Source organism: Thermosipho sp. 1074, from assembly GCF_001999655.1.
Lineage (GTDB): Bacteria > Thermotogota > Thermotogae > Thermotogales > Fervidobacteriaceae > Thermosipho > Thermosipho affectus.
Genome location: NZ_LBEX01000017.1, coordinates 57,475 through 111,340 on the forward strand (window position 1 = coordinate 57,475; position 53,866 = coordinate 111,340).

57 protein-coding genes (1 of these 57 cut by a window edge) are annotated in these 53,866 nt (G+C 31.6%); 21 read left to right on the forward strand and 36 right to left on the reverse strand.

The features are described 5' to 3' along the window. From XO08_RS06370 to XO08_RS06425, 12 genes are all read right to left on the reverse strand, one after another. A protein-coding gene (locus XO08_RS06370; RefSeq protein ID WP_075666177.1) for a CoA transferase subunit A crosses the window boundary here: on the reverse strand, window positions 1-225 show its start. It extends 426 nt beyond the left edge of the window; only the first 225 of its 651 coding nucleotides appear in the window; its start codon is at window positions 223-225; its stop codon lies beyond the left edge, outside the window. 143 nt (window positions 226-368) lie between these two features. Beyond that, entirely contained in the window at window positions 369-1,745 is a 1,377-nt protein-coding gene (gltA, locus tag XO08_RS06375; protein WP_075666178.1) for an NADPH-dependent glutamate synthase, read from the reverse strand. Continuing rightward, the gene (locus tag XO08_RS06380; protein WP_075666179.1) at window positions 1,736-2,572 is read right to left on the reverse strand and encodes a sulfide/dihydroorotate dehydrogenase-like FAD/NAD-binding protein; all 837 of its coding nucleotides are present in this window, start codon (window positions 2,570-2,572) and stop codon (window positions 1,736-1,738) included. The genes gltA and XO08_RS06380 overlap by 10 nt, the downstream gene beginning before the upstream one ends. A gap of 13 nt (window positions 2,573-2,585) precedes the next feature. Further along, on the reverse strand, window positions 2,586-3,413 hold the full coding sequence (locus XO08_RS06385) for a carbohydrate kinase family protein (RefSeq protein WP_075666180.1): 828 nt from the start codon (window positions 3,411-3,413) through the stop codon (window positions 2,586-2,588). Further along, on the reverse strand, window positions 3,391-4,320 hold the full coding sequence (locus XO08_RS06390) for an ROK family protein (protein WP_075666181.1): 930 nt from the start codon (window positions 4,318-4,320) through the stop codon (window positions 3,391-3,393). The genes XO08_RS06385 and XO08_RS06390 overlap by 23 nt, the downstream gene beginning before the upstream one ends. Further along, the gene (locus XO08_RS06395) at window positions 4,317-5,078 is read right to left on the reverse strand and encodes a radical SAM protein (protein ID WP_075666182.1); all 762 of its coding nucleotides are present in this window, start codon (window positions 5,076-5,078) and stop codon (window positions 4,317-4,319) included. Before XO08_RS06395 ends, XO08_RS06390 begins: the two co-directional genes overlap by 4 nt. Continuing rightward, window positions 5,072-5,929, reverse strand: coding sequence for a radical SAM protein (locus XO08_RS06400; RefSeq protein ID WP_077287701.1), 858 nt, complete (start codon window positions 5,927-5,929; stop codon window positions 5,072-5,074). The genes XO08_RS06395 and XO08_RS06400 overlap by 7 nt, the downstream gene beginning before the upstream one ends. A 1-nt stretch (window position 5,930) precedes the next feature. Next, the gene (locus XO08_RS06405; protein WP_077287703.1) at window positions 5,931-7,190 is read right to left on the reverse strand and encodes a chemotaxis protein; all 1,260 of its coding nucleotides are present in this window, start codon (window positions 7,188-7,190) and stop codon (window positions 5,931-5,933) included. Window positions 7,191-7,214: 24 nt separating this feature from the next. After that, window positions 7,215-7,766, reverse strand: a complete 552-nt coding sequence (locus XO08_RS06410) for a chemotaxis protein CheB (protein WP_158074254.1) — start codon at window positions 7,764-7,766, stop codon at window positions 7,215-7,217. Further along, entirely contained in the window at window positions 7,759-9,522 is a 1,764-nt protein-coding gene (locus XO08_RS06415; RefSeq protein WP_077287707.1) for a response regulator, read from the reverse strand. The genes XO08_RS06410 and XO08_RS06415 overlap by 8 nt, the downstream gene beginning before the upstream one ends. A 4-nt stretch (window positions 9,523-9,526) precedes the next feature. Further along, window positions 9,527-10,210, reverse strand: coding sequence for a hypothetical protein (locus XO08_RS06420; RefSeq protein WP_077287709.1), 684 nt, complete (start codon window positions 10,208-10,210; stop codon window positions 9,527-9,529). 5 nt (window positions 10,211-10,215) lie between these two features. Next, complete coding sequence (locus XO08_RS06425; protein ID WP_077287711.1) at window positions 10,216-11,196, reverse strand: CheR family methyltransferase; 981 nt, start codon at window positions 11,194-11,196, stop codon at window positions 10,216-10,218. A 62-nt stretch (window positions 11,197-11,258) separates the two neighbouring features. Between XO08_RS06425 and XO08_RS06430 the strand changes: the two genes are divergently transcribed. The 10 genes from XO08_RS06430 to rny are packed head-to-tail and all read left to right on the forward strand — an operon-like array spanning window position 11,259 to window position 20,662. After that, window positions 11,259-12,185, forward strand: a complete 927-nt coding sequence (locus XO08_RS06430; protein ID WP_077287713.1) for a DNA polymerase III subunit delta — start codon at window positions 11,259-11,261, stop codon at window positions 12,183-12,185. Next, complete coding sequence (locus XO08_RS06435; RefSeq protein ID WP_233120238.1) at window positions 12,186-14,267, forward strand: RND family transporter; 2,082 nt, start codon at window positions 12,186-12,188, stop codon at window positions 14,265-14,267. Window positions 14,268-14,274: 7 nt separating this feature from the next. Then, window positions 14,275-14,802 carry a hypothetical protein gene (locus tag XO08_RS06440; RefSeq protein ID WP_075666190.1) on the forward strand — a complete coding sequence of 176 codons (528 nt, stop codon included), beginning with the start codon at window positions 14,275-14,277 and terminating at the stop codon, window positions 14,800-14,802. Then, complete coding sequence (locus tag XO08_RS06445) at window positions 14,790-15,329, forward strand: DUF4416 family protein (RefSeq protein ID WP_075666191.1); 540 nt, start codon at window positions 14,790-14,792, stop codon at window positions 15,327-15,329. Before XO08_RS06440 ends, XO08_RS06445 begins: the two co-directional genes overlap by 13 nt. Before the next feature lie 4 nt (window positions 15,330-15,333). After that, on the forward strand, window positions 15,334-16,620 hold the full coding sequence (rimO, locus tag XO08_RS06450) for a 30S ribosomal protein S12 methylthiotransferase RimO (protein ID WP_075666192.1): 1,287 nt from the start codon (window positions 15,334-15,336) through the stop codon (window positions 16,618-16,620). Between the two features lies 1 nt (window position 16,621). Continuing rightward, a complete protein-coding gene (gene pgsA / locus XO08_RS06455) occupies window positions 16,622-17,143 on the forward strand; it encodes a CDP-diacylglycerol--glycerol-3-phosphate 3-phosphatidyltransferase (protein ID WP_075666193.1) in 522 nt (173 codons plus the stop codon). Window positions 17,144-17,149: 6 nt separating this feature from the next. Then, window positions 17,150-17,719: an RNA 2',3'-cyclic phosphodiesterase gene (gene thpR, locus XO08_RS06460; RefSeq protein WP_075666194.1), complete on the forward strand. Its 570-nt coding sequence runs from the start codon at window positions 17,150-17,152 to the stop codon at window positions 17,717-17,719. Beyond that, window positions 17,712-18,761: a recombinase RecA gene (gene recA, locus XO08_RS06465; RefSeq protein ID WP_075666195.1), complete on the forward strand. Its 1,050-nt coding sequence runs from the start codon at window positions 17,712-17,714 to the stop codon at window positions 18,759-18,761. The genes thpR and recA overlap by 8 nt, the downstream gene beginning before the upstream one ends. Beyond that, window positions 18,739-19,128, forward strand: a complete 390-nt coding sequence (locus XO08_RS06470) for a regulatory protein RecX (RefSeq protein ID WP_075666196.1) — start codon at window positions 18,739-18,741, stop codon at window positions 19,126-19,128. The genes recA and XO08_RS06470 overlap by 23 nt, the downstream gene beginning before the upstream one ends. Before the next feature lies 1 nt (window position 19,129). Then, entirely contained in the window at window positions 19,130-20,662 is a 1,533-nt protein-coding gene (gene rny / locus XO08_RS06475) for a ribonuclease Y (RefSeq protein ID WP_075666197.1), read from the forward strand. 23 nt (window positions 20,663-20,685) lie between these two features. Here the strand turns inward: rny and XO08_RS06480 are convergent, their stop codons facing one another. Next, the gene (locus tag XO08_RS06480; protein ID WP_077287715.1) at window positions 20,686-21,789 is read right to left on the reverse strand and encodes an ABC transporter ATP-binding protein; all 1,104 of its coding nucleotides are present in this window, start codon (window positions 21,787-21,789) and stop codon (window positions 20,686-20,688) included. An 11-nt stretch (window positions 21,790-21,800) separates the two neighbouring features. After that, window positions 21,801-22,055 (reverse strand): type II toxin-antitoxin system Phd/YefM family antitoxin, encoded by a 255-nt coding sequence (locus tag XO08_RS06485; protein ID WP_232218172.1) that lies wholly within the window; start codon window positions 22,053-22,055, stop codon window positions 21,801-21,803. Window positions 22,056-22,196: 141 nt separating this feature from the next. Here XO08_RS06485 and XO08_RS06490 point away from each other — a divergent pair, with 141 nt between their 5' ends. From XO08_RS06490 to XO08_RS06505, 4 genes are all read left to right on the forward strand, one after another. After that, window positions 22,197-23,645 carry a radical SAM protein gene (locus XO08_RS06490; protein ID WP_075666200.1) on the forward strand — a complete coding sequence of 483 codons (1,449 nt, stop codon included), beginning with the start codon at window positions 22,197-22,199 and terminating at the stop codon, window positions 23,643-23,645. Between the two features lie 41 nt (window positions 23,646-23,686). Continuing rightward, window positions 23,687-24,241: a TetR/AcrR family transcriptional regulator gene (locus tag XO08_RS06495; RefSeq protein ID WP_075666201.1), complete on the forward strand. Its 555-nt coding sequence runs from the start codon at window positions 23,687-23,689 to the stop codon at window positions 24,239-24,241. A gap of 73 nt (window positions 24,242-24,314) precedes the next feature. After that, window positions 24,315-24,524: a 50S ribosomal protein L31 gene (gene rpmE, locus XO08_RS06500; RefSeq protein ID WP_075666202.1), complete on the forward strand. Its 210-nt coding sequence runs from the start codon at window positions 24,315-24,317 to the stop codon at window positions 24,522-24,524. A 63-nt stretch (window positions 24,525-24,587) separates the two neighbouring features. After that, window positions 24,588-24,959 carry a S1 RNA-binding domain-containing protein gene (locus XO08_RS06505; RefSeq protein ID WP_075666203.1) on the forward strand — a complete coding sequence of 124 codons (372 nt, stop codon included), beginning with the start codon at window positions 24,588-24,590 and terminating at the stop codon, window positions 24,957-24,959. Window positions 24,960-25,060: 101 nt separating this feature from the next. Here XO08_RS06505 and nuoF (XO08_RS06510) read toward each other — a convergent pair whose 3' ends face one another. The 20 genes from nuoF (XO08_RS06510) to metG all read right to left on the reverse strand — a co-directional run bounded on the left by nuoF (XO08_RS06510) (window position 25,061) and on the right by metG (window position 44,254). After that, a complete protein-coding gene (gene nuoF, locus XO08_RS06510) occupies window positions 25,061-26,671 on the reverse strand; it encodes an NADH-quinone oxidoreductase subunit NuoF (RefSeq protein ID WP_075666204.1) in 1,611 nt (536 codons plus the stop codon). Further along, entirely contained in the window at window positions 26,668-27,150 is a 483-nt protein-coding gene (locus XO08_RS06515) for an NAD(P)H-dependent oxidoreductase subunit E (RefSeq protein ID WP_075666205.1), read from the reverse strand. The genes nuoF (XO08_RS06510) and XO08_RS06515 overlap by 4 nt, the downstream gene beginning before the upstream one ends. A gap of 20 nt (window positions 27,151-27,170) precedes the next feature. Then, entirely contained in the window at window positions 27,171-28,979 is a 1,809-nt protein-coding gene (nuoF, locus tag XO08_RS06520) for an NADH-quinone oxidoreductase subunit NuoF (protein WP_075666206.1), read from the reverse strand. A gap of 15 nt (window positions 28,980-28,994) precedes the next feature. Beyond that, window positions 28,995-29,372 carry a ferredoxin gene (locus XO08_RS06525; RefSeq protein ID WP_075666207.1) on the reverse strand — a complete coding sequence of 126 codons (378 nt, stop codon included), beginning with the start codon at window positions 29,370-29,372 and terminating at the stop codon, window positions 28,995-28,997. Further along, on the reverse strand, window positions 29,372-29,866 hold the full coding sequence (locus XO08_RS06530; protein ID WP_075666208.1) for an NAD(P)H-dependent oxidoreductase subunit E: 495 nt from the start codon (window positions 29,864-29,866) through the stop codon (window positions 29,372-29,374). The genes XO08_RS06525 and XO08_RS06530 overlap by 1 nt, the downstream gene beginning before the upstream one ends. Before the next feature lie 171 nt (window positions 29,867-30,037). Next, entirely contained in the window at window positions 30,038-30,943 is a 906-nt protein-coding gene (gene ftcD, locus XO08_RS06535; RefSeq protein WP_075666209.1) for a glutamate formimidoyltransferase, read from the reverse strand. Beyond that, window positions 30,940-31,707, reverse strand: coding sequence for an inositol monophosphatase (locus XO08_RS06540; protein WP_075666210.1), 768 nt, complete (start codon window positions 31,705-31,707; stop codon window positions 30,940-30,942). The genes ftcD and XO08_RS06540 overlap by 4 nt, the downstream gene beginning before the upstream one ends. Next, window positions 31,700-33,304: a penicillin-binding transpeptidase domain-containing protein gene (locus tag XO08_RS06545; protein ID WP_075666211.1), complete on the reverse strand. Its 1,605-nt coding sequence runs from the start codon at window positions 33,302-33,304 to the stop codon at window positions 31,700-31,702. Before XO08_RS06545 ends, XO08_RS06540 begins: the two co-directional genes overlap by 8 nt. Then, window positions 33,294-34,676 carry a glutamate--tRNA ligase gene (gene gltX / locus XO08_RS06550; RefSeq protein ID WP_075666212.1) on the reverse strand — a complete coding sequence of 461 codons (1,383 nt, stop codon included), beginning with the start codon at window positions 34,674-34,676 and terminating at the stop codon, window positions 33,294-33,296. The genes XO08_RS06545 and gltX overlap by 11 nt, the downstream gene beginning before the upstream one ends. Window positions 34,677-34,681: 5 nt before the next feature. After that, a complete protein-coding gene (locus tag XO08_RS06555; RefSeq protein ID WP_077287717.1) occupies window positions 34,682-35,191 on the reverse strand; it encodes a hypothetical protein in 510 nt (169 codons plus the stop codon). Further along, the gene (locus XO08_RS06560; protein ID WP_075666214.1) at window positions 35,188-35,829 is read right to left on the reverse strand and encodes an initiation factor 2B; all 642 of its coding nucleotides are present in this window, start codon (window positions 35,827-35,829) and stop codon (window positions 35,188-35,190) included. The genes XO08_RS06555 and XO08_RS06560 overlap by 4 nt, the downstream gene beginning before the upstream one ends. Next, window positions 35,822-36,772 carry an elongator complex protein 3 gene (locus XO08_RS06565; RefSeq protein WP_075666215.1) on the reverse strand — a complete coding sequence of 317 codons (951 nt, stop codon included), beginning with the start codon at window positions 36,770-36,772 and terminating at the stop codon, window positions 35,822-35,824. Before XO08_RS06565 ends, XO08_RS06560 begins: the two co-directional genes overlap by 8 nt. Further along, window positions 36,769-37,200, reverse strand: a complete 432-nt coding sequence (locus XO08_RS06570; RefSeq protein ID WP_075666216.1) for a GatB/YqeY domain-containing protein — start codon at window positions 37,198-37,200, stop codon at window positions 36,769-36,771. Before XO08_RS06570 ends, XO08_RS06565 begins: the two co-directional genes overlap by 4 nt. After that, window positions 37,193-38,149, reverse strand: coding sequence for a histone deacetylase family protein (locus tag XO08_RS06575; RefSeq protein ID WP_075666217.1), 957 nt, complete (start codon window positions 38,147-38,149; stop codon window positions 37,193-37,195). The genes XO08_RS06570 and XO08_RS06575 overlap by 8 nt, the downstream gene beginning before the upstream one ends. 1 nt (window position 38,150) lies before the next feature. Further along, window positions 38,151-38,588 (reverse strand): ribose 5-phosphate isomerase B, encoded by a 438-nt coding sequence (rpiB, locus tag XO08_RS06580; RefSeq protein ID WP_075666218.1) that lies wholly within the window; start codon window positions 38,586-38,588, stop codon window positions 38,151-38,153. Window positions 38,589-38,600: 12 nt separating this feature from the next. Next, window positions 38,601-38,939: an STAS domain-containing protein gene (locus XO08_RS06585; RefSeq protein ID WP_075666219.1), complete on the reverse strand. Its 339-nt coding sequence runs from the start codon at window positions 38,937-38,939 to the stop codon at window positions 38,601-38,603. 12 nt (window positions 38,940-38,951) lie between these two features. Continuing rightward, complete coding sequence (lexA, locus tag XO08_RS06590) at window positions 38,952-39,551, reverse strand: transcriptional repressor LexA (RefSeq protein ID WP_075666220.1); 600 nt, start codon at window positions 39,549-39,551, stop codon at window positions 38,952-38,954. Continuing rightward, a complete protein-coding gene (locus tag XO08_RS06595; RefSeq protein WP_075666221.1) occupies window positions 39,548-39,916 on the reverse strand; it encodes an archease in 369 nt (122 codons plus the stop codon). The genes lexA and XO08_RS06595 overlap by 4 nt, the downstream gene beginning before the upstream one ends. Continuing rightward, window positions 39,909-42,332 carry a DNA gyrase subunit A gene (gyrA, locus tag XO08_RS06600; RefSeq protein ID WP_075666222.1) on the reverse strand — a complete coding sequence of 808 codons (2,424 nt, stop codon included), beginning with the start codon at window positions 42,330-42,332 and terminating at the stop codon, window positions 39,909-39,911. The genes XO08_RS06595 and gyrA overlap by 8 nt, the downstream gene beginning before the upstream one ends. A 14-nt stretch (window positions 42,333-42,346) precedes the next feature. Then, on the reverse strand, window positions 42,347-44,254 hold the full coding sequence (gene metG / locus XO08_RS06605) for a methionine--tRNA ligase (protein ID WP_077287719.1): 1,908 nt from the start codon (window positions 44,252-44,254) through the stop codon (window positions 42,347-42,349). A gap of 217 nt (window positions 44,255-44,471) precedes the next feature. On the opposite strand from metG, the gene XO08_RS06610 reads away from it, so the two are divergent. From XO08_RS06610 to XO08_RS06630, 5 genes are read left to right on the forward strand one after another with little or no spacing between them, the layout of a single operon-like run. Then, window positions 44,472-45,971, forward strand: coding sequence for an ABC transporter substrate-binding protein (locus XO08_RS06610; protein WP_075666224.1), 1,500 nt, complete (start codon window positions 44,472-44,474; stop codon window positions 45,969-45,971). Between the two features lie 47 nt (window positions 45,972-46,018). Beyond that, window positions 46,019-47,026 carry an ABC transporter permease gene (locus XO08_RS06615; protein WP_075666225.1) on the forward strand — a complete coding sequence of 336 codons (1,008 nt, stop codon included), beginning with the start codon at window positions 46,019-46,021 and terminating at the stop codon, window positions 47,024-47,026. An 11-nt stretch (window positions 47,027-47,037) separates the two neighbouring features. Continuing rightward, window positions 47,038-47,910 (forward strand): ABC transporter permease, encoded by an 873-nt coding sequence (locus XO08_RS06620; RefSeq protein WP_075666226.1) that lies wholly within the window; start codon window positions 47,038-47,040, stop codon window positions 47,908-47,910. Between the two features lie 4 nt (window positions 47,911-47,914). Beyond that, on the forward strand, window positions 47,915-48,877 hold the full coding sequence (locus XO08_RS06625; protein ID WP_077287720.1) for an ABC transporter ATP-binding protein: 963 nt from the start codon (window positions 47,915-47,917) through the stop codon (window positions 48,875-48,877). Beyond that, entirely contained in the window at window positions 48,874-49,848 is a 975-nt protein-coding gene (locus XO08_RS06630; RefSeq protein ID WP_075666228.1) for an ABC transporter ATP-binding protein, read from the forward strand. The genes XO08_RS06625 and XO08_RS06630 overlap by 4 nt, the downstream gene beginning before the upstream one ends. A 17-nt stretch (window positions 49,849-49,865) precedes the next feature. On the opposite strand, the gene XO08_RS06635 is transcribed toward XO08_RS06630, so the two are convergent. Together XO08_RS06635 and XO08_RS06640 are read right to left on the reverse strand one after the other, a co-directional pair. Further along, window positions 49,866-51,431, reverse strand: a complete 1,566-nt coding sequence (locus tag XO08_RS06635; protein ID WP_077287722.1) for a bifunctional aspartate carbamoyltransferase catalytic subunit/aspartate carbamoyltransferase regulatory subunit — start codon at window positions 51,429-51,431, stop codon at window positions 49,866-49,868. Window positions 51,432-51,487: 56 nt separating this feature from the next. Then, window positions 51,488-52,513: an HD-GYP domain-containing protein gene (locus tag XO08_RS06640; protein WP_075666230.1), complete on the reverse strand. Its 1,026-nt coding sequence runs from the start codon at window positions 52,511-52,513 to the stop codon at window positions 51,488-51,490. A 253-nt stretch (window positions 52,514-52,766) separates the two neighbouring features. On the opposite strand from XO08_RS06640, the gene XO08_RS06645 reads away from it, so the two are divergent. Both XO08_RS06645 and XO08_RS06650 read left to right on the forward strand, forming a co-directional pair. After that, window positions 52,767-53,177 carry a Fur family transcriptional regulator gene (locus tag XO08_RS06645; protein WP_075666231.1) on the forward strand — a complete coding sequence of 137 codons (411 nt, stop codon included), beginning with the start codon at window positions 52,767-52,769 and terminating at the stop codon, window positions 53,175-53,177. Between the two features lies 1 nt (window position 53,178). Next, window positions 53,179-53,817 (forward strand): peroxiredoxin, encoded by a 639-nt coding sequence (locus XO08_RS06650; RefSeq protein WP_075666232.1) that lies wholly within the window; start codon window positions 53,179-53,181, stop codon window positions 53,815-53,817. Window positions 53,818-53,866: the final 49 nt, after the last annotated feature.

Below are 53,866 nucleotides of genomic sequence, written 5' to 3' on the forward strand. Positions count from 1 at the left end.
GTGTGAAACTATTACTTTTTTACATAACTTATTTTTTATTAATTTACCTATTCCTTTGTCTTCAAATGCCGTATCGTTTGCTATAACAGTGAGACTTGAGATCTTATTTTTTACTATTTCGTCAATAATTTTTTCTGGAGTACCTACTCCAAGGAACCCACCAATCATTAAAGTAGCTCCTTCGTATATTAGTGTCTTGATTTCTGATATATCTATTACTTTCAAAAAATCTCCCCCCTTTTTTGTAAAAATGTTTCAAAGAAATTATAACGTTTTTCTAAAAATTATTCAAAAAGGAAAAGAGCAGAAAATTTAAGGTTTTTTGGTTATAAAACCTAATAAAAAAAAACTCCAGGATTTCCTGGAGTTTAATCATTTAAGAATTCTTTAATTTTTTTTGCTGCTTTTTTTCCTGCGCCCATTGCAAGTATTACAGTTGCCGAACCTGTTACAATATCTCCGCCAGCGAAGACTTTTGGAATACTTGTTTGTCCATACTCGTTTGTTTGTATGTATCCCCATTTGTTTAACTTTAAACCTTCAAATTTTGAAAGCAAAAGTTTGTTTGGGTTTGTTCCTATAGCTTCAATTGCAATTTCTGTAGGAATAATGAATTCACTATTTTCTATTGGAATAGGTTTTCTTCTACCACTTTTATCTGGTTGACCTAACTTCATTTTTACACACTTTATGCCAATTAAGTTTCCTTCTTTGTCACCAATATAGCTAATAGGTTGTGTGAGTAGTTGGAATTTCACACCTTCTTCCTTAGCGTGGTGGATCTCTGCTTTTCTTGCAGGCATTTCTCCTTCGCTTCTTCTGTAGATTATAGTAACATTTGCTCCGAGTCTTAAAGCACTTCTTGCTGCATCCATTGCAGTATTTCCTCCCCCAATTACCACAACATTTTTACCAATTTTTACTGGAGTGTCATATTCTGGGAATTTATACGCCTTCATTAAGTTTATTCTTGTTAAAAATTCATTTGCAGAATAAACACCGTTTAATTCTGTGCCTTCTATATTCATAAATTTTGGTGTACCGGCACCAACACCAATAAAAATTGCATCATATTTTTCTAATAATTCTTGCGGTTCAATCGCATTTCCCACGGGAATATTTAAGAGTATGTTTACTCCTAGTTCTTTCAAAAAATCAACTTCTTTTTTTACTATTGATTTTGGTAAACGAAATTCTGGAATTCCGTATATTAGAACACCACCAGGCTCTGAGAATGTTTCATATACATCAACCAAAAATCCTGATTTTGCAAGTTCAGATGCAGCAGTAAGTCCAGAAGGTCCAGCTCCTATTATTGCTATTTTCTTAGTTAATTTTTTTTCAATTTTTATCTCATCTTTTATATTGTTTTTAGATGCCCAATCGGCAACAAATCTTTCTAACGATCCAATAGCTATGGGTTTTCCCATTTTATTTAATACACAGGCACCTTCGCATTGTACTTCTTGTGGACACACCCTTCCGCAAATTGCAGGAAGAGCGTTGTATTTTTTCAATATTTTGTATGATTCTTGGAATTTTTCATTTGCAATTTGTTTTATAAATCCAGGAATGTCAATGCCGACGGGACACCCTTTTACACATGTAGGGATTTTGCATTGTAAACATCGTTTTGCTTCTATTATTGCTAAATTTTCAGTATACCCCAATGAAACTTCAGAGAAGTCTTTTGCACGTTCTTTTGGATTTCTTTCGATAGGGTTTACTCTATCTTTTAAAGCCATGTTGGTTCCCCCACAATCTTTAAGTAATTTTCTAAAGCCTTCTTTTCTTCTGCTTTATATTGTGAAAGTCTTGTTAAGAAACTGTTCCAGTCAACATCTCTGCCATCAAATTCGGGACCGTCAACGCAAGTGTATTTTAATGTATCTTTTATTCTAACACGACATCCACCACACATTCCAGTTCCGTCAACCATTATGGCGTTTAATGAAACAAAAATTTTTAAATTGTGTTGTTTGGCAACCTCAGAACAAGCTTTCATCATTAAAGCGGGACCTATAGCCCATACAACATCGTATTTTTCTTCCTTTATCAACTTTTCCATTAATTGGTTAGGAAATAACTTTTCGCCTTTACTTCCATCATTAGTTGCAAAATATAAGTTTTCTGAATCTTTGAATTCATCTTCCAAAATTATAGATTCTTTGTTTCTTGCAGCTAAAATTGTATCTACCTTATTACCGACATTTATTAATGCATCAACGATTGGTGCAATTGCTGCAATTCCTACGCCACCACCAATTACCAATACTCTTCCATAACGTTTTATTTCACTTGGAGTTCCTAGAGGTCCTACAACATCCTTTATATAATCATTTTCTTTTAGTTTGCAAAGTTCATACGTGCTCTTACCAACTGCCTTTACTATTACTCTGAACATATTGCCTTTAGTTTTAGAGATAGTTAAAGGAATTCTTTCGCCACCTTCGTGAATTCTAAAGATAACAAATTGTCCAGGTTTGGCTTTTTTTGAAATTATTGGGTTTTCTATCCAGAAAAGATGTACACCATATGCCAATTTTTCCTTTTTTACTATGTTATTTAACAATAAAAGCCCTCCTTTAAATAGTAGATTTATGACTTTGGATTTTTTTTGCTGCAAATGATATGGAAAAGTTCAATATTTTTTCGATGTCCCATTTTTTTATATATCCATACAAATAAGCTGCAGAAACAGCGTCTCCAGCGCCTGTGGTGTTTACTACTTTTACTTTTTTTGCCTTTTTTTGTATCATTTGCTTTTTGTTAGCGTATAAAACACCATCTTTTCCCATCTTTAAGATAACGTTATTTGTGTATTTTAAAAGATGTTGTATATTGTCTTTTAGAGTTTGTTTTTTTGATATTTGTTGTATTTCTTGAAGATTCAAAGATACCATTTCAGGTTTGAATTTTTTAATAATTTCAAATTGGCTAGTTTCTGAAAGTTCTACAAATGAAATTTTTGAATTTTTAAGTGCTCTAATAAGGGTGTTTTCTGGAATACCTGTTTGGATAAATGAAAGTTCCATTTTTTCCGGAATTTGGTCTTCTGATAAAAATTTATTTGCTCCAAGGTTGTGAAATATTGTGTTATTTCCATTTTTATCTATTATTATACTGGTAACAGCAGTAGATGTGTTTGCAATTTTTGGAGTAAATAGTAATATATTTTCAAGTGAATTTTTAATGAATTTTCCAAAGATATCATTTCCAATACATGAGATAAGCCTTACCTTTAGACCGAGTTTTGATAAATTTACTGCAACATTTGTAGCTTTTCCGCCTGTGGAAAGAACGGTAAAATTTGAAATGTTGTTGTTTTCTAATTTAATAGAGTCTACGTAGTAAAGTATATCTAGATTTGTTTTTCCTATACATACAATATCAACTTTCTCTTTGTAAAACAATGGAAGCAGCCCCCAATATACCAGCATTTTCGACTAAAGGACTTTGAATAATTTCATATGTGTTTTTAAAAGAAGGCATTACAAGTTCATCTACCCTTTTCTTAAGTGGATTAAAGAGAATATCTCCTGCTCTTGATACACCGCCTCCGATAATTATAACTTCCGGGTTGAATATGTGGATGAAACTTGTAATACCTATTGCAAGTGCTTCTACAACTTCATCTTTAATCATATTAGCCAATCTGTCATTTTGTTTTGCTAAATCAAATATGGATTTAGCGGTAATTTCGTTATCTTTAAATATCAGTGAATCTGGGTATTTCTTTTTCCGTTCCTGTGCCATTCTTACTATCGCAGTAGCTGATGCATAGGCTTCAAGACAACCATAGTTGCCACAACCACATAAAGGACCGTTTGGATTTATTATTACATGTCCTAATTCTGTGCCGATACCGTTATTTCCAGTAATTAATTTGTTGTGAGATATAACTCCTCCTCCTACACCCGTTCCAAGTGTTAATGCCACAATGTGTTTTTTTCCTTTTCCAGCTCCAAACCATTTTTCACCTAAGACAAAAGAATTTGCATCATTTTCTATGTAGACTTTTTTATTTAATAATTTTGAAAGTTCTGGTCCAAGCTCAAAGTTATGCCAATCTGGGAAGTTTGGTGAAAACCTCACAATTCCATTATCTTTATCAATTGAACCAGGAGAACCAATTCCAACAGCGTGAAAATCACCATTTGATAATTCCAAAATTGCATCTGCAATCCTTTTGACTACGGTTTCTCCGCCAAGATGTACTTTGGTTTCTATTGATGATTTTTTTAAAATTTTTCCTGATTTTGTATCTACTAATCCGATTTTCACATATGTTCCACCAAGATCAACACCTATGATTTTCATTTTGTGGCCTCCTTTGCAAGGTAAAGTGAGCAACATCCTTTATAGTCATAGATTTTGCTTGCAGAATTTACAAAAATATCAGGAGAGATGTTGTTTAAAAGTACTTCTCTATATTTTCCATGTGGATGCATGCATCCAAGCACGACGGTTTTAAAATGTTTTTGTGCCATATCAAAAACCATTTTTACATCATTTATAGCAGGTGGCTTACAGTTTTCAAATTCGGTTTTTTTCGTTGGAATGAATATGTTTAATACTATAGAATCGAAATATTCTTTTAACATTTCCAAACTTTTTATTTCATGAGTTATTTTCCCACAGAAAATCCCGATTGTTATATGTGGTATCTTTTGTGCCTTTAATGGTAAAACAGAGTTTAGTATTTCTTCTGGGGATCTAGAGAGCTTGTATATATCTTTCATTACATCTTTATCTGAGAAAAAATCGAAACTTATGACATCCGCGATTTCGTCTATTTCAAATGGAGGATTTTTGGGAAAGCCTATGTGAAAATTGTAAATTAAATTATACTTTTCTTTTAGATCTTTTAATTTTTTGATATAACCTTTAAAGGGTATGGTACCATCAAACATCATTCCACCACTTATTAGAAATGATTTATATCGTTTTGTGTATCTTTCCATATCATCTATGTGTGTCATACTTTTAATATAAACTCCTCCACAATGTTTACAGTTTATAGGACAGGATTTTGTAACAGATATGGGTAAAGTTCCAGAAGGATTTACTATTACCACTTAAAATTCACCGCCTTAGTAGTTAATTTTTCTTTTTCATCAGTTTGTATCCATCCTTTTAATCCTAGAAGTTCCATGTATTCCACTGCTTCTGTGTATTCTGATTTTGTAATTTTTCTGCCAATAAGTGGATCGTTTTTTGCTCCAAAATGTGGAATGTACTGTGACATTAGAGAAACAGGTATTCTTGGATCAAGTTCCAATACAAATCTTAAGGCTTTGAAGTGTCCAGATACATTGTTTGGTAGTACAAGTATTCTAATTATAAGTCCTTTATCTTTAATAAAAGGACCTACTTGCCTGTACATTTCTTTTATTGCAACTTGCGCAATTTCCCAATAATTGTCAACTTTTGAGTAAATTTTACCATACATAGAGTTTGTATATCGAATGTCGGCAAGGTATATATCTACATAACCTTCAAGCATCTTTAAAGTTTCTACATTTTCATAACTTGATGTATTATACACAACTGGTAATTTGAATCCTTTTGATTTTGCGATATTCAATGCTTCTATTATTTGTGGTACATATTGAGTTGCTGTAACTAGATCCAATGTATGTGCACCACTTTCTTGTAGCTTTAAGAATGCATCTGAAAGTTTTTCAATTGATATTTCTTTACCAATACCTTTTTGTGAAAAACCCATATTCTGACAGTATACACATTTCATTGGACAGCCTGAAAAAAATACAATTCCCGCCCCGTTTTTTCCGGAAATAGGTGGTTCTTCACCTTTGTGAAGCAATATATTTGCGATCTTAATTTTGAAGTCTGTTCCACAAATTCCCCGTTTTTCATATCTATTTATCATGCATTTTCTTGGGCATAATGTACATCTTTTTAGCATTTTACCCTCCTCTTTTGAGTTCTATAAAATGTTTTTCAAATTCTTGGATTTTATTTCTAACCTTATCTATAGCATCTTCAACTTGCTCAAGACCTGCATATAATTCTTCAGTTGCTTCGCGGGTAGTTTTAGAAACTTTGATAATTTTATCGATATTATTTATTGTGGAATTATTTATTTCGCTTATAGCGTTAAGTGATTCATTTACTTCCAGTATTTCTTTTGAGGCTTTTTCTGAAATTAAAATGTTTGATGTTATAATTTTTTCGATATTTGAGAGTGATTCTTTGGAATTTTTGGCAAGTTCTCTCGTGCTATTTGAAAGTTCCATTATCATCTCTGCAATCCTGGAAAGTCCTTCTCTATCGATATTTTCTCTGCTTGTTTCAATTGATGCATTTATTGCAAGAACAGTAATGGTATCTGAAATATCCGTTATTTTTTCCGTTAGATTTCCTAGAACATCTGTTAAATTTGCAAGTTTAGCACTGGATTCAATTATTTCTTTCATTTGTGCTGTGAAATCTTTGACTTTTTCTGTAGATGTTTCGATTTCGGCAGTTGTTTCTTCAATAAATGCGGCAAAATCTTCTACAGATTTGTCAAGTTCATTCATGGCATTTTCTGTATTTTCGGCCATTGATTTTATTTCAGCTGTCGAAGATGAAGTTAAGACAATATTTTCAAGTATATCTTTGAAGAGATTGTTAACTTTTTCGAAGTTTTCTTGGCTTTTTTTGTTTATAAATATACCAAATATATATCCCAAAGTTATGCTAATTATGGATATCAACGGAAGTATAACAGTATAAAATAGCTTTTTGAATTTTTTTATCATTGGAAATAGATCATCTTCGTTAACAGCTGCTACTATAAAATTTTCTCCATCGAATGAAAAAGCTGCGATCTTTTTTTTGTTTTCAAATGTATATTCGTATGTGCCTTCCTTTTTTTCTTGCATATACTTGAAGAAGTTTGGGAGAAATTTTGAAAAATCTTTTCCAATTTTTGATTTATCATTATGATTTAAAGATATACCATCTTTAGATATTAGGTAATAATACTCCAGTGTATCTTGTTTGAATATTACATCATATGCTTTTGTCTTAGCAATTATATTTATTTTATCTTCAAATTGAGAAACGGCGGTTTCCTTAAGCGCTCTAGAGAAAAAAGGAATAACAAAGGTAGTTGCCAATAGCCAAACAATTACCAAAAAACATATGCTAAGCGCTAATGAAAGTTTGGAAAAATTTTTCATATATATCCCTCCTGAAATAAATAATTACTTTTTATCATTGTTGAGTGAAACTATTATACTTTTCATTTTTTCAAGTGTTAGTAATGTGAAGTTCTTATTCTTTCTTATATAACTATTTGGTAAATAATTAAAATTGGCATCTTTTTGTATAAAAAATTTGACGTTTTTATTTTGGAGTTGTTCTATGTATTGTTGTCCGTCATTTCCCAAACCACTTAAAACAAAAATAAGAAAGTTTGAACTTGCATATTTTATTAAAGATCTAAATAATGTATTTATCGAAGGATGTGTAATGGTAGATTTATCTTCAACGCTTTTAACTTTGTCTTTGGATATAAATATCAAACTTTTTCCTCCATCTGGTAAAAAAATTCCCTGTGATAATTCTGTAATATTATTCACAATCATTACGTTTTGATGCGTATTATTTTTTATATGTTCTGCAAAGCTTTCCATGAATTTTCCGGTAAAATGAATATTTATTATAACTGGTACACTTAATTTTTTATTTATATTAACTAGCTCAACTGCATTATTAGGACTACCTGCAGAACCGACTATTATAATCTTATTCATTTGCATCACCCAATAATTTATTGATTGTATTTACAATTTTTTGTGGAGATTCGTCTTTTGAAATAAATGCATCTGCCCCAGATTCAAGTGCTTTTGATAAGTTATTCTTTGTAAGAGTACTTAAGAGTATTACAGGAATATTTTTTTTTGTTTTTTTAATTTTTTTTGTAAGTTCAAAACCATCTAAATTAGGCATTTCAACATCTGATATGACAAGATCAAAATCTTTGTTTTCAAGTTTTTTTAACCCTTCAATTCCATCTTTTGCGGTTTCAGTCTTGAATTTGGATTTTTCAAGAAAGTTAGAGATAATTTTTCTTGTAATAACAGAATCGTCTATAATCAGTATCTTTTTGTGATTTTGAAATGTTTTTACGTGTTTATTGAATTTTTTTATATCTATTACAGGGATGGGGTATGGAAAAATATTTTTTACAAATCCTTTTATGTATGAAAGATCTTCTGGAACAAACTTTCCATCAAAGATACCAATTATATTTTCTACAACTAATGCTTTGTCATTTTGGGTTATAACCACAAATTTTGGCTTTTTTGAATTATATATTACATCATATACTTTATTGCTTAATAGTATTTTACCATCTATTACTTCTTCATACTTTGAAAGCTGGATAATATCTGAAGTTTCTATTGAAAATACCATATCCTCGTCTTTTAGTATGAGTACTTTTGTAATGAAATTCTTTATTTCAAAGAAAATAGTAAATTTAGTGCCTTTATTTTTTTCACTTTCAACTTTAACGTCTCCACCTCTTAGAGTAGAAAAATTTTTAACCATATCTAAACCTATACCTCTACCGGAAAGTTCATCCGCTTCATCTTTTGAACTAAAGCCTGGTAGAAATATGGCTTCTTGAGGTGAAACATCTAAATTTAATTTTTTTATTTTTTCTTCTATTTTATTATAGTCAATTCCCCTGCCATCGTCTGAAATCTCAATAAATATTTTATTTTGTTTTATATATGCTTTTATTTCTATATTTCCTACTTCATTTTTGCCGATTTTTTTCCTTTCTTCAGGTGTTTCAATTCCATGTGCAACGGCGTTTCTTGCAAGGTGTACTAGTATGTTTATTATATCTTTTACATCTTTTTTTTCAATTTTTACGCCTTTTACGTTTAGTTTTACATTTATTTTTTTTCCATATCTTTTTGCTTCTTTTTGTACAAGTTCTTTGAAGTCATTCAAAACGCTTTCTAAGTCTACAAATAGAATACTCTCAAGTATTTCTATCATGTGCTTCTTCAAACTTTTAATTTGGTTTAGAGCGTTTTTTAAATCACTTCTTATAATAGTATTTTCTATTTCCAAGATTTGTGATATAAACTCACTGATTTCGGAAATTTCAAATATGTCTTTTTCTGAAATTATTAAATCTTCTTCTACAGAAATTTTTCCATCAAGTATATCCGAAAATTTTGAAAGTTCGCTTTCCGTTAAATCTTCTTTTTTATTTGAAATGTTGGAGATTATAGTTATGACGTTGCCCAAAAATGTATTATCGGGTATCTCTTCATTTTCCGATTTTTCTTTAAAATAACTTTCTATCTTATGGAAAAGCTTTGAAAAATTTTTCATTTCAACAAGACTTGCTGATCCCTTTAAAGTGTGAAAGATTCTATACAGATCTTTTATATAGCTTTTTTCGTTTTCTTCTTTTATTTTTGAAATAAGTTCTTTTGCTTCTTTAGATTTTTCTGAAAGTTCCGACAGAAATATTTCTGTAAAATCCATAATATCACTCCAATATTTGCAGATTACCAAAGTCACATTTTAAGATTTTCATATCGTTACTTTCGAAAACTTTTCCATTTATAAGTCTTATTTTGTTGCATTGATATGCATTATGGTTTGTGACGACTACGTGTTTGCCGTCTGTTATCTTTTTTACTGGGATTATTTTTTTGTGTTCTATAAATCCAATATACTTATCTACGGGAAATTTTATAACTTCTTTACTTTGAAGTATTGTAACTACATTTTTTTTATAAATAGCAAATTTTTCATCTAATATTAGATATTCTTTTTTATCTTTGCTGAGCTTTTTTTTATTGTTTTGAGTGGAGTCCCTTATTTGGTGTGGAACAGATATTTTTTCAATATTGTATATAAAATATTCATCTTTATCAAATATCACACCTGTGTAGATATCGTTATTTTCTATTTTTTTAGGGGAGTAATTTGTTTCTTTTATTATTCTTGTTATACCAAAGGCGAATTTTTCAAAAACGAGAAAAAATTTAAGTCTAGGTTTTTTGAGATTTTTATGAGAGTATACGGGATAAAGCTTGTTAGCAAACAAACAAAAACTTACATTATCGGGTGTTTTTATTAGCTTTGAACTTATTCCTGTAATTTTTTCCTTTGGAAGAGCTATTTTGTATATTTTGTTTGTATCTTCTATTTCACATAAAAAAAACATAAGCTTCACTCCTTAAGGAGATATTTTAACTGCCATATTTCATCATCGTTATTCTGATTTAAAAGTACTGCCACTTTATAGGATTTTTTAGCATCATTTATCTTATTAAGTTTTATTTCTAAGAAAGTTTTATATTTGAATACTATGTAGGATAGAGGAATTTTTTTAGATAGACCCTTTATTATTCTGTAAGCTTTTTCATATTCCTCGTTTTCAATGTAATTTTCAACTAGGTGAATTTCATCTTCAAAATCAAGTTCTTTTTCGGAAATTTTTGGAACATATTTTTCTTTTATTTTTTTTGTTTTTTTCAATATGTATGGAACATCTATAGGGGTGAAAAAATCGTATAACGCAGGATGATATTCACCTTGACCTAAAACTACATATCCATTTTCCTTTGTTAGTTCAAAAAGTTTCTTAGCCATTCTTTTTTGCTCAGGTATATATATTAGGACTCTTCTTATAAATATTATATCAAATTTATCATTCAAAATTTCCATTATATTTTTATTGTAAAATTCGACATATTTTTTATACTTTTCTTTTACATAAAATGTATTGCCTACTACGTTAAAATATTTTCTTATTTCTGTGTTAGTAAGAAATCGTACACTCCAAAATTTGTATTTTCCATTTTTTGCTTCTTTAATTCTATCGGAATTTATATCTATACCTATTATTTTTGCATTCAAGTTTAAATCATCAATCAAAAACGACAAGGAGTATACTTCTTCTCCTTTTGAGCAACCAACACTTAGGATTTTCCAAAAATTCTTTTTTTTCATGACATTTTTTAAAAACTCAAAAGTTTTTCTATCTCTGAAAAAGTAAGTTTCTCCTATTGTTAAGTTGTCTATTACTAGTTTTTTAAGCATGTTTTCACTTAAATTTTCTACGTTTATTTGTTTTTCTAATCTTTCTACAAGTTTTTTAGAAGTTTTCAAATTTAACTCTTTTAAGATTTTTGATAGTTTTTTTCTCATTTTTCCCCCTAGGCAAATTATACTATAATTTTGTGTGATATAATACGTAAGAGGTGATTCACATGCCAATAATTAATCTTTTTGGAAACTCAGATCTTATGAAAGAAAAGTACGTCGAAAGTTTAAAAGAGCGTGTTAAATCGGAATATATAAGAATATATCCAGGATATGATATATCTGTAGTAATTGAGAAATTGTCAAATTTGGGATTATTTTCAGAGAACGTTATAGTAGATATAATTGATTTTGATAAATTTAAAACAAGTGAAAGAAAAAAAATATTGGAGTTGAATGTTTCAGATAAAGATTTTTTGATTTTAAGGACACAGAATAAGATTAAGGGATTAAAAGTTGAAGAATTTAAGTTACCAAATGTTTGGGAAGAAGAAAAATGGAAGAAATTGATATCAAAATTTTTAGTTGATGAAGGTTTGAAAAATGATGAGGATCTAATTAATTTGTTGTTTGAAAATGTAGGGCCTAATGAATATGCAATTTATAATGAGATAAAAAAGTTAAAAGTTTTTGGGAAAGATTTATCTATTGAATTGGCAAAAGATTTGATACACAAATATACTACTTCAAAGTTGGATGATTTTTGTTTCATGATTTCTGAGAAAAGGATGGAAGTATTCAAATGTGTAAAAGAAATAACAAAAGATTATGAATTTCCTATAATAGTTTATAGTTTGTCTAATCATTTTATCTCATTATACAAATTAGCTATTTATGCAAATGGTAAGGTACGCTTTAGTTGGCCCGAGATTTCAAAGATTTCAAGAGAGTTGAAAGTTTCAAGCTCAAAGATAGCAAGATTTGTAGGATTTAAGTTTAAAAATCAAAGATTTGAACCAGTAAACCACTTAATTACTTATGGTTTAGACAAAATAGAGGCTATAATAAAAAAATTGTATTTTTTAGATAGAGCTGTTAAAACTGGAGGTGTTGTGGATGTTGAATTGTTGAATTTTATTAAGGAGGTGTGGTAGTTGTTTTACGAAAAATATGCAAAAAAGATAATGGTATTTCTAATGATAATTAATGTTACTTTCTTTATTGGATTGTTTAGGATAAAGTTGAAAGCAGATTTTTCACTTTTTAAATTGGAAAATTCAAAGTATGAAAAAATTTTAAATGAGATGGAAAAAGATTTTTCATCTGAAAACCAACTAAATTTATTAGTAGAATTTGACTTTAATCCATTAAGTCTAGAAGGATTAAAGGAAATTAGAGAGTTAAATGAAAAATTGGAGGGAATTGATGGAATAGGGAAGGTTGTTTCCCCACTTCCAAAAGAGATACCTGTGGGATTTAGAAAGGTAAATATCTCAAATATAACAGAAGAAAATTTTAAGTTGGCTAGATCTTTTCTTGAAAAACTTAATACGGTTTTGAAAAAGGATGGAAAGTACTATGTTATGTTTTATATTTTTCCAGAGAAAAAGGTAGTGTCAGAGATAGATAAAGTAATTAATATACCGCATTATTTTGCAGGTAGTGCATATTTGCAAGAAAAAATTTACGATTATTTATTGTTAATTATCTTTACTATTCCGCCTATCGCAATTTTAACCATATTTATTGTGTTTAAATGGAGATTAGGTGGAATAAAACCTACTTTATTTTCAGTTTTTCCAGCAGGAATGGGTGCATTGTGGACTCTTGGATTTATAGGTTGGACTGTGAGAGAAATTTCGATTTTGACAATACTTGCACCTATTTTCACGATAATTATGGGAAGTGCTGATGGATTACATTTTGTTTCTCATTTTATGGATAACAAAGAGAAAAGTGATAAATTTGTTGCTTTAAGGGAGACATTTAGAAGTACTGGTGTTGCAATGGTTTTAACTACAATAACAACAGTTGCTGGTTTTTTGTCACTTGCAATAATAGATTCTCGATCTTTGGCTCAAATGGGTAAATTTAGTGCACTTGGTGTTACTTTTGCAGGCATTGCCACTTGGTTTTTTTTGCCTGTTGTACTATTGAAGAGTGATATAACACCTAAAAAGGAAAAAAGCAGAATATCAGTAATGTTTAAGAATTTTATAGGTAAAAAGTCTGTGATTTTTACAATATTTATATTATTAGTGTTTTTACCAGGTATGTATTTTGTAGATAATAATTTTTATATGTTGGATCTTTATAAAGAATATACTTCCGTTAAAAAAAATGTAGATGTTGTAAGTAAAGTTGCAGGTGTTTCCGTACCAGTATATGGATATTTTAAAACCAATGATTTGCTATTACCGGATTTTGCAGATAAAATATTGAATTTTGAGAAGAGTTTATCTAATGTTAAGGCGGTTTCGTTTTACGATATAATGAAAAACATAAATGAGAAGGTCCTAGGACAAAAAGGTTATCCAAAGAATATTTTTCAGGTAAAAGTACTTTTAAATTTAATTCCACCTATTTACGATAATTTTATAAATTTGGAAAGCTTGTCGGGGAGAATTTTGATTTTTCCAAAAGAAATTAACAATGAAATTTTAACTGATATAGAGAAAAAAGCTCCATCAAGTGTAAAGATAACAGGTACTCCGTACATTATGAAAGAGATGAATGAGGTATTAGTCCCTCAACAGATAAAGTCTTTATTACTTGCAGTACTTTTGGTGTTTTTGATTGTCTTGATTAGATTAAAAAACTTAAAGGAATCTTTTATTTCAATTTTGCCTATTTCCTTGTCTTTGCTAGTTATGTTTGGGTTCATGGGCTACTTCAATATAAAATTGAGTATAATTACTGCAACAATGGGAAGTATTGTGGTTGGAGTTGGTATAGACTATGCTATTCACTTTATTGAGAGTTATAACTACTATTTAAAAATTTTAAAGAATAAAAAACTTGCCATTGAAAAATCTTTTGATGTAACTTCAAAACCTATTTTGGCAAACGCATTAGGACTTGCAATAGGTCTTTCGGTTTTACTCTTGTCTCCTTTGAAAATACATGAATATTTAGTTGGAATAATGTGGGTTTCTATGATTACAAGCTCAATTTTTAGTTTGACACTTTTACCTACTTTACTGTTTATTGCAAATTCGGATAGAAATGGAGTATAATATTAATATGGATGGCTGGAAGGAAATATCATATATTTTAAAAAAAGAGGTAGCATCCTCTAAGGTTTCGTTATTAAAACTTTCAGAAAAGCTGGAAATAGATATTGAAAATCTCCGAAGATATTTTGAAGGAGACTTTTCTGGCGAGCCTGAATTTATCAAAGATGATTTAAAAAAACTGAGGTTTTTTTTTAATATTTCTGAAGACCTCACTACTTTATTTGAACTTGGGAAAAGTCAAAGAGAATTTCCATTAAAAAGGTTAAAAAATATATATGTAATTTATTTTTTGCTTTTTATCAGTGGTTTGTTATTTTTTATTTCTGTAAAATTGTTAATTGAAATTTATAAAGCTCCTTTAGTGACTTTAAGGTCGCAAAAAGAGATTGTTGTTGATGGAAAAGTTGGAAGGATATTTTCACTTGGGATAGGAGAGCATGTAGTAAATGGAAAAGCTTTGCTTTTGAAAATCAACAATGAGAAAAAGCTAATCAATATGGATAATTTTAAGGTGGTGATAAAATGGGAAAAATAAGAAAGGTAGATATGGTTAACTTAGTCATGTTTTTTTTCTCTTCTCAAGTTGAATATTGGTTTGAGGAAGTTAAGAATAGATTGATAGAATATTTTGGCCCTATTGATTACAAATCCGAGATTTTAGATTTTGAAAAATATACATTGTATTATAACAAAGAGATGGGTGAAGGTGTACGTGGAATATTAATAAGTTTTGAAAGACTTATCCATCCTGCACAACTTGCAGATATAAAAAATATTACTAATAATATTGAAAATGGATTTGCGGTGAATGGAAATAGAAGATTTAATATTGATCCAGGTTATATTCACCATATGCAATTTGTACTGGCAACTACAAAAATGTGGCCACATAGAATATACATTGGAAAAGGAATATATGCAGAACCTACATTGATGTACATTAATGGAAGGTGGAAGGATTACGATTTTACATATCCGAATTATAAAGAAGAAGAATACAAAAAAGAATTGGAAATAATAAGGTTAATGTATCTTGAAAAGAGAAAAAAGTTTTTGAGGTGAAATGATGAATTTTTATGTGGATGTTTTAGGATGTCCAAAAAATGAAGCAGATTGTGCAATATTAAAGGCTCATTTGAAAAAAATGGGAAATAACGTGGTGGATAATTTAAGTGAAGCAGATGCGGTGATTGTTGATACTTGTGGTTTTATTTTGAATGCTAAAAAGGAATCTATTGAGGAGATATTAACATATGTGGAATTAAAGAAAGAAAGGAATTTAAAGGTTTTTGTAACAGGTTGTTTAGTACAAAGATTTGGAAAGGAATTGAGAAAAGAAATACCGGAAGTTGACGGATGGTTTGGTGTTGTAGAACCGGAAAAGATTGCGGAAAATATAGGTAAAAAAAGTGTTATCCCCGATATGCCAAATGCGGTTTATAATTTTTATGGACGAGTTGATAACAAACAATATGCGTATGTGAAAATTTCAGATGGTTGTGATAGAGCGTGTAGTTTTTGTACTATTCCGTTATTCAAAGGTAGTTTTAAGAGTAGAAAAATTGAGGACTTGTTGAATGAAGTAAAGTTTTTAGTTGATTCTGGGATAAAAGAAGTAATATTGGTGGCACAGGATACAACGGGATATGGTATAGATCTTTACGGAGAGCAAAAATTACCTGAGCTTTTAAAAAGGATAAACGATATACCTGGAGATTTTTGGGTTAGGGTTATGTATATGCATCCCGATCATATCACAGATAAGATTATTGAAGCTTTTTCTTATGAAAAAGTTTTAAAATATTTCGATATGCCTATTCAATATGCAAGTAATAATATACTACGATTAATGAATAGAACTAGAAAAGTAGAAGAACTCCTATTGTTGATTAATAAAATTAGGAATTTTTACAGCAATGCCGTTTTGAGGACAGGTATAATTGTGGGATTTCCAGGTGAAACAGATGAGGAGTTTCAAAAAATGCTTGAGTTTATAAAGGAGGTAAAATTTGATAGATTAGGTGCATTTTTGTATTCAGATGAAGAAGAGGCAGCTTCCTTTAAACTAGATGGAAAAGTTCCAAGGAAATTGGCTGAAGAAAGATTGGAAGAATTAATGGATATTCAAGCTCAAATTTCTTTGGAAAAAAACGAAAAACTTGTGGGAAAGGTATTAAAAGTATTATTTGACGAAGAAGAAGCAGGAGTTTTAGTTGGAAGAAGCTATATGGATGCTCCAGAGATTGACGGTAGTGTATTTGTTAAGGGGAATTTTAAAAAGGGGTTTTTTAATGTAAAGATTACTTCTGCAGACATCTATGACTTAGAAGGAGAATTTATTGAGGAGTGGTAGTTTGAATATTCCAAATACTATTACTTGGGCTAGGGTACTTTTAACTGCTGTTATAGTTTTTTTGATTTTGAAGGGATTTTTTTTATTTGCATTTGCGTTATTTCTAATTGCAGCTATTAGCGACTATTTTGATGGATATTTTGCAAGAAAATTAAATCAGGTAACTAACTTTGGTAAAATTTTCGATCAAATGAGTGATAAGATATTTATTACGAGCATTTTGATAGCTTTTGTAGAGCTTAACTTAGTTCCAAGTTGGATAGTCATAGTTATAGTTTTTAGGGATACGTTGGTTACTACAGTAAGAATGGCAGCTCTTGTGTCTAATCAAGTAATTGCTGCAAATTACTTTGGAAAGTTAAAAACTGTTTCTCAAATGATTTGGATAGTTGTTCTATTTTTGAAAAGTATAGGATATAACGTTTATATGGTAGATGATATCTTGGCGTATGTAGTAGTATTTTTTACCATTGCTTCTGGAATTTTGTATCTTGGACAAAATATTAGAGTTTTGAAGGGGTGATTTTAATTGCGAACGTTTGTTGCACTTGATATAACTGATGAAGTCAAAAAGGTATCTGAGGAAGTTATATCAAAGTTAAAGCGTATGGGGTTTAAGGCTTCGTGGGTTTCTTCTGAGAATTTACATCTTACATTATTTTTTCTAGGAGATATCGATAAAGAAAAGGTAGAGTTATTATCAGAGAAACTTCACAAAAGGCTAGCTGGATTTCCCAGTTTTTCTTTTAATGTTACTGAATTTGGCTTTTTTAGATTCAAACATTTGCCTAGAGTGTTTTTCTTAAAGGTGGAACAAAATAAAATATTACAAACACTTTATCTTGAAATGCGCTCAGAGATGAAGAAAATGCGCATTTCATTTGATGATAAGGGAAATTTTGTACCGCATGTTACTTTGGGAAGGTTAAAGTATAGTCCAGAAAACTGGGAGGAACTTGTCAAGGATATTGACATTCCAAAGATGATTGTTCCTGTTGATAAAGTAACTATTTATTCTTCTACTTTGACACCTACTGGACCAATATACAAATGGTTGTATAGGGTGAAATTTGAAGGAGGTTTAGACAGAAATGAATGATAATAAGCAAAAAAAAGAAGTATTAAAAAAAGCCATTGGAAAAATTGAAAAGACGTATGGAAAAGGTTCAATAATGTTTTTAGGAGAAGAAAGTAGTGTTCAAAATATTGAAACTATATCAAGTGGTTCTGTGGCAATTGATATTGCTTCAGGTGTTGGAGGGTATCCAAGGGGAAGAATAATAGAAATTTATGGACCAGAGTCTAGTGGTAAAACCACAATAGCATTGCATGCAATAGCTTCGGCACAAAAAACTGGAGGTATTGCTGCTTTTATCGATGCAGAGCATGCACTTGATCCGGTTTATGCAAAAAATTTAGGGGTGAATGTTGAAAATTTGCTTATTGCTCAACCAGATTATGGAGAACAGGCACTTGAAATAGTTGATGAACTTGTAAGAAGCAATGCTGTGGATCTTATTGTAATTGATTCTGTTGCAGCTTTGGTTCCTAGAGCTGAAATTGAAGGGGCAATGGGGGATGTACAGGTGGGGCTTCAGGCAAGGTTAATGTCTCAAGCTTTAAGAAAGCTTGCTGGAAATATAAACAAGTCTAAAACTGTGGTTATATTTATAAATCAAACTCGTATGAAAATTGGTGTTATGTATGGGAACCCTGAAACGACTACAGGTGGTGTTGCGTTGAAATTTTACGCTACTATGAGACTTGAAGTTAGAAGTATAGGAAAGATAACAGAAGGGAAAGAGAATATAGGAAATCAAGTTAGGATTAAATTTGTAAAAAATAAGGTTGCGCCACCATTTAAAGAAGCAATTGTCGATGTTATATATGGAAGGGGAATTGTGAGAGAAAACGAATTGTTTAATTTAGCGGTTGATGAAGGATTAATTTCTAGAAGAGGAAGTTGGTTCTCATATGTGGATTCTTTGGATACAGAACACTCCTTAGGTCAGGGAAAGAACAATTCGTTGGAATATCTTTTAAACCATCCTGAATTGTTGAATGAAATAGAGGAAAAAATAAGGGAAAAGCATGGTTTACTAAAGAAAGGTGAAACAAGTGAAGAAGAATCCTCTAAGTGATGCTCTGAGACTTTTAAAATATAGAGCGCGTTCTGAAATGGAAATTAAAACTCGATTAAAGTCAAAAGGATATTCAACGTGTGAAATAGAAGAAGTTGTTTTACAATTAAAAGAGAAAGGTTTTTTAGACGATGAAAAGTTTGCGTATCTTTATGCATATGATTCATTGACGTTAAAAAAGAAAGGTCCATTTTTAATAAGATTGGAATTACAAAAATTGGGTGTTGATGAGTTTATAATTGAAGATGCATTGAGTAGAGTATTAGAGGAAGTGGATGTGGAGAAAATAAAAACGGAAATAACAAAGAATTTAGACGAAAGAAAAGCAAAAGAATACCTATACAGAAGAGGATTTGGAGGTGAATAAGATGTTGACATATATACTAACGGGAATAGGATTATTAATTGGTGCATTTTCGGGATATGTTATCGCAAAGAAAAAAATAGAAAAGCAACTTTTGATTACAAAGCAAGATGCAGAGCATATAATAAAAAATGCGGAAAAAGAAGCAAGTGAAATCAAAAAGAAAGCCGTTATTGAGTCAAGAGAAGAACTCCACAGGATGAGGGAAGAGTGGGAAAAAGAAAAGAAAGAAAGAGAAGAGGAAATTAGATATTTAGAAGATAGATTGATGAAACGAGAAGAAATGTTGTCAAAAAGGGAAGAACTCCTTGATAAAAAGGAAAGTTATATTGAAGAGATGAGAAAGGAATTAGATGCAAAACAAAAAGATCTAATTGAAAAAGAAAAAGAATTAACTGAAAGATTTGAAAGACTTGCTGGTATAACCCCTGAGCAAGCTAAAGAAATGGTTTTGGAAGAGGCGCGTGAAAAATATGAATATGAAATAGCAAAAGTTTATTCTCAAATAAAATCAAGGTACGAAGAAGATTCTGAAAAGTATGCTAAAAAGGTAATAGCAGATGCTATTCAAAGGTATGCGCCAGAATATGCAGGTGAAGTGACGGTAAGTACCATAATGTTGCCAAACGATGATATGAAGGGAAGGTTAATTGGTAGAGAAGGTAGGAATATAAGGGCATTTGAAAAAGTAACTGGAGTTGACTTGATAATAGATGATACCCCTGAGATGGTTACCGTAAGTTGTTTTAATCCTTTAAGGAGGGAAATTGCAAGGAGAACTATAGAAAAATTAGTAGCTGATGGTAGAATACATCCAACGAGAATAGAAGAAATGTATGAAAAATCAAAATCTGAGGTTGAGAAGGTAATAAGAGAGGCAGGACAAGAGGCAACATTCGTTACAGGTGTTGGAGGTTTACATCCAGAAGTTATTAAGTTACTTGGAAGATTGAAATTTAGAACAAGTTACGGTCAAAATGTTTTGAATCATTCTATAGAAGTGGCATTAATTGCGGGATTAATAGCATCTGAATTAGGTGTAAATGTTGAAAAAGCAAAACGTGGAGGACTATTACACGATATTGGAAAAGCTCTTGATCACGAAGTTGAGGGTTCACATACAGTAATTGGTGCAGAAATTCTAAAAAGATATGGTGAAAGCCGAGAAATAATAAACATGGTAATGGCACATCATGGAGAAGAAGAACCAATGACACCAGAAGCGGTTATAGTTGCTGCTGCAGATGCCCTATCAGCAGCACGTCCGGGTGCAAGAAGAGAAGATGTGGAAAATTACATTAAAAGACTCATCAAACTTGAAGAAATAGCAAAGAGTTTTAAATATGTGGAGAATGCGTATGCAATTCAAGCAGGAAGAGAAGTCAGAGTTATTGTTCAACCGGATAAAATTGATGATGCATTAGCAGATAAACTATCCCATGATATTGCAATAAAAATTGAAGAGGAATTACAATATCCCGGTGTTTTAAAAGTGGTAGTTATTAGAGAGAAAAGAAGTGTAGCTTATGCAAAATAAAAGGCTCCTTGTGGAGCCTTTTATTATATAATAGCTTTGCCTGTTTCTTTATCGAATATGTGCATGGTATTCATATCAAATACTACGTCGATCTCTTGTTCTTCTTTTGCCTCAGTTTTGGGATCAACAATTGCTATAAACTTGTCATTTCCAGATACAAGATGTAGTATTGTTTCACTTCCAAGTGGTTCAACAACATCTACTTTCGTTCTTGCCGTGTTTTCTCCTTCTTTTGGAGCCATGGCGAACATTTTGTCATAAATATTTTCAGGCCTTATACCAAAGATAACATCGCTGTCAATATATTTTTCCAATTTTTCCGCAATTTGTTCTGGAATTTTTAATTTTAAACCACTTGATTTAATCCAAAGACCATTTTCCTTTATAATTTTTGCGTCAATAAAATTCATTGCAGGACTTCCAATAAAGCCTGCAACAAATGTGTTTGCCGGTTTATTGTATATTTCATGTGGTGTTCCAATTTGTTGAATTACTCCATCTTTCATAACAATAATTTTGTCCGCCATTGTCATAGCTTCTATTTGATCGTGGGTTACGTAAACTATTGTAGCTTCTAATCTGTGATGTAATTTCTTTAATTCAGATCTCATTTGGACTCTTAATTTTGCATCTAAGTTTGATAAAGGTTCATCAAAGAGGAATACTTTTGGATTTCTAACAATTGCCCTGCCAACTGCTACTCTTTGCCTTTGACCACCTGAAAGTTGTCTTGGCTTTCTATCAAGGTACTCTTCAATACTTAAAATTTTGGCAGCTTCTCTAACTCTTCTTTCAATTTCATCTTTTGGGACCTTTCGAAGTTTTAGACCAAACGCCATGTTATCATAGACTGTCATGTGTGGATACAAAGCGTAATTTTGGAAAACCATTGCAATGTCTCTATCTTTTGGTTCAACATCGTTCATAACTTTTCCAGCGATTTTTAATGTACCTTTTGTGATTTCCTCAAGACCTGCTATCATTCTCAATGTAGTTGTTTTTCCACATCCAGATGGACCAAGAAGTACAACAAATTCTTTATCTTCGATTGTAAAGGTTGCATCTTTAACTGCTTCGACCTTACCATCGTAAATCTTCCATACGTGTTCTAATTCAACTTTAGCCATACGGGCACCTCCTATTTATCATCAAATATATCTTCAGGTTTTAATTTGGTATGTAATGAAGGATCACCAACTTCTAATAAATAAAGTTCCCAAATGTTTTCTAAAAAAGTCAATAATTTTTCAAATTTTTCATAGTTTATGATTACTGAGACTGGTTTTCCGTTTTTTGTTATTATTACATTATTATTCGTGGATTCTTCTACAACCTTTGAAAATTTTGCCTTTGCTTCTGCAAGATTATAATACAAATTTTTGTCTTTTAACAAAATAACACCCCTGACTATAATTATAGTCATTTTTTTGCAAAATTTTGATGTAGAACTCAAACGTAACATTTTCGAAACTTTTAAGAAATATTATAGGTGTAAAATTTGACTGAACGGTCAATAAAAAATGGAGGTGGAAATATGGCTGTAGGTGGAATTAAGGGTATGATTTATAGGCAAGCTGGTAAGATGATTAATTCGTTTGTAAGAAAAGCAGATACAAAAGCCTTTTCGAAATTGTTATTCACCGTTGGTGCATTAAGTAAAGAACCGGCAAAAAGTGGGCTTAAAAAATTGGGATTAATGGCTCAAGAAGATCATCCTATGATAAAAAAGTGGATTGAAATTTTCCAAAAGTCAAGTCCAAAGTGTACCGAAAAGATTATTAACAATCTTATTATAAATGAATTTGCAATAGGAGAGCCCTTGAGACAAAAAATAATGGAGAAAGAAAAAGTTGTTTTACCAAAATTAGGGGTCATAAGCCCTACTTATGCATGTAATCTACAATGTATTGGTTGTTATGCAGGACTTTACGGAAGAAAATACGAACTTTCAAAAGATGAAGTAAGGAGCGTGTTAAGACAAGGAGAAGAACTTGGGATTTACTTTTGGATAATTACAGGTGGAGAGCCTTTCTATTGGCCACATTTATTTGATATTTTGGAAGAATTTGATCAACATTATTTCATGATTTACTCAAATGGTATATTAATTACTGAAGAAAAAGCAAAGAGATTAGCAGAACTTGGTAATGCAACTATTGCAATTTCTGTTGAAGGATTTGAAGAACAAACTGATTGGAGAAGAGGAAAAGGGGTATTCAAATCAATTCAAAATACTTGGGAAAGATTGAGAAGATATGGCGTTCCATTTGGAGCAAGTGTGACTGCTACAAAAGTTAATCATGATACAATTATGAAAGATGAATTTTGGGATTTCTTGGAAGAAAATGAGGTTAAATATGTTTGGGTATTCCAATTTATGCCAGTTGGGATGAATCCAACTATGGATCTTGTGCCAACTCCAAAGCAAAGATACGAAAGATTCTTCAAAACAGATGAAATGAGACTTAGTGGAAGATTTGCATTTGTTGCGGATTTCTGGAATCACGGATTTTTAACACATGGTTGTCTCTCTTCTGGTTCAAAATATTTCCATGTAAATGCAAAAGGATATGTTGAACCATGTGTTTTCCAACAATTTGCAAAGGATAGTATCAGAGAAAAATCATTGCTTGAAATATTTAAATCTCCGTTCTTTGAGGCGTACAAGAGAATGATTCCATTTTCAAATAATTTGTTTAGACCATGCCCAATTATTGATAATCCAAAAGTATTTAGAGCAATGGTTAAACATTTTGATGCTATACCACAACATGAGGGTTCCGAAAGAGTTGTAACAGAACTTGCTCCAGAAATTGATAAATTAGCTGAAGAATGGAAAGAGTATGCAGATAAACTTTGGTATGAACAAGGTTATGTTGAGAGATATCCTGTTAATAGAGGAATTTACAATTATGAAACGAGAATGAAAAGGTATGCAAATAGAGAAGAAGCTTTGAAAGTAGATAAAAAATTAGAGATTTAATTTTGTAAGGGGGTACTCCCCTTACATTATGAGGTGAGTATGTGTCTAAAAGAAATACAAAACAATTGATATTAAAAGCTGCAAAGGAAGCGTTTTCCAAAAAAGGATATGATGCGGTAAGTATAGATGAAATAGCACAAATTGCTGGGGTGCGAAAATCTCTTATTTATTATTACTTTCCCAGCAAGGAGGCGCTTTTTGAAGAAGTTTGGGTTAATTCCATTGAAGAATTGGAAAATGAGATTTTTGGTGTTAGCAAAGATGAACCGACTTATATTTCAAAAATAAAAAATTTTTTAAGAAGGTACATTGATTTTTTGACTAGTAAAAAAGAAATATCAGAATTGTTGAGAAAGGAAAAAGCAAAGGTACTTGATCAAGATAATTGGGTGAATGCAAAGGATAGGTACGAGGGATTTTTGAAGAAGATAGAGATGTTAATTATTGAAGGTAAAAATAAGAATGTAATAAAAGAAGATGTTGATCCCAAGGCAGCTACTGAGATGATTGCAAGTGTTGACTCTGTTCCAAGAAAGAGTTTATTAAGAGCAGTTGAAAATATGTTAATAAAAATTTTACTTAAAGATAACACTTAGACTTTACTTTAAATATTTATATGGTATAATATTGATGATATTAAATTAGGAAAATCTAGGAGAGGTGAGAAAATTGAAAAAAGGAATTCACCCGGAAATGAAATTGATTACGGTAAAATGTGCGTGTGGTGCTGAACATAAGTTTTATAGCGCAAAGGAAAATATAAGGATCGATGTGTGCTCTAGTTGCCATCCATTTTACAAGGGTGCTGGTGCTGCTGGTATGATAGTTGACACGGAAGGAAGAATTGAAAAGTTTAAGAAAAAATATAATCTAAAATAATTGCAATTGCCGGGAGCATTGCTCCCAAATTATTTTTTTAAACCATAGGGAGGTTTTGTGTATATGGAAGTTGGGCAAGTAGTAAAAGGTAAAGTAGTAGAGATACTAAAATTTGGAGCAAATGTCGAACTAGAAGATGGTGAGAAGGCATTTATTCATATCTCAAAGATTGCGCCAACGTATGTGAGGTCTGTGAACGATTATTTGAAAGTTGGTCAAGAAGTAGAAGGAAAGATTTTGGGAAAAACAAGAGATGGTAAATGGGAGTTAACACTTAAAGAATCTTCTTCAAATTCAAATGATGAGGAAAAAGGGAAAAAGTCAAATAGCGATTTTGAAAGGAAGTTAGCTAAATTTATGAAAGATAGTGACAGAAAGCATTCAGAATATAGGAAGAGATTAGACAAAAAAAGAGGAAAAAAGAATAGAAGATAAGTAGAAGGGCGGGGAAGCGCCCTTTTGTTTGTTTTCATGGGTTTGTGTTAAATAGTTAATAGTAGAAATATGGCTCCAATTATCTGGAGCCATATTTTTTATTATTTTACTTTTGATTTTTTCTTTTTAGGGACTCTTTTACATATATTTGCTATACAGTGTTTGTTTTCAATATGGTCTAAAAATTCATCTTTAAAATTATTAATCAATGAGAGTAAAGGTACTGGGAAACTTTGACCAAGACCACAAAGTGCTGTTTCTCTTGCCGTATTTGCAATTTCAATCAAGTTATCAAGATCTGTTTTAGTTGCTTGAAATTGTCCCATTTTTTCCAAAATTTTTACTGCCATTTTTGTTCCTTCTCTACAAGGTGTACATTTTCCACAAGATTCATGTCTAAAGAATTCCATTACATTTTTTGCAATATCAATAACGCAGTGGGTATCATTTACACCTAAGATTACACCAGAACCTAAACTTACTCCATATTTTGCAAATGAATCATAGTCTAATGGTGTATCAAATTTGCTTTCATCAATAAATGTACCTGCAATACCACCAGTTTGAACCATTTTAAGATTTTCACCTGATACACCGCCTGCGTATACCAACAGTTCTTTGACTGTTATGCCCATGGGGAGTTCAACGATACCTCTGTTGTTTAAGTTCCCAGCAAAACAGAAAACTTTTGTTCCTGGTGAATTTTCAGTACCAAATTGTCTGAACCAATCTGCACCGTTTAATATTATTTGTGGTATATTTGCCAGTGTTTCAACATTATTTATTACTGTTGGTTTACCAAACAAACCACTTTGCGGTGGATATGGAGGTTTCAATCTAGGTCTTCCAGCATGTCCTTCAATAGATTCTAATAAAGCAGTTTCTTCTCCACAAATATACGCACCTGCACCTAGTCTTATTGATAGATCAAAGTTAAAGCCACTATTTAGTATATTTTTGCCCAAAAAACCATATTCATATGCATCATGGATAGCCTTTTTAATATTTTCAACTGAACCGTAATATTCGCCTCTTATGTAAATGTAGCCTTTGGTTGCCCCAACGGTATATCCTGCTATTACCATTGCTTCAATTATACTATGTGGATCACCTTCCATTATTAACCTATCTTTGTACGTTCCAGGCTCACCCTCATCGGCGTTACAAACTATATATTTTTGATCAGAATTTGTTTTAAATGTAAATTCCCATTTCAAACCCGTTGGAAAACCTGCACCGCCTCGACCACGAAGACCACTTTTTTTTATTTCCTCTATTATATTTTCTGGCTTCATTTCTAAAGCTTTTGCAAGTGCAAAGTATCCGTTGTTTGCTATATATTCTTCTATATTTTTAGGGTCTATTTTTCCAATGTTTCTTGTTACGATTCTTATTTCTTTTGTTAATGATTCCTTTTTTGTAATTAAATTTTTGTGATTAATTTCAAGATCCAGGACTTTTCTCCCTTTTAAAATGTGCTCCTCAAAAATTTTTACAACATCTTCTTTTGTTTTTGCAGAATAAAATACATTATCTGGCATAACTGCAATAGTTACACCATTGTAATTGCCAAGTGTACCAGTTTCAAGAATATCTACAATATTGTCAAAGTTATAATCTTTTACTAATGATTTTAAAAGTTTTAAGAACTCTTTTGCACCCAATAATACACTGTTACTATCAACAGAAATTAATATAGTGATAGGTTTCATATATTCTCACCCCTTTTTAATTTATTTATTATTTCTCTTACTTTTTTTGGGGTGAGATCACCATAGTATTCGTTGTTTATCATTATGACAGGAGAAACACCACAAAGGCCTAAACAGCTTGTTTCTTCAAGTGTAAATAACCCATCATCTGTTGTTTGATTAAAATCTATTTTTAATTCTTCTTTTAGTGTTTTGATTATTTCCCTTCCATTTGCAACATGACATGGTAAACTAGTACATACTCTGATTAAATACTTACCTCTTTTTTTGATGGAAAACATCGAATAGAAGGTGAGAACTTCATATACTTTGGATAAGGGAATATTTAATTCTTCACTTACTAGTTTTACTGCTTCCTCTGGTATGTAGTTACCTTCTATTGTTTCTTGAATCTTGTGAAGTGTATAAATTAAAATATCTCTTTCTTCCAATCTTTCTGATTTTGCATGTGAAATAATTTTTTTGATTTCAGTGAGCATAGCGCGACCCCCTTTTTTCTTTATTCAATTGCAGGTGTTACTTTGCTTATTGCGCCAAATCTACAGACTTCTATACAACTTCCACATTTTACACAAGCTGATTGGTCTATTTCATGGACTTTCCTTACTTCGCCAGAAATACAACTTGAAGGACATACCCTAGCACAAGCTGTACAACCTACACATTTTTCTGGATCTATAACGTAACTAATAAGTGCTTTACATTTGCTAGCAGGACATTTTTTCTCTCTCACATGTGCAAGATACTCATCTTTGTAGTATCTTAAAGTAGATAGTACGGGATTTGGCGCAGTTTGTCCAAGACCACAAAGCGAAGAGTCTTTAATAACGTTACCTAGATTTTCCAAGATTTCTATATCTTCTTCTGTTCCTTCGCCTTTTGTTATTTTATCCAAAATTTCATACATCTTTTTTGTTCCTTCTCTACAAGGTGTACATTTTCCACATGATTCATCTACAGTAAATTCTAAGAAAAACTTTGCAACATCGACCATACAATCGTCCTCATCTAAAACTATTAAACCACCAGAACCAACTATTGCTCCCAGTTTTTGTAGTGATTCGTAATCAACTGGTGTATCGAAATACTCTTCTGGTATGACACCACCGCTTGGTCCCCCAGTTTGAACTGCTTTAATCTTTTTACCAGTTGGAGATCCTCCGCCAATTTCGTATATAAGTTCTCTTAATGTAATTCCCATAGGTACTTCAACCAAACCTGTATTTTTAACTTTACCAGCCAGCGCAAAAACTTTTGTTCCAGGTGATTTTTCTGTCCCCCACTGTCTAAACCAATTTGCGCCGTGGTATATAATCGGTGGAACACATGCTAATGTTTCAACGTTATTTATATTACTTGGTTTTCCCCACAATCCTTTTTGTGCTGGGAATGGAGGTTTTACCCTTGGTTGTCCTCTTTTTCCTTCAATTGAGTGCATTAAAGCGGTTTCCTCACCACACACAAATGCCCCTGCCCCAATCCTTATTTCTATGTCGAACGAAAAATCTGTTCCTAGAATATTTTCTCCCAAGAAACCATATTCCCTTGCTTGATTTAAGGCCACCGTTAATCTTTCAATTGCAATTGGATATTCAGCTCTTAAATAGACAAAACCTTTTGTTGCTCCGATTGCATATCCTGCTATGGTCATAGCTTCAATTATGGTGTGTGGATCTCCTTCGAGAATTGATCTATCCATAAAGGCGCCTGGGTCTCCTTCGTCAGCGTTACATATCATATACTTTTCGTCACCAGGAGATTTCCTTGCGAACTCCCATTTTAAGCCAGTTGGAAAACCTGCACCACCTCTTCCACGAAGCCCACTATCTTTAACAACTTGTATAACTTCCTCCGGTTTCATTTCTTTTAGTGCTTTGTGTAATGCAAAATAACCATCTCTTGCTATATATTCATCAATATTTAACGGATCAATAATTCCCACATTTCTAGTTGCTATTTTTACTTGCCTTGAGAAGAAAGGAATTTCTTTTTGTGGTTGTGGGACTATTTTTCCTTTATCACCTTGATAAAGGTATTCCTCTACAATTCTACCTTTTAGAAGATGTTCTTCAACAATTTTTTCTGCAGCTTCTGGCGTTAATTTTTGATAGTAAACCCCTTCTGGATGTATTACCATTATTGGCCCTAAACTACAAGCACCCATACAACCAGTTTCAACGATTTTTATATTATCTTGTAAATTGTATTCTTTAATTTTTCTTTCTAATACATCTTTTACACTTTCTTCACCTGCGGAAATACAGGCTCCACCAGCACAAATAAGAATTGTATTTGTTTCTAAAGGCATTATTTTTCTACCTCCTTATTCTTCTCCTTTTTTTACTATCAAATCACCTACAAGCTCACCGGCAACTATATGGGACTTTATAATTCTTCTTGCATTTTCGGGATTTACGTGTCCATAAGTAATGGGGACTTCCCCATTTATTTCCACTTTTATAGTTGGTTCAACTTCGCATAATCCCATGCAACCAGATTGGACAACTGATATATCGTCAATGTTTAATTCATTTAACGTTTCCACTATTGCATTTAAAGTATCTTTCGCGCCTGCAGCTATTCCACATGTCCCCATTGCAACTGTTATTTTTCCCCTTTTTCCTTCTTCCCTCATTTTAACTTTTTTTAATGTATCTTCTTTTATTTTCATAAGTTCTTCTAAGCTTTTTATTTTACCCATTATTTTCCCTCCCCTTGGAACTTTTTAATAATACTTGGAACCATATCGGGTGTGACTTTACCAAAAAATTCTTTTTCACCTATAAGGACAACAGGTGCCATACTACATGCTCCTAAGCACCTTACACCGTGGACTGAAAAGTTACCATCTTTAGTTACTTCGCCTTCATTTACTCCAAGTTCACTAAGAAACCTTTCCATAACTTTATCTGCACCTTTAACATAACATGCAGTACCCAAACATATCTTAATTTGATTCTTTCCTTTGGGCTTCGTAGAAAAGAAATTGTAGAATGTTACCACACCATAGACAACCGATGTAGGAATCTTAAGCTTTTCAGCAACGTGGTTTTGAACTTCTTCTGGAAGCCAACCAAATAGTTCCTGGGCTTTGTGAAGGACATTAATTAAAATACCTTTTTTTCCTTTTAATTCTTCAATATACGCATCGAGCTCCTTGTAAAGCTCGACATGTTTTTCACAAACTGCCAACATGGCCACCTCCTATTTAGTATTACCATCCAGGTAATATTATAACATTAAAAGTAAAAAAATTCACTTGTGAAATGTTATTTTTAAGATAACATTTTTTTAATTATTCACGATTAATTACTTCAGATAAACAATCCCCTGAGATATCAGGGGATTGTCCAAAATAATATAAATTTATTCAAAAAATGTATTCAATATTTTATTTTCTATTACTCTACTTTCATCAAAATCATCAATCTGTAAATACCAGTTCATAGTTTCAATTGCAGCTCTTAGTGGAATCATTCCAATGATTTCTGAATTTAATACAGGAACACCATATCTTTGGGCTTCTCGTTTTATTGCCTCAAACACTCTAAAAATTGGAGATTTTTTGTAATTTGTCAAATTCATAGAAACTTGAACAATTCTTTTTTCTTTTAATTCCACGCCCATTGCCTTTACATATCTAAAACCACCACTTATATGTCTAACTGCTTTTGCTATTTTATTTGCTATTTCTATATCATTTGTTCCCAGATTGACGTTGAATGCAATTAGGTATTCTCTTGCACCTACTGCAACTACACCTGCGGTGGGATGTACTTTGTCGGGACCAAAATCTGGCTTCCAATTTTGATCTTTGATTTTTTCAAAAAATCCTTCAAATTCTCCCTTTCTAATTTTTGATAAGTTTTCCCTTTCAGGTGAAGTAGCTGATTTTTCGTAAAGATACACAGGAATGTTTAATTCTTTTCCGATTCTTTCTCCTAATTTTTTGGAAATTTCGATACATTCTTCCATTTTTGTATTCATAACTGGAATAAAAGGGATAACGTCCGTTGCACCCATTCGTGGGTGTTCACCTTTGTGAATTCTAAGATCAATAAGCTCAGTAGCTTTTTTTACCATGTCGAATAATGCGTTTTCTATTTCATCTGGTTCACCTACAAGCGTAACAACGGACCTATTGTGATCATGATCCATGGACCAATCGAGGACTTTGACTTTTTTGTATTTTTCCGCTTCTTCGATTATCATTCTGATTTTTTCTATATCCCTTCCCTCACTAAAGTTTGGTACACTTTCGATTAATTTCATACTCCCCCTCCTATTTCATTAGTGATGTTTTTTATATCCTCTAAAATTGATGGCTTTGAAAATATATAACTTTCTCTTTCAAAAATTTTGGGTGTATTACCTTGAAAATTTATAATTTCTCCCCCAGCTTCCTTTACAATCAAATATGCAGCGGCTATATCCCATGGATTTGCACGTTTTGCAATGAAAAAATCAAATTTGTTTGCCGCAACGTAGCATGCAGAAAGAGCGGCACTTCCGAGAATTCTAATTCTTTGAACTTTATTTTCAACTTTTTCAATAAATTTTCCTGTAAATTTTCTGGAGAATCCAACACTTCCAATGGAAAATTTAAGGTCATTTATATCTTTTATTTCAAGTTTTGAGTGGTTTAAATACGCCCCCAGATTTTTCATTGCTAAGAACATTTCTTCGGTAAATGGATTGTATACTACACCAATTAGTGGTGACTTATTTTCATAATATGCAATTGATATGCAAAAATTTGGAAGACCATGGATGTAATTTATAGTTCCATCAATTGGATCAACTACCCACTGATTTTTTCCCATATCTTTTGTGTTATTTTCTTCTGCTAAAATACCATCATCTGGAAAATACTTTTTTATTTCCTGTATTATCATTTCTTGTGCTTTTTTATCGTGTTCTGTTACAAGATCCTGGAAATTTTCCTTTTCTTCAATATTTTTTGCTTTTCCAAAAAATTGCATTAGATAAAATCCAACTGTTTTTGAAATTTCAACTGCTAAATTTAGTCTATTCATTATACTCATCTCCCAATAGATAATCAAATATCTTCCTTGCAAAGGGGGCAGCCATTTCAGCGCCGCTTCCACCATTTTCAAAAAGCACTACAATAGAATACTTTGGAGACTTAAAAGGACCAAACCCTACAAACCACGAATGAGATTTTTTATTTTTACCCACTTCTGCTGTTCCCGTTTTTCCGGCAACTTTGTATTTTGCATCTTTAAAACTATTATATGCCGTACCCCTATCTCGGATTGAACCACTATGTGATGTAACTTCCAAAAGCCCTTCTTTGATTATTGTCCATATTTCTTTTGGAAGATTTATATTCGAATAAGTTGTTTGTGACTTTGCTATATGTGGAATAGGTGTTTTTCCATTATTGGCTATTGTTGTGTAAAAATTTAATAGTTGTAATGGAGTAAGTAATATATAGCCTTGGCCTATTCCTGCTAATATGGTATCACCTGGATACCATATTTCTTTCAACTTTTTTTGTTTCCATTCTCTAGAGGGAAAAATTCCTTCTTTTTCTTCAATATCAATACCTGTTTTCTTATCTATTTTAAAAATATCAGCTACATTTTTAATTTTATCAATTCCCAATTTTAATGCAATGTTATAAAAGTATACATTGCAAGAAACACGAAGAGCTTTAATAAGATCTGTTTCACCATGGCCACTTAAAAGCCAATCATTAAATATTGCAATGGTTTTTCCAGAACTTGATTTGTACTCGAATCTTCCTTTACAATTTACAGTAGCCGGTGTGCTTTCACTTAAAAGATACGCAATGGCAATGAGAGGTTTTATAGAAGAACCTGGGGAATATAATCCCATTGTAGAGCGATTTAAAAGTGGATTTTTTGGATCATTTATTATTTTTCGCCAGGTATATGTATCAATACTGTAGAATTCTTCTTCAATTCCAGGATATGAAACCATGGATAAAATTTCGCCTGTTTTTGTATCTTCTACAATGACAGAAGCAGGTATGTCGATTTCCTTCAATTTAGAATAAATGAACTTTTGAAGATTAAAATCAATAGTAGTATGTAAGTCCTGCCCATTTTCTGGGATTCTTTGTATGATTCGTTGTTTTATTTTTCCGCTTGGAGTTGAAAAAACTAATTCACTTCCTAATTTTCCATCAAGTATGTTATTGTACGTTTTTTCAAGTCCAAAATTTCCCTTTCCATTGGAATTTAAATATCCTATTATATGTAATACTTCTGGTAAGTACCTTCTGATTTCTTTGTATTGGATATAATACCCGAGTTTTTCAATACCGTAGATTTGATGATTTTCAAGTTTTACTTTCCCGCTACTAATTAACTCTGATAATTGTTTTTCTGTCAAAATATTTTTTAATTTATCCATCTCCATATCTTTAGAATAAATTAAAAAAGGGATTTTTTCGCTCCAAGCAAGTTTTATACCGTTTCTATCATAAATAGTTCCTCTTAATCCCTTTGTTAAAATAGTTTGTGTTAACAAAGAATTTAAAAATGCTCTGTGATTTTTTGATTCAAGTATTTGAATTTTTGTAAGGTAAAACACCAAAATGCTAAACATTATTAAAAAAATTACTAGAGTAGATTTATACCTCATGTTTCCCCCTTAATAACTGGGTTTTTTTAAGCCTAATAAGTGTTTTTTCTTTTCCTAAAACTTCAATTGATTCAAATAAACCCGGTGTGACAAGTTTTCCCAATAAAGCACCTCTAATTGTTTGAAAGACCTTTTTTGTGGATAAATTTGTATTTTTTGATATGTCTCTTAAAGTGTTTTCAATAGATGATATATCAAAATTGTCTAATTTTTCAAAGGATTCAATGGCCTGTACAAGTATTATTTCTGCTTCTGGTTTTTTTAAGAACTTATCTATATATTTTTCATCATAAGGGTAATTATCGTCAAAGAAAGGGTATGATATGTCAAATAATTGTTCTAGTGTATTAACCTTTTCCCTACAAATGGAGATAACTTTTTTTGCATACATACTATCTAAATCTATTTTCACATTTATTAGGCTTAGATATCCCCTAAATTTTTCAATCACCTTTTCTATTGGTAACCTTCTTAGGTGTTGACCGTTGATCCACTCTAATTTTTTATAGTTGAAAACTACTGATTTATTGGATATATTAAACGGATCAAAAGCTTTTATTTTATCTGTTATATCAAATATTTCTTCTTCTGTTTTCCAACCCAATATTGCAAGGTAGTTTAATAAAGCATTATTTAAAATACCTATTTCTTTAAAGTAATCAACTGATGTGCCACCGTGTCTTTTACTTAATGGAGTTTTATCATTTCCAAGTATAAGTGGGATATGCATAAATACTGGAGGAGTCCATTCAAATGCGTTGTAGATCATAATTTGTCTGGGTGTATTTGAAAGGTGATCTTCTCCTCTAAATACATGGGAAATTTCCATTAAATGATCATCCACAACAACTGCAAAGTTATAAGTTGGATATCCATTTGATTTTATTATTATAAAATCTTCAAATAAGTTATTTTCAAAACTCATTTCGCCTTTTAAGAGATCCTGAAATTTTGTTTTTCCTTCTTTTGGTGCTTTAAATTTTACAACTATAGAATAATCTTTAAATTTTTTTGGAAATTCGTACGATGTGAATATTTCTTTATTGTCAGAATATACAGCGTAGTATGCCAACTTTTTATCTATTAACTTTTGAGCAAAGTTATTATATATATCTAGTCGTTCACTTTGTCTATATGGTCCAAAATTTCCTCCAATATCTGGTCCTTCGTCCCAATCTATCTCCAACCATTTTAAAGCATTTAAGATTTTTTCTTCATATTTTTTTGTGGAACGTTCTGTATCTGTGTCTTCAATACGGAGTATAAATTTTCCTTTGTTTTTTCTTGCAAAAAGCCAGTTAAAAAGTGCAGTTCTAGCACCACCTACGTGTAGATAGCCTGTTGGACTTGGTGCAAATCTTAGCCTGAACAATATGATCATCCTCCCAGAATATCTTTTAGAATTTTAAAATCAAGTTTGACGTTGAAAATAAAATCTTTTTCTAATTCTTTTTTTAATAGAAAACCTGAAGCATCTTTTGTTAACGGAATTGGTGTACAAAAATATAAAAAATTGTTTTCTACAGCTATTGTATAGAAAGGAAACATCTGTGCAATTTCCCATGCAAGCATATAGTTATTGGAAAAGAGAATATTCCTTTTGTTTTCCAAATTTCTTAATTTTTTTACGTTTAATTCCTTTATTTGATATATATTTTTTGACAATTTAACGTAGTTGTTGTATATAATGGAGTAATTTTTAAACTTCATCATCTTTTTTATTTTCTTAAAAATGTTTTCAGAAATATCTTTTGAAATAATAAAAAAGACTTCATCTGAATATTTCAAAGATTTTGGTATTTTTTTAAAACTTTCTAAGTTCTTTATATAGCATATGGAAAAATTTATGTTCTTCTTCTTCTTCTTCTTTTTATTAAAAAAAATCATATTTCACCACTTATTATAGCTGTTATTAGTTTAAAAGGAATTAATTCAAAAATTTTATTTTCTATTTTTGAATCGAAAAATTTTGTTTTATCAGCTATAACAAAAAATGGTTTATCATAATATTTTGATAGTATAGCCAATGTTTTTGAACCTATTTTATTTATTACTCCGTTTTCACATACCGAGTCAGCACCTGTTACTATATAGTCTGCATCTTTAATGTATTTTTCTACTTCAAAATCATTGATTAATTTTACATTGCAGGTTGATTTTAGTTTATCATATAGTATTTTACCCTCGCCACCGGGATTAGATACGGGAACTACTATTTCCAAATTTTTTGGGTGGGTTTTAAAGTAAACTTCCAATGTTTTACTGTTGCTTATCGTAACTACCCTAGCATCAAAGTTTAAAAATTTTTGGGCATAAGATATGGTACTATTAAAGGAACTTTTTAAAATCTTTTTAATTTCTTTTATTGTGTAACCATCTTGTACCATCTTTTTAATCCATTTTATAACTCCCATTTCTTTTTTTAAATGTGAAATTTTGTCTAAAATATATTTATCTTCTTCCATCTTTTCTAAAAGCCAGAATCCAATTTCAACTGATCCGGCATTTTTTAGTAGTTCACCCATTAAATTGCCCCTTTCTAAAAGCGTAAAAAGAAGCTCTTGCAAGGTCCATATCATCAAATAACAATATGTTATCTCTAATTTTTTCCACGTTTAATTGTTTATTTCCATATGAAAAAAACCAGCTTTCATATTTTTTGGGAAAATGTACTTTTTTAATATTTAACCTTGTAATTATTTTGTAAATTGCCTTTGCTTTTACCATATCTCCAAATGACGGGTGATAGGGTCCTGCTACAATTTGGTTTCTTGAATGTTCAGGAACAAAATATCCCATTCTAATTACATTTGCATTGTTTGAATAAATTAAAAGTAACATTTCAGAAGATATATCCAGTGCCTCTTTTAAAGTTAATGGAGTATACAATTTTCTTTCGTACATTTTCTCTAATTCGGTATTTTTAAAAATTAAAGTGGGATGTATTCTAAAAATGTTTACTCCCAGTTTAAGTAATTTCATCAAAGACAATATAGATTTTTCTTTTGAATCTTTTGGGAGTCCGATCATTAAATGTGCAGAGACCTTAAAATTTCTCTCCATTAAAAGGCGTATAGATCTTTCGTTGTCTTTGACAGTATGTCCCCTGTTTGAAGCATCTAAAACATCATTGAACATGCTTTGAATTCCAATTTCTATGGTTTTAACATTGTAGTGTTTTAAAATTCCAAGATTTTCCTCTGTTATTTCATCAGGTCGTGTAGATATTCTAATTGGAACATTTAAATATTTGACAAGTTCCAAAAACTCTAATTGTTTTTCTAAAGAAAGGCCAGTGAAAGTTCCACCGTAAAATGCTACTTCGTCAATTGAAAAATTTGAATACTTTTGAATTGTATTAAGTATTTCTTTTTTTGATGGCATTTTTTCTCCGGTCATAGAATATTGGTTGCAAAAAACACAACGTTTTTTGCAACCAGCATTTGGTAAAAAAATAGGAAGAATCATCTTAGTAATTCCTTAACCACCTTACTAACTAGTGCACCATCTGCTTTTCCTTTTAGCTTTGCCATTGTTTCTTTCATAATTTTTCCAAAGTTTTTTTCTTCAATGCTACTTATGATTTCTTGAACTATATTTTTTATTTCCTCTTCGCTTAGCATTTTTGGCGCGTAAATTTTTAGAATTTCAAGTTCTTTTTCTTCTTCTTTTGCAAGGTCTTCCCTTCCCGCATTTTTGTATGCTTCAATTGATTCTTGCCTTTTTTTAATTTCCTTGAGAACTATCTTTCCAATTTCCTCATCGGTTGCCTCTTTTCTTTTTTCTACTTCAAAATTTTTTATTGCAGAATTTAAGAGTCTTATTACTCTTAATTTTATTTGATCTTTTTCTTTCATTGCAGTTTTTAAATCGTTTAGTAATTTTTCTTTAAGCATTTTCTCCCTCCTTAAATGTTGAAAATAAGTTTATTGCTGCGTTTGTGTTCGCATATTTATCATAACCCCCTTCTTGAATAAAAATAATGGGGATATCTAGTTTTTTTAAAAGCTTTCCCATTTTTTTGTAATCTTCATCTACTAAATTAAAGTATCCCATAGGATCTTTTAAGTGTGTATCAAAACCAAGTGAAACTATGAGTTTTAGTGGAGATATTTTTTCTATTATTTCAAGTGCTATTTCAAGCACAACTTTATATTCCTCCCAGGTTATCCCCTCATCTAGTGGAAAGTTAAAGTTTGTACCTTTTCCATTGCCTTTTCCTACTTCATCCCTATAACCTGAAATCCATGGGAAGAATTTTTCAGGGGTTCCATGAAGTGAAATGTAGGTTATTTGTGGATCTTCGTAAAAAATTTCTTGTGTTCCATTTCCATGGTGGAAATCCACATCTAAAATACAAATTCTTTCTTGAAAGGTACTCTGTAAGTATTTTGCAGCTATTGCGGCGTTGTTAAAAAAACAGTATCCCCCTGCAAAATTACTTGTGGCATGGTGACCTGGTGGTCTTGTTAAAATGTAAACGTACTTTGAATCAAGGTTTACTCCAGTCATAACTGTATAGTATGCGTTAATTGCGGCATTATAGGTTTTTTTGGTTATAGGTGTGCCCGAATCTAGTATACGATCCTTTAAAAAAACTTCTGGCAAATATTCGTTTTTTGCATTTTTTGATAAATTTTCCACATGTTTTACATACCATTTTGGATGTATGTTGTATAAATAATTCAAAGGATATTCTTTTGGATTTACGCATTCAAAATTGTTTTTGACAAAAATTTCCACCCCTTCCAATCGAGAAGGGGCTTCTGGATTTTTTACTAATTTTCCATTGTCAATTTCAAGAGTTGGTATATAGTCTTTGTTTAATTGCGCAACGGCCTTCATTTTATTCCTCCAGCTGGGAAATCTTATTTATCCTTCTTTCGTGCCTCCCACCTTCAAAGTCTGAATTTAAAAACGCATTAACTATCCAAGAAGCCAATTCAAAACCTATAAGTCTACCGGGAAGTACAAGGATATTTGCGTTGTTATGTTGTCTTGCTAATTTTCCCATTTCGGGAATGGTACACAATGCTGCCCTAATACCTTTTATTTTATTTGCTGCAATTGACATTCCTATTCCTGTTCCGCAAATTAATATACCAAAATCAGCTTCCTTTTTTACAACGCATTTTCCAACTTCTTTTGCAAAATCTGGATAATCAACACTTTGTATACTATTTGTTCCCAAATCTATTACTTCAATGTCTTTTTCATTTAAAAAGTCTTTGATTTTTTCTTTAAGTTCAAATCCTGCATGATCACTTCCTATCGCTATTTTCAAGATACTCCCTCCTTAGCTTTTCAAAAATTTTAATGCTTCATTTACTGAATTTTTAATATTTAATGCTTTGTCGAGGTTAGTCATTTTAAAGAGATTTTTAACGTTATCACTTAATTTTACTAATACTAATTCTCCACCTTGCAATTTAAAAGATTTGTGTAAACTTACTAAAATCCCTAATCCAGAACTATCAATATAGTTCATTTGTGAAAGGTCCAAAATACAATTCTTATTTCCTTTGTTTAAAATATTTTCCATTGCAAATTTTTTCAAGTTATGTGCATTTGAAATATCTATTTCACCAGTAATTTTTAGAATGGAAATACCATCTTTTGTTTCAAGTTCAAACATCTATTTCACCTCCTATTCGTAGAATCTTATTATCCCCACCAATTTTCCAATTACTTTTACATTACTTGTGTCACAAGTAATGGGTTTCATATTTTTGTTTTCTGGGACAAGTTCCACTTTTTCTTTTTTGTGGTAAAACCTTTTTAAAGTAACTTTGTCGTTAAAAATTACAGCAGCAATTTGCCCATTTGGAATTCTGTATTGTTTTTTTAAAATAACATAATCACCATCCATTATGTGGGCATCGATCATGCTGTCTCCTTCAACTTTTAATGCAAAATAATTGCCAAATCCGGAAATCATCCTAATGGGGATTTCTATTTCTTCATCGATTATTTCAAACATTTCTATGCCTAAACCCGCAGAGATTTTTCCTTTTACTGGAATAGAAACACTTTCAGGTCTTTTTATCAAAGAGATTGAACGGGAATTTTTAGGATTTCTTGTTATATATCCTTTCTTTTCAAGTGCAATTACGTGAATATGTGCCCCCCTTGGAGTTAGTTTAAAGTGTTTGGCAATATCTCTAATAGATGGAGAATATCCATTTTGTTGTATATATGAAGTTATAAAATCTAAAACTTTTTTTTGCTTTTCAGTAAGTTCTTTCATATGTCAAACACCACCTTTATTTTTAACATATTTTCAATTTTTTCAATTTTTAGGTTGTGATATGTTAAAGCTTTGAATCCATTGCCAGTTATACCATCAAATGGGCAAAATTTTACAGTGTAATCTGCGTATATTTCAACTGGAAAATATCCCAACTCGATAGAGGCAATCCAGTCGTTAACTATATCAAATATCGCATCTTCATTTTCTTTTAGTTTGTATTTGTAGTGCTTATAACTTTTGCAATTAATCTTTGGAGCATAATTTTCTTTAAAAATTTTTATTATATCTTTTAATATTTCAAAAAAAGATTGCGCACTTATTTCGTATGCCACATCTGCTGTGTGGTCTATTTCTTTATACATTTTCATCTTCTCCCTTAATTATTGCAACGTCTGCTATTTCATCCCCGTTTGAAAGGTTTAGTAATTTTACACCTTTTGTTACCCTACTAAGAGGTCTTAGACTACTAATGTTAATTTTAATTGACATGCCATGTTTTGTGAAAATCATTATATCTTCACGTCCCATAACATAACTTACACTTACAATTTCTCCTGTTTTGGAAACATCCGATATATTCTTGATTCCCAGACCTGCCCTTTTTTGGATCCTGTATTGTGATATTTCAGTGAGTTTACCGTATCCATACCTTGTAACTGTTAAGATGTAGTTTTTTTCGTCAGATAGAAGAGTGGAACTAACTACTTCGTCATCCTTAGAAAGTTTTATGCCAGTTACTCCCATAGCAGAGCGTCCCATTGTTCTTACTTCTGAAATGGAAAATCTTATACTCATTCCGTTTTTGGTTGCAATTAGTATTGTTTGTTCTTCACTTTCAATTTTTTGTACGGATACCAGGCTATCATCACCGTCGAAATTAATAGCTCTAAGTCCTCTTGCGTTTATATTTTCAAATTCTTTTAATGCTGTTCTTTTTACTTTTCCGTATTTTGTTACGAAGAACAATTCTCCAGAAAAGTCGTCTACTGATAACATTGTTAAGATTTTTTCATCTTTGTCAAGGTTTAAATATTTAGAAACTAATTTCCCTCTACTTGTTCTTGAATTTTCCTCAATTTGGTAATTATTTAAAAGGTAAACTTTTCCTTTTGAGGTGAAAAACAGCGTTTTACCGTGAAGATGAGTGTATATAACTTCCATTATTACATCATCATTCATCAGAGAGGAACCAGTTACTCCTTTCCCCCCTCTTTTTTGAGTTCTAAATGTGGAGAGGTTCATCATTTTCAAGTAACCCTTTTTTGTTAATGAAATCACTACTTCTTTATCTGGAATTAATTCCAACTCATCGAATTTGATTTCTCTTTCTTCATGATCCAAAATTTTGCTTTTTCTTTTATCACCGTATTGTGTTTTTATATAGTATAGCTCTTCTATTATTTTTTCATACACTTTCTCATCATTTTCGATTAATTCTTTTTCTATCTTCATCTTTTCCACAAGTTCATTGTAATCCTTTATTAGTTTGGAAATTTCAAGTTTTGTAAGTCTACCTAATCTAAGATCTACAATAGCTTTTGCTTGAGTTTCTGTAAAATCAAACATTTCAATTAGTTCCCTTATAGCACTTTCTTGATCTTCACTATTTCTTATTACAGAGATTATTGTATCAATAGAACGTGAAGCTTTGATTAATCCTTCTAATATATGTGCTTTTTTAGAGTATTGTTTATAGAAAAACTGTGCTCTTCTTCTTACCACTTCAAAACGATGTTCTACGAATGCCCACATTAATTCTTTGAGGTTCATTAGGGCGGGTTTTTTTTCTTTGTCAATTACCAATAGTTGTGCATGGAAAGTGCTTTGTAATTGTGTGTGTTTGTAAAGATTATTTATAATTATATCTTCATTTACATTCTTTGGTATTTCAATTACAATTCTTAACCCTTCTTTATCCGATTCATCTCTAATATCTTTGATTTGCAAATTTGAATTTTCTGCATATTCAACTATCTTTTTTATTAGGTCTGATTTATTTACGTTAAATGGAATTTCAGTAACAACTATTTTTTTCTTTTTCTTTTCCTCTTCGACTTGTATTATACCTCTGATTGTGAAACTTCCCCTTCCTGTTGTATACATCTCACGGATTCCTGATTTCCCAATTATCTCTCCACCTGTTGGAAAATCTGGCCCAGGAATAAAATTAATTAACTCTTCTATAGAAATTTCCGGGTTTTTAATAAGTGCTACAAATCCATCCACAAGCTCTGATAGATTATGAGGAGGTATGTTTGTAGTCATTCCAACTGCAATACCAGTCGAACCATTGGCGAGTAGATTTGGAAATTTTGATGGTAAAACAACTGGTTCTTTCAAGCTACCATCAAAGTTGTCCATCATATCTACTGTGTCTTTATCTATGTCTTCTAGTAATTCTTCTGAAATTTTTGCAAGTCTTGCTTCCGTATACCTCATAGCTGCTGGTGGATCTTTGTCAATTGACCCAAAGTTTCCCTGTCCTTCCACAAGAATATATCTCATTGACCACTCTTGTGCTAATCTAACTAGCGTATCATATATTGCGGTATCACCGTGTGGGTGGTATTTACCTATTACTTCACCAACGATACGCGCAGATTTTTTGAATGGTTTGTTGTGGCTTAATCCAAGCTCGTGCATGCTGTACAAGATTCTTCTCTGTACAGGCTTTAATCCATCCCTAACATCTGGAATGGCTCTACCAATGATAACACTCATTGAATAACTAAGATAAGACTCTTTTAATTCTTCTTCGATGGATCTATTTATTTCCATTAAATTCCCTCCAGTTATGAAATTTTTGCACCAGGTTCAATATCTCTATCTACGGTTAATACTGTTAAATCGTTATTGATTTTTGCCGCAAGTAACATACCTTGTGATTCTATTCCCATTAATTTTGCGGGTTTTAAATTAAATACCACAATTATCTTTTTACCTATTAGTTCTTCTGGAGAATAATACTTTGATATACCTGCAACTATTTGTCTTTTTCCATGTTTTCCAAGATCCACAATTAATTTTAATAGTTTTTCCGATTTTTCGACCTTTTCTGCTTCAACAATTTGTGCAACTCTAAGTTCTATCTTTTTGAAATCATCTATTGTAATTAGATTATCTAATTTGACTTCTGTTTTTTCCTCTTTTTTGATTGCAATTTTTTCAAATTTTTTCAGGTCAATTTTTTGAAATAGTGGTTTATCATGTATTACTTTATTTCCAGCAACAAGGGTATTCCACTTGTCAATAAATTTTTGAGGTTCAAAATCTTGCCCAAGTCTTTTAAACACTTTTCTTGACGAATCAGGCATAAATGGAAGTAACAAAGTTGCAATTTTTAAATATGCTTCAAGTGTATAGTACAAAACAGTTGCAAGCCTTTCTTTGTTTCCTTCTTTTGCAAGAATCCATGGTTTGTTTTCGTCAAAGTATTTGTTTACAAATCTAATATAATCCCAAATTGCTTCAAGTGCATTTGTCAATTTATATTGCTCCATGCAACTTAAGTATTTTTCTTTTGTTTTAAAGTATTCATTTGCTAGTGATTTATCTGACTCATTTGGTGTTTGGGGGACTGGAATTTTTGAATTGAAATTTTTGGATACCATCGCAAGTGTTCTATGGAGCAAATTTCCGTAATCATTTGCAAGGTCTGAATTTAATCTTTGTACAAGGTTTTCTTCAGAAAAGTCCCCATCTTTTCCAAAGACAATATCCCTTGAAAGGTAATATCTTATAACATCATTTCCATATTTTTTTACAAATTCCCTTGGATCAATAGCATTCCCAAGTGATTTGCTGATCTTTTGTCCATTTACCGTAAGCCATCCGTGTGCAAAGATCTTTTTAGGTAATGGAAGCCCTACAGACATTAACATTGCAGGCCAAATTAAACTATGGAATCTATTTATTTCTTTTCCTATTAAGTGTAAATCTGCTGGCCACCATTTTTTAAACGTTTCTTCATCATTTCCGTAACCAATTGCGGAAATATAATTTATTAGTGCATCAACCCATACGTATATAACATGTTTTGGATCATTTGGCATTCTTATACCCCAATCAAAGGTAGTCCTTGTTATTGATAAATCTTTTAAACCGCTTTCTAATATTTTCAACATTTCATTTTTTCTAAATTCTGGTTCAACAAAATCTGGATTTTCTTTAAAATGTTTTAACAGAGGTTCGGTGTATTTGGAAAGACTGAAAAAGTAATTTTCTTCCTCAACAAAATTTAGTTCTCTATTACATGTGGGACATATGTGTTTCTCGTTTTCTATTTTTATTTCGTCTTCATTCCAATATGTTTCACAAGGAATGCAATACCAACCCTTGTATGTTCCTTTATATATATCACCATTTTCCAGCATTTTTGAAACAAAAAATTGTACAGTTTCCATGTGTTTTTTATCCGTTGTTCTGATGAAATAATCGTTGGTTATATTTAAATCTTTCCATAATTGTCTGAATTTTTCAGAAAGTTTATCACAAAGTTGTTGAGGTTCTGTTCCTTTTTTCTTTGCAGCTTGTAATATTTTTTGTCCATGTTCATCGGTACCAGTAAGGTAAAATACCTCATATCCCATTAGTCTCTTATATCTTGCAATTATGTCTCCTATGATAGTTGTGTATGCACTTCCAATGTGTGGTTCTGAATTAACATAATATATAGGGGTTGTTAGATAAAATTTTTTCACTTTTACACCTCCACAAACGGTTTATTTTCTTTGTAAAATTATACCATATAAATGAAATTTACAAGATTATGAAACAAATGTATATCATTAATTTTTGGTTAATTAGATAGGCGGATATGTAAAAACAATATTACAATAAAAAATTAATGTTAAATCTTGATTTTTAATATTAAAATATGGTAAAATAATGTTACCATATTCCAAGGGAGGGGATTATATGAAGAAATTGCTGGTTATTTTGGGGTTGTTGCTTGTTGCTTTTTCTTTCGCAAGTAGTGTTATAGTTGTGGGTACAACTGACAAGATAAGGACACTTGATCCGGCGAATTGTTATGATTATTTTTCCAGTAACATTTTGCAAAATGTTTTAGCGGGACCTGTTGATTATGAAGTTGGAACTGCAAATATTAAACCGTGGTTGTTTGAAAAATGGGATGTTTCATCCGATGGTTTAGTTTATACGTTTTATATAAGAAAAGATGCCTACTTTGAAGATGGTACACAGATCGATGCAAATATTTTCAAATTTTCTTTTGATCGCGTTATGAGGTTAAATGGTGATCCCGCATTTCTCTTATCAGATGTTGTAGAAAAGACGGAAGTGGTGGATAAATTTACATTTAGAGTACATCTTAAAAGTAAATTTTCAGCATTTGTTTCGATATTAGGGTATACAGTGGCATTTCCAGTAAATCCAAAAGTGACACCAGAGGATAGATTTTCAGATATTGCTCCTTCTGCATCTGGCCCATATAGAATTAGTGAATGGATAAGGGATGTAAGAATAGTTTTAGAGGAAAATCCAAAATATTTTGGTCCAAAGCCAAAGACTAAGAAGATAATTATCCAATTTTATGAAAATTCACAACAATTGAGACTTGCACTTGAAACGGGAGAAATTGATATTGCGTATAGACATCTTGATCCAAGGGATATTTTAGATTTACAAAATGTTTCCGGAATAAAGGTATATTTAGGCGCAAGTCCGCAAATTAGATATTTAGTGTTAAATGTTAAACAAAAACCGTTTGATAATCCTTTGGTAAGGCAAGCAGTAGCACTTTCTGTGGATAGGAGTGCCATTGTTAAGGATATTTTTGTAGATCTAGCAAAGCCATTGTATTCAATGATTCCAGCAGGTATGTGGAGTCACGAAGATGTATTTCCAAAACGCGATTTACAAGCAGCAAAGGAAATTTTGAAGATTGCAGGTTATAGTGAAAAGAATCCACTTGTTATAGATTTGTGGTATACACCTTCTCATTATGGAACTACAGAAGCAGACGTTGCACAAGTTTTAAAAAGTTCTTTGGAAGAAACAGGGATGATTAGAGTTAATATAAAGTATGCTGAATGGTCTACATATGTCGAATATTTCTTGAATGGAACAATGGGATTATTCTTATTAGGTTGGTATCCTGATTACCTTGATCCTGATGACTATTTATGGCCATTTTTAAGTGTTAGTGGTGCAAAATCTCTTGGTAGTTTCTATGAAAATCAAATAGTCGAAGATTTGATGGTTGCTGGTAGAGCAGCTACTAACCAAGAATCTCGTGAAATGATTTATAAACTTGTTCAGAATTATCATGCGGCAGAGATGCCATATATTCCTCTTTGGCAAGGTTCTGCAGATTGTGAAGCACATGATTACATTAAAGGAATTATATTAGAGCCTACCCAAATCTTTAGGTATTATCTCCTCGAAAGAAAGTAAATATCACCGCCCATCTTGGGCGGTTTTTTAAAAGGAGGGAGAATATAGTGTCCTTGAAAAGTTATATAATTACGCGTGTTATACTTGCGATTCCTATGATATTTATTTTATTGGTAATGATTTTTTTTATTTTGAGAATTATTCCAGGTGACCCTGTTTTGGCTATTTTAGGGGGAAAAGCTCCTTTGGAAGTTATAGAAGCTAAAAGACACGAATTAGGGTTGGATAAGCCTGTAATTGTCCAGTTTTTTGATTATATTGGAAATGTTTTTAGAGGAGATTTAGGGGTATCAACGCTTACAAATAGACCTGTTTGGGATGAAATTAAAGATAGATTTCCTGCAACGTTAGAATTAACAATATTTTCCTTTATAATCGCATTATTGATAGGGTTGTTTTATGGTGCGGAAGCTGCGTGGCGTAAGGATAAATCTTTAGATATTTCTGCAAGGGTATATTCTATATTACTTTATGCTATTCCCGTGTTTTGGCTTGGCTTAATGTTACAACTTTTATTTGGAGTTTATTTAAGATGGTTTCCTGTCGGCGGAAGATTATCTCCTAGGGTGTCTTTGGATATAAAGACTGGATTGTTAATTTTGGATAGTATTTTAAACTGGAATTGGGAGGCATTTTCAGATGTTTTAAAGCATTTATTGCTTCCTGGATTAACTTTGGGACTTGTAATTTCAAGTATTTTTTTGCGTATGGTGAGAAATAATACCGTATTGATGCTGTCAAAAGATTTTGTTAAAGCTGCAAAGGCAAGGGGATTAAAGTCGAGAGTTATTTTGTATGGTCATGCGGTAAAAAATGCATTTGTTCCTATATTTACGATTATGGGAATGCAATTTGCATTGTTACTTGCCGGTGCAGTTTTAACTGAGACTACTTTTTCTTGGCCGGGGATTGGAAGTTATTTGGTGTTGAAAATAAAATATAGGGATTTTCCGGCGATTCAAGGTACAATTGTATTTTTTGCAATGTTTGTTGTGGTTATAAGTATTGTAATTGATATAGTTAATGCACTAGTAGATCCAAGGGTTAGATACTAAGGGGTGATATTGTGAGAAAAAAGTTTGTTAGCGAGCGAATTGGCGAAATAATAAATGATTTATTTAAAACTGGAACGGGTTTGCTAACCTTTATAGGTGCAATGATATTACTTTTTTACATTACACTAGCAATTTTTGCCCCGCAAATTGCTCCGTATAATCCAATTGAAAGAGTTGGACGATCTTTAACCTCCCCAAATGATCAATTTGTTTTTGGTACGGATAATCTTGGTAGAGATATACTTAGTAGGGTAATTTATGGTGCAAGAATAGCTTTAACCATAGCATTTATTGCAGTTTTAATAGCTGCTGGTGTTGGAATACCATTGGGATTAGTTTCCGGTTATTTAGGTGGTGCATTTGATAGGGTTTTGACGTTGATAATGGATGCAATTTATTCTTTCCCAGGTCTGATACTTGCTATTGCAATAGCGGCGGTTTTAGGTCCGGGTGTTGTAAATATTTCTGTTTCTATAGCCGTTGTTTATACTCCGACGTATTTTAGGGTTATAAGGAATCAGGTTAGTTCTATTAAAAGTGAATTGTATGTTGAAGCAGCACGTGCTTTGGGCGCAAGAAATTATGAGATCCTTTTAAAATACATTTTTCCAAATGTTTTGCCATCAATAGTGGTTGTACTGTCAATGAATCTTGCAGATGCCATTATGACCGAAGCAGGATTGTCATTTTTGGGGTTAGGTATAGCACCTCCTACTCCAGATTGGGGATTTGATCTGAGTAATGGCCAAAGGTTTGTTTTAAGTAAGGCCTGGTGGGGACTACTTTATCCAGGACTTGCTATTGTGACAGTAGTATTGGGATTTTCAATGTTTAGTGAAGGGTTAAACGAGTTGTTGAATCCCACTATTAGAGAAAGAAGGTGAGTTTGTGTCAGTATTTGAAGCAAGAGGATTAAAAATATATTATAAAACAAAGCGTGGATATATAAAAGCGGTTGATAATATAAATTTTTCAATAGAGAAGGGTCAAGTTGTGGGCCTTGTTGGTGAATCTGGATGTGGTAAATCAACATTTGGACAAGGAATATTAAAAATATTACCTCCTACGACTTTTTACAATGGGGTTATGGAAATCGAAGGGAAAAATTTAGTTACAATGGGCGAGGAAGATATTAGAAAAATCAGAGGGAAAAAGATAGGAATGATTTTTCAAGATCCGATGACTTCGTTGAATCCAATAATGAAGATTGAGAAGATATTTTATGAAACATTGAAGACTCATGAGCCTGATATTACTTTAGAGGAGGCAAGGGAAAGAACAGCAAGGGTTTTAGAAAAGGTAGGAATTAAACCGGAGCGCATGAAAGAATATTCATTCCAATTTAGTGGTGGAATGAGGCAAAGAGCTATGATTGCACTTTCGTTGGTGTTAAATCCTACATTGGTAATAGCAGATGAACCTACTACTTCATTGGATGTAATTGTCCAAGCTCAAATAATGGAATTGTTAAATGAATTAAGAAGAGAATATGATATGTCCATGATTTTAATTACTCATGATTTGGGAGTTGTTGCGGAAGCTGCGGATAAAATTTGTGTAATGTATGCTGGACACATTATTGAAGAGGCAAAGAGTGAAGAATTGTATTATGCTCCAAAACATCCATATACACAACTTCTTCTTAAGAGTATTCCAAATACAAATGTAAATGATTTGGATTTAAAATATATTCCTGGTTCTCCTCCAGATCTTTTAAATCCGCCAAAAGGATGTAGATTTGCCCCTAGATGTCCGTTTAAGAAGGAGATTTGTGAATTAAAGGAACCTAAAGTTGTCGAAATCGATGGTAGTAAGGTAAAGTGTTGGTTATACAGTGAGGTGAAAGTATGATATATGTTAGAAATTTGGTAAAACACTTTCCCATAAAAAGGACAATAGGTGAAGTTTTAACAAGGGTACCGCAGCGTTTTGTGAAAGCCGTTGACGGAATAAGTTTTGATATAAAAAGAGGAGAAACTTTTGGTCTTGTTGGAGAATCAGGTAGCGGAAAAACAACCACAGGAAGACTTCTTTTAAGGTTAATTGAGCCCACTGCTGGGGAAATTCTTTTTGAGGGTACAGATGTTACCAAGTTAAGCAAAGAGGAGTTAAGAAAATTTAGAAAAAACTTTCAAATTATTTTTCAAGATCCAATGGCGGCTTTAAATCCGTATATGAAGGTTGGAGAAGCGATAAAGCATGGCCTTGAGATACACAATATTGGAAATAGTAGAATGGAAAGAAAAAAGATGGTAAAGCAAATGCTTGAGAGGGTTAACCTTTCTCCAGCTGATGATTTTTATTATAGATATCCACATGAACTTTCAGGTGGACAAAGACAGAGAATAGTGATTGCGCGTGCGTTAATTTTAAGACCAAAATTTGTAGTTGCCGATGAGGCTATAGCAATGTTGGATGTATCAGTAAGATCACAATTACTACAACTATTAATTGACTTAAAGAAGGAGTTTAATTTAACATTTTTGTTTATTACACATGACCTTGCAACAACGAAGTATATTTGTAATAAAATTGGTGTGATGTATCTTGGAAAATTAGTTGAAGTAGGTGATTTTAAGGATATTTACCTTGAGCCTTTACATCCTTATACAAAAGCTTTGATTTCAGCTGTTCCAGAACCTGATCCAAAGAAAAAAAAGAAAAAAATTATACCACAAGGAGAAGTTCCTAACCCAATTAATCCACCAAAGGGATGTAGATTTCATCCAAGGTGCCCATTCGTAATGGATATATGTCGCCAAAAAGAACCTAAATTAATTGAATATAAAGGGCGGAAGGTTGCATGTCATTTGTATAAATAACCCCCGTTTATCGGGGGCTATATGTTCCAAATTTCTTCAAATGTATGTGGAGTTTCACAGTATTTGCATACAAGCTCTCCTTTTTCGTTTTTTATAAAAAACGCTTCTGCATTTTCACCGTGCGTGGGATTTGTTATACAATTTTCGTTTTTACATTTTAACTCTGCAAATCCATAAATATAAGGTGGAAGAGAAATTCTATATTTTTCCACAACCTTTGAGTTTTTGATAATATTAACCGTTGTATTTGGAGATATGGCAGAAAGTTTTTTTATTTCTTTCTTTGACAAATACCTGTCTGGAAGGCTTATGTACCCTTTAAAATTCCCGTCTTGTGATTGGAATATACCATCTGCACTATCAATGTCATACAATTTTAAGATTTTTCTTATTTTTACTATAGTTTCGTAGATTTGAGCTTTTGATTTTCCTTTTGCAATGTGATCTATTACCGTTCCATTTTCAATTGGTTTAATTCCCCTTTTTCCTTCTTTTAAAATTCCCTTAGTGCCATTTGTAATATTGGCTGGGATTATAAATTGTTCATCTATAATGTTATTTATTTTTTTGTCTAAATCTGTTTCAAGTGCTCCACCAAGCATAGAAAGTAAAACGGTTCTAGTCCAATATCCATTTATTGCTTGTTCTTCCCAACCGTTGAGTGGTAATGTATCCAGAAATGTGGGAATTGTCGGATACATTTTGTGCCTTGGAAGAGGGTGATAAAATTTTACATTTTTAGGTAACTTTTCCAAAAATTCCTTCCTAAATGTAACACTATTTCTTAAAACGTGTTCTTTTTCGAGGATATCTTCCCCCATTCTTTCAAGTTGTAACCTTGTGAAATACCAAATTGGGGCAATGTTTTCATTTTTTAAATAATTTTCAATTGAATCAAATAATCTAATTTCAAAACCATTTTTTTTCATTTTTTCTACATAGTGAATAGGCATAGAAAGTTCTTCTGGGGCAATTAAATCAACTAAGACATTTTTAAAAATTTTTAAACCATTTGCCTTAGAATGTACAGTTCTGCCATGCAAAAGATCTCCAACAAGTGCAATATGAATATAGGAATTATCAAAATTCAATTGTTCCAAAAATGTGAATTCATCAAGCAATTCTTGAGTTGGATGTTCATGTTTTCCATCACCTGCATTTATGAATGAGGGTTTTTCTAAACCGTGCCTTTTTGTGAATTCATATACTTTTTCATCAAGGTATTTGCAAGTTCCTTCAAGTTTTGTGCGGACTATGAAAATTGAATAATTGCTGTATCCTGTTAACATGTTAAATGTATCTACATAACTTTCCTTCTTATTAAATGAAGAATGTTCTGAATCAAAAATGTTTACTTTGGCGTTTTTGTGAAATTTTGCTGCATTAATGAATGATTCTTTTGTCCTAGTACTAGGTTCAACGAAGATGATATAAATTCCTACATCTTTTTTGATTTGAAATTTACTGGTATCTTTCTTTTCTTTCCAAAGTTGTTTTAGAAGTTTTGTTTTTTCGTACAAAAAAAGTTGTTCTTCAACTGAAAAATCGTTGATAACGGTAAGACTTCTCCCAAGAAAATTCACTTTCCCCCCACCTCCTAAATATTATTAAATTAAAAAAAAGAGCCCAAATGGGCCCATTATGCAATATCTAAATTTTCTTCTTCTTTTAATACATCTAGAAAAGCTGAGACAACTTTTGGATCAAATTGTTTGTTTGAATTGTTTATTATTTCCTGCAAAGCAAATTCATATGTTAAGGCATCTCTATATGCTCTTTTACTAGTCATAGCATCCCAACTATCTGCAACACTGATTATCCTTGAAATAATTGGAATCATCTCGCCTTTTAACCTCCCTGGATAACCTGTTCCATCCCACTTTTCGTGATGATGATATACATAGGTTGCTATATTTTTAAGTGTTTCAGACGTTGATAAGAATTCAAAACCATATATAGGATGTTTTTTTATTATTTCATATTCTTCCATAGTAAGAGAGCCTTCTTTATTTAAAATACTATTTGGAATTGCTATTTTTCCTATATCGTGAACAAGACCTGTCCAATATGCATCTGAAATTTCCTGTGAAGATAAATTAAGTTTTTTTGCAATTTTTTGGGATAACTCTGCAACTCTAAGTGAATGACCTTGGGTATATCTGTCATAATATTCTAATATTTTTATCATAGAAAGCATAAGATCAATTTGGAATTTTCCATGTTTTTTAATTAGATTTTTAATTAGTTCAGATGAAGAGATTAAAGAAGAAATTATCTCAAGTTTTTCGGTTTTTGATTTAGAAATCTTAGACTTTGAATGAAGTATTAATCTTACTCCTAATGTATTGTCTATTGTAAAGTCTTTTACAAAGTAATCTTTGTAAAAAAATAATTTATCGTTGTATTCGATTTTTTGGCCAAAAGAAGATACTTCATTAAATTTATTTCCTTCTTTTACTAAAAAAATGCCCGAATCAATTTCGGGAAATTCTTTTGAAATAAACGATAACGCTTTTATTGGAAAATCATTGTTCTCATTTGTAAGTTGATTTGTAAAATCAAACACTACTTCTTTTAAGTTTATTTTTTTACTTTTAGCTAAATTAAATAAAAATAATGTTGTTATTAGCGAGTATATGGATAAAATTATTAGCAAAAACTCCAAAGTTTATCCCCCTTCCTACGTTAATTGTACTTTTAAAACTTCTTTTTACAACCTATTTTAGAAAAATATCTTGAAACAAATTAATCAAAGTTTTTTTACGTGTAATTTAAGGTATTTGTTCGATAGTCGAATAAAAGCGTTTTTTAGGCATTTGTGTTGTCTAGAATAAAAATTATAATAAAAAAATAAAAGATATTGACAATGTCTAAAAATAGATGTATAATAAAATTGGACATGATAAAGGAGGATTAGCATGGAGAGTTATGCGAAGATTTTAAAGCTTCACGATATAAGACCAACTATTCAGAGAATACAGATTTTAAAATTTATAATTGAAAGTAAAGTACATCCATCTGCTGATGAAATATACGAAGAGTTAAAGTCAAAGATACATGCTATTTCAAGGGCTACTGTTTATAACACCGTTAATTTGTTGAGTGAGAAAGGGGTAATAAAAGAGGTAATTACACCATCTGCGATAAGATATGATTATGAAATTGTTCCACATCATCATTTTTTCTGTTTGAAGTGTAAAAAAGTTTACGATGTATTTGGTGAATTACCAGAAATTCAAAAAGTGGATAGTATAGATGGGCATTTGGTAAAAAAAATCCAGTATTGTTTAGTTGGAATTTGTAAAAAATGTTTAAATGGAGGTGAGTAGTATGAGTTTACCACTTATTGGGGAGAAGGTTCCAGAGTTTGAGGCAGTTACTACGAAAGGAGTTATAAAGTTTCCAGATGATTTTAAGGGAAAATGGGTTGTGTTATTTAGTCATCCAGCGGATTTTACACCAGTTTGTACAACGGAATTTGTTGCGTTTCAGAAGAGATACGATGAATTTCAAAAGATAAACACGGAATTGGTTGGATTAAGCATTGATCAGGTATTTTCACATATAAAGTGGGTTGAGTGGATCAAAGAAAAACTTAATGTTGAAATTAAATTCCCAGTTATAGCAGATGATAGAGGGAAAATTGCAGAAATGCTTGGGATGATTCATCCAGCAAAAGGTACTAATACGGTAAGAGCTGTATTCATAATTGATCCAAAAGGAATTTTAAGAGCTATTCTTTATTATCCACAAGAACTTGGAAGGAACATGGATGAGATTTTGAGAATGGTAAAAGGGTTGCAAACAGTTGATGAGAATGGAGTTGCTTTGCCAGCAAATTGGCCTAACAATGAACTTGTCAATGATGAGGTAATTGTTCCACCTGCAAGTAGCGTAAAAGAAGCAGAACAAAGGTTAAAGGAATACGAATGCTACGACTGGTGGTTCTGTCATAAAAAGTTAAAATGATATTTTGGAGGGGGAAAACATGAAGAGATACGTATGTAGTGTATGTGGA

Coding starts and splice junctions, on each gene's coding strand:
- XO08_RS06480 (WP_077287715.1), bottom strand. CDS start 21,789: ATGGCTAAAGTTGAATTAGAACACGTATGGAAGATTTACGATGGTAAG.
- XO08_RS06430 (WP_077287713.1), top strand. CDS start 11,259: ATGCCAATAATTAATCTTTTTGGAAACTCAGATCTTATGAAAGAAAAG.
- nuoF (WP_075666206.1), bottom strand. CDS start 28,979: ATGCCTTTAGAAACAAATACAATTCTTATTTGTGCTGGTGGAGCCTGT.
- XO08_RS06505 (WP_075666203.1), top strand. CDS start 24,588: ATGGAAGTTGGGCAAGTAGTAAAAGGTAAAGTAGTAGAGATACTAAAA.
- rimO (WP_075666192.1), top strand. CDS start 15,334: ATGAATTTTTATGTGGATGTTTTAGGATGTCCAAAAAATGAAGCAGAT.
- XO08_RS06425 (WP_077287711.1), bottom strand. CDS start 11,196: ATGAGAAAAAAACTATCAAAAATCTTAAAAGAGTTAAATTTGAAAACT.
- XO08_RS06540 (WP_075666210.1), bottom strand. CDS start 31,707: ATGAATAGACTAAATTTAGCAGTTGAAATTTCAAAAACAGTTGGATTT.
- XO08_RS06645 (WP_075666231.1), top strand. CDS start 52,767: ATGGAGAGTTATGCGAAGATTTTAAAGCTTCACGATATAAGACCAACT.
- XO08_RS06515 (WP_075666205.1), bottom strand. CDS start 27,150: ATGCTCACTGAAATCAAAAAAATTATTTCACATGCAAAATCAGAAAGA.
- XO08_RS06560 (WP_075666214.1), bottom strand. CDS start 35,829: ATGGGTGAACTACTAAAAAATGCCGGATCAGTTGAAATTGGATTCTGG.
- XO08_RS06410 (WP_158074254.1), bottom strand. CDS start 7,766: ATGAATAAGATTATAATAGTCGGTTCTGCAGGTAGTCCTAATAATGCA.
- ftcD (WP_075666209.1), bottom strand. CDS start 30,943: ATGAAATTAATCGAAAGTGTACCAAACTTTAGTGAGGGAAGGGATATA.
- XO08_RS06595 (WP_075666221.1), bottom strand. CDS start 39,916: ATGTATAAAGAAATAGACCACACAGCAGATGTGGCATACGAAATAAGT.
- rny (WP_075666197.1), top strand. CDS start 19,130: ATGTTGACATATATACTAACGGGAATAGGATTATTAATTGGTGCATTT.
- gltA (WP_075666178.1), bottom strand. CDS start 1,745: ATGGCTTTAAAAGATAGAGTAAACCCTATCGAAAGAAATCCAAAAGAA.
- XO08_RS06390 (WP_075666181.1), bottom strand. CDS start 4,320: ATGAAAATCATAGGTGTTGATCTTGGTGGAACATATGTGAAAATCGGA.
- XO08_RS06545 (WP_075666211.1), bottom strand. CDS start 33,304: ATGAGGTATAAATCTACTCTAGTAATTTTTTTAATAATGTTTAGCATT.
- XO08_RS06530 (WP_075666208.1), bottom strand. CDS start 29,866: ATGTTGGCAGTTTGTGAAAAACATGTCGAGCTTTACAAGGAGCTCGAT.
- XO08_RS06400 (WP_077287701.1), bottom strand. CDS start 5,929: ATGCTAAAAAGATGTACATTATGCCCAAGAAAATGCATGATAAATAGA.
- XO08_RS06555 (WP_077287717.1), bottom strand. CDS start 35,191: ATGATTTTTTTTAATAAAAAGAAGAAGAAGAAGAAGAACATAAATTTT.
- XO08_RS06650 (WP_075666232.1), top strand. CDS start 53,179: ATGAGTTTACCACTTATTGGGGAGAAGGTTCCAGAGTTTGAGGCAGTT.
- nuoF (WP_075666204.1), bottom strand. CDS start 26,671: ATGAAACCTATCACTATATTAATTTCTGTTGATAGTAACAGTGTATTA.
- XO08_RS06585 (WP_075666219.1), bottom strand. CDS start 38,939: ATGTTTGAACTTGAAACAAAAGATGGTATTTCCATTCTAAAAATTACT.
- XO08_RS06490 (WP_075666200.1), top strand. CDS start 22,197: ATGGCTGTAGGTGGAATTAAGGGTATGATTTATAGGCAAGCTGGTAAG.
- lexA (WP_075666220.1), bottom strand. CDS start 39,551: ATGAAAGAACTTACTGAAAAGCAAAAAAAAGTTTTAGATTTTATAACT.
- recA (WP_075666195.1), top strand. CDS start 17,712: ATGAATGATAATAAGCAAAAAAAAGAAGTATTAAAAAAAGCCATTGGA.
- XO08_RS06420 (WP_077287709.1), bottom strand. CDS start 10,210: ATGTTTTTTTTATGTGAAATAGAAGATACAAACAAAATATACAAAATA.
- XO08_RS06575 (WP_075666217.1), bottom strand. CDS start 38,149: ATGAAGGCCGTTGCGCAATTAAACAAAGACTATATACCAACTCTTGAA.
- gyrA (WP_075666222.1), bottom strand. CDS start 42,332: ATGGAAATAAATAGATCCATCGAAGAAGAATTAAAAGAGTCTTATCTT.
- XO08_RS06405 (WP_077287703.1), bottom strand. CDS start 7,190: ATGAAAAATTTTTCCAAACTTTCATTAGCGCTTAGCATATGTTTTTTG.
- XO08_RS06445 (WP_075666191.1), top strand. CDS start 14,790: ATGGGAAAAATAAGAAAGGTAGATATGGTTAACTTAGTCATGTTTTTT.
- XO08_RS06610 (WP_075666224.1), top strand. CDS start 44,472: ATGAAGAAATTGCTGGTTATTTTGGGGTTGTTGCTTGTTGCTTTTTCT.
- XO08_RS06415 (WP_077287707.1), bottom strand. CDS start 9,522: ATGGATTTTACAGAAATATTTCTGTCGGAACTTTCAGAAAAATCTAAA.
- XO08_RS06565 (WP_075666215.1), bottom strand. CDS start 36,772: ATGATTCTTCCTATTTTTTTACCAAATGCTGGTTGCAAAAAACGTTGT.
- XO08_RS06570 (WP_075666216.1), bottom strand. CDS start 37,200: ATGCTTAAAGAAAAATTACTAAACGATTTAAAAACTGCAATGAAAGAA.
- XO08_RS06525 (WP_075666207.1), bottom strand. CDS start 29,372: ATGGGTAAAATAAAAAGCTTAGAAGAACTTATGAAAATAAAAGAAGAT.
- XO08_RS06630 (WP_075666228.1), top strand. CDS start 48,874: ATGATATATGTTAGAAATTTGGTAAAACACTTTCCCATAAAAAGGACA.
- XO08_RS06440 (WP_075666190.1), top strand. CDS start 14,275: ATGGATGGCTGGAAGGAAATATCATATATTTTAAAAAAAGAGGTAGCA.